53 protein-coding genes and 1 pseudogene (2 of these 54 cut by a window edge) are annotated in these 56732 nt (G+C 68.7%); 15 read left to right on the forward strand and 39 right to left on the reverse strand.

Annotation, left to right across the window (positions count from 1 at the left end):
* Positions 1-354 carry the 3' portion of an acyl-CoA dehydrogenase family protein gene (locus tag C3942_RS08720; protein WP_104230002.1) on the forward strand. Its footprint begins 846 nt before the window's first position, so the window shows 354 of its 1200 coding nt (coding positions 847-1200); its start codon lies off the left edge, out of view; its stop codon occupies positions 352-354.
* A 10-nt stretch (positions 355-364) separates the two neighbouring features.
* Complete coding sequence (locus C3942_RS08725; protein ID WP_104230003.1) at positions 365-1477, forward strand: acyl-CoA dehydrogenase family protein; 1113 nt, start codon at positions 365-367, stop codon at positions 1475-1477.
* Positions 1478-1605: 128 nt separating this feature from the next.
* On the opposite strand, the gene C3942_RS08730 is transcribed toward C3942_RS08725, so the two are convergent.
* The 12 genes from C3942_RS08730 to C3942_RS08785 all read right to left on the reverse strand — a co-directional run bounded on the left by C3942_RS08730 (position 1606) and on the right by C3942_RS08785 (position 12148).
* Positions 1606-2130: a c-type cytochrome gene (locus C3942_RS08730; protein ID WP_207766027.1), complete on the reverse strand. Its 525-nt coding sequence runs from the start codon at positions 2128-2130 to the stop codon at positions 1606-1608.
* On the reverse strand, positions 2114-2587 hold the full coding sequence (locus C3942_RS08735; protein WP_104230004.1) for a hypothetical protein: 474 nt from the start codon (positions 2585-2587) through the stop codon (positions 2114-2116). The genes C3942_RS08730 and C3942_RS08735 overlap by 17 nt, the downstream gene beginning before the upstream one ends.
* Positions 2584-3828 (reverse strand): L-histidine N(alpha)-methyltransferase, encoded by a 1245-nt coding sequence (egtD, locus tag C3942_RS08740; RefSeq protein WP_165797387.1) that lies wholly within the window; start codon positions 3826-3828, stop codon positions 2584-2586. The genes C3942_RS08735 and egtD overlap by 4 nt, the downstream gene beginning before the upstream one ends.
* A complete protein-coding gene (gene egtB / locus C3942_RS08745; protein WP_104230006.1) occupies positions 3825-5111 on the reverse strand; it encodes an ergothioneine biosynthesis protein EgtB in 1287 nt (428 codons plus the stop codon). Before egtB ends, egtD begins: the two co-directional genes overlap by 4 nt.
* Before the next feature lie 92 nt (positions 5112-5203).
* On the reverse strand, positions 5204-5458 hold the full coding sequence (locus C3942_RS08750; protein WP_104230007.1) for a hypothetical protein: 255 nt from the start codon (positions 5456-5458) through the stop codon (positions 5204-5206).
* A gap of 127 nt (positions 5459-5585) precedes the next feature.
* A complete protein-coding gene (locus tag C3942_RS08755) occupies positions 5586-6971 on the reverse strand; it encodes a WS/DGAT/MGAT family O-acyltransferase (protein ID WP_104230008.1) in 1386 nt (461 codons plus the stop codon).
* A gap of 151 nt (positions 6972-7122) precedes the next feature.
* On the reverse strand, positions 7123-7980 hold the full coding sequence (locus tag C3942_RS08760; protein WP_104230009.1) for an NAD(P)-dependent oxidoreductase: 858 nt from the start codon (positions 7978-7980) through the stop codon (positions 7123-7125).
* Positions 7977-8762 (reverse strand): SDR family oxidoreductase, encoded by a 786-nt coding sequence (locus C3942_RS08765; protein ID WP_104230010.1) that lies wholly within the window; start codon positions 8760-8762, stop codon positions 7977-7979. The genes C3942_RS08760 and C3942_RS08765 overlap by 4 nt, the downstream gene beginning before the upstream one ends.
* A gap of 146 nt (positions 8763-8908) precedes the next feature.
* The gene (locus C3942_RS08770; RefSeq protein ID WP_104230011.1) at positions 8909-9655 is read right to left on the reverse strand and encodes an SDR family oxidoreductase; all 747 of its coding nucleotides are present in this window, start codon (positions 9653-9655) and stop codon (positions 8909-8911) included.
* 158 nt (positions 9656-9813) lie between these two features.
* A complete protein-coding gene (locus tag C3942_RS08775; protein WP_104230012.1) occupies positions 9814-10140 on the reverse strand; it encodes a 2Fe-2S iron-sulfur cluster-binding protein in 327 nt (108 codons plus the stop codon).
* An 18-nt stretch (positions 10141-10158) separates the two neighbouring features.
* On the reverse strand, positions 10159-11643 hold the full coding sequence (locus tag C3942_RS08780) for an aldehyde dehydrogenase family protein (protein WP_104230013.1): 1485 nt from the start codon (positions 11641-11643) through the stop codon (positions 10159-10161).
* Complete coding sequence (locus C3942_RS08785; RefSeq protein ID WP_104230014.1) at positions 11636-12148, reverse strand: hypothetical protein; 513 nt, start codon at positions 12146-12148, stop codon at positions 11636-11638. The genes C3942_RS08780 and C3942_RS08785 overlap by 8 nt, the downstream gene beginning before the upstream one ends.
* 180 nt (positions 12149-12328) lie before the next feature.
* Between C3942_RS08785 and C3942_RS08790 the strand changes: the two genes are divergently transcribed.
* The 5 genes from C3942_RS08790 (at position 12329) to C3942_RS08810 (ending at position 16061) form a co-directional block, all read left to right on the forward strand.
* Positions 12329-12490 (forward strand): rubredoxin, encoded by a 162-nt coding sequence (locus tag C3942_RS08790; RefSeq protein WP_104230015.1) that lies wholly within the window; start codon positions 12329-12331, stop codon positions 12488-12490.
* Positions 12491-12691: 201 nt separating this feature from the next.
* Complete coding sequence (locus tag C3942_RS08795; protein WP_104230016.1) at positions 12692-14230, forward strand: FAD-dependent oxidoreductase; 1539 nt, start codon at positions 12692-12694, stop codon at positions 14228-14230.
* Positions 14227-14604: a c-type cytochrome gene (locus C3942_RS08800; protein WP_104230017.1), complete on the forward strand. Its 378-nt coding sequence runs from the start codon at positions 14227-14229 to the stop codon at positions 14602-14604. The genes C3942_RS08795 and C3942_RS08800 overlap by 4 nt, the downstream gene beginning before the upstream one ends.
* A gap of 127 nt (positions 14605-14731) precedes the next feature.
* A complete protein-coding gene (locus tag C3942_RS08805; RefSeq protein WP_104230018.1) occupies positions 14732-15295 on the forward strand; it encodes an NADPH-dependent FMN reductase in 564 nt (187 codons plus the stop codon).
* A gap of 172 nt (positions 15296-15467) precedes the next feature.
* Positions 15468-16061 (forward strand): TIGR00645 family protein, encoded by a 594-nt coding sequence (locus tag C3942_RS08810; RefSeq protein ID WP_104230019.1) that lies wholly within the window; start codon positions 15468-15470, stop codon positions 16059-16061.
* Positions 16062-16408: 347 nt separating this feature from the next.
* Here C3942_RS08810 and C3942_RS08815 read toward each other — a convergent pair whose 3' ends face one another.
* From C3942_RS08815 to C3942_RS08920, 23 genes and pseudogenes are all read right to left on the reverse strand, one after another.
* On the reverse strand, positions 16409-18964 hold the full coding sequence (locus tag C3942_RS08815; protein ID WP_104230020.1) for a CaiB/BaiF CoA transferase family protein: 2556 nt from the start codon (positions 18962-18964) through the stop codon (positions 16409-16411).
* A gap of 98 nt (positions 18965-19062) precedes the next feature.
* Positions 19063-20163, reverse strand: a complete 1101-nt coding sequence (locus C3942_RS08820; protein ID WP_104230021.1) for an amidohydrolase family protein — start codon at positions 20161-20163, stop codon at positions 19063-19065.
* A 274-nt stretch (positions 20164-20437) separates the two neighbouring features.
* Entirely contained in the window at positions 20438-21448 is a 1011-nt protein-coding gene (locus tag C3942_RS08825; protein ID WP_133164276.1) for an AraC family transcriptional regulator, read from the reverse strand.
* Between the two features lie 187 nt (positions 21449-21635).
* Entirely contained in the window at positions 21636-24023 is a 2388-nt protein-coding gene (locus C3942_RS08830; protein ID WP_243393555.1) for an efflux RND transporter permease subunit, read from the reverse strand.
* Positions 24020-25159: a WD40/YVTN/BNR-like repeat-containing protein gene (locus C3942_RS08835; protein WP_133164277.1), complete on the reverse strand. Its 1140-nt coding sequence runs from the start codon at positions 25157-25159 to the stop codon at positions 24020-24022. The genes C3942_RS08830 and C3942_RS08835 overlap by 4 nt, the downstream gene beginning before the upstream one ends.
* Before the next feature lie 120 nt (positions 25160-25279).
* Positions 25280-26485, reverse strand: a complete 1206-nt coding sequence (locus tag C3942_RS08840) for an acetyl-CoA C-acyltransferase (RefSeq protein ID WP_104230024.1) — start codon at positions 26483-26485, stop codon at positions 25280-25282.
* Between the two features lie 94 nt (positions 26486-26579).
* Entirely contained in the window at positions 26580-27035 is a 456-nt protein-coding gene (locus C3942_RS08845) for a MaoC family dehydratase (RefSeq protein WP_104230025.1), read from the reverse strand.
* A 14-nt stretch (positions 27036-27049) separates the two neighbouring features.
* The gene (locus tag C3942_RS08850) at positions 27050-27847 is read right to left on the reverse strand and encodes an SDR family oxidoreductase (protein WP_104230026.1); all 798 of its coding nucleotides are present in this window, start codon (positions 27845-27847) and stop codon (positions 27050-27052) included.
* Between the two features lie 145 nt (positions 27848-27992).
* Positions 27993-29198 carry an acyl-CoA dehydrogenase family protein gene (locus tag C3942_RS22935; protein WP_436286237.1) on the reverse strand — a complete coding sequence of 402 codons (1206 nt, stop codon included), beginning with the start codon at positions 29196-29198 and terminating at the stop codon, positions 27993-27995.
* Positions 29199-29210: 12 nt separating this feature from the next.
* Positions 29211-30320: pseudogene (locus C3942_RS22940) on the reverse strand (acyl-CoA dehydrogenase family protein); the annotation flags it as partial.
* A 275-nt stretch (positions 30321-30595) separates the two neighbouring features.
* Positions 30596-31669 carry an alpha/beta fold hydrolase gene (locus C3942_RS08860; RefSeq protein WP_104230027.1) on the reverse strand — a complete coding sequence of 358 codons (1074 nt, stop codon included), beginning with the start codon at positions 31667-31669 and terminating at the stop codon, positions 30596-30598.
* Positions 31670-31989: 320 nt separating this feature from the next.
* Entirely contained in the window at positions 31990-32871 is an 882-nt protein-coding gene (locus C3942_RS08865) for an SDR family oxidoreductase (RefSeq protein ID WP_104230028.1), read from the reverse strand.
* 190 nt (positions 32872-33061) lie between these two features.
* Positions 33062-34213, reverse strand: coding sequence for an acetyl-CoA C-acetyltransferase (locus tag C3942_RS08870; RefSeq protein WP_104230029.1), 1152 nt, complete (start codon positions 34211-34213; stop codon positions 33062-33064).
* A gap of 115 nt (positions 34214-34328) precedes the next feature.
* Positions 34329-35384, reverse strand: coding sequence for an acyl-CoA dehydrogenase family protein (locus tag C3942_RS08875; RefSeq protein ID WP_104230030.1), 1056 nt, complete (start codon positions 35382-35384; stop codon positions 34329-34331).
* Between the two features lie 10 nt (positions 35385-35394).
* A complete protein-coding gene (locus C3942_RS08880; protein WP_104230031.1) occupies positions 35395-36555 on the reverse strand; it encodes an acyl-CoA dehydrogenase family protein in 1161 nt (386 codons plus the stop codon).
* Between the two features lie 45 nt (positions 36556-36600).
* On the reverse strand, positions 36601-37356 hold the full coding sequence (locus C3942_RS08885) for an enoyl-CoA hydratase family protein (RefSeq protein ID WP_104230032.1): 756 nt from the start codon (positions 37354-37356) through the stop codon (positions 36601-36603).
* On the reverse strand, positions 37353-38438 hold the full coding sequence (locus tag C3942_RS08890) for an NAD(P)H-dependent flavin oxidoreductase (RefSeq protein WP_104230033.1): 1086 nt from the start codon (positions 38436-38438) through the stop codon (positions 37353-37355). Before C3942_RS08890 ends, C3942_RS08885 begins: the two co-directional genes overlap by 4 nt.
* A gap of 4 nt (positions 38439-38442) precedes the next feature.
* Positions 38443-39309, reverse strand: a complete 867-nt coding sequence (locus tag C3942_RS08895; protein ID WP_104230034.1) for an enoyl-CoA hydratase — start codon at positions 39307-39309, stop codon at positions 38443-38445.
* A 4-nt stretch (positions 39310-39313) separates the two neighbouring features.
* On the reverse strand, positions 39314-40501 hold the full coding sequence (locus C3942_RS08900) for a lipid-transfer protein (protein ID WP_104230035.1): 1188 nt from the start codon (positions 40499-40501) through the stop codon (positions 39314-39316).
* A gap of 115 nt (positions 40502-40616) precedes the next feature.
* Positions 40617-41060, reverse strand: a complete 444-nt coding sequence (locus C3942_RS08905) for a Zn-ribbon domain-containing OB-fold protein (RefSeq protein ID WP_207766028.1) — start codon at positions 41058-41060, stop codon at positions 40617-40619.
* Positions 41057-41863, reverse strand: a complete 807-nt coding sequence (locus C3942_RS08910) for a CoA-transferase subunit beta (RefSeq protein ID WP_104230036.1) — start codon at positions 41861-41863, stop codon at positions 41057-41059. Before C3942_RS08910 ends, C3942_RS08905 begins: the two co-directional genes overlap by 4 nt.
* 14 nt (positions 41864-41877) lie before the next feature.
* The gene (locus C3942_RS08915) at positions 41878-42753 is read right to left on the reverse strand and encodes a CoA transferase subunit A (RefSeq protein WP_104230262.1); all 876 of its coding nucleotides are present in this window, start codon (positions 42751-42753) and stop codon (positions 41878-41880) included.
* A 5-nt stretch (positions 42754-42758) separates the two neighbouring features.
* Positions 42759-43652 (reverse strand): VOC family protein, encoded by an 894-nt coding sequence (locus C3942_RS08920; protein ID WP_104230037.1) that lies wholly within the window; start codon positions 43650-43652, stop codon positions 42759-42761.
* A gap of 176 nt (positions 43653-43828) precedes the next feature.
* On the opposite strand from C3942_RS08920, the gene C3942_RS08925 reads away from it, so the two are divergent.
* The 6 genes from C3942_RS08925 to C3942_RS08950 all read left to right on the forward strand — a co-directional run bounded on the left by C3942_RS08925 (position 43829) and on the right by C3942_RS08950 (position 52492).
* The gene (locus tag C3942_RS08925) at positions 43829-46192 is read left to right on the forward strand and encodes a bifunctional diguanylate cyclase/phosphodiesterase (protein WP_133164278.1); all 2364 of its coding nucleotides are present in this window, start codon (positions 43829-43831) and stop codon (positions 46190-46192) included.
* Between the two features lie 113 nt (positions 46193-46305).
* Positions 46306-48003: an FAD-binding protein gene (locus C3942_RS08930; RefSeq protein WP_104230039.1), complete on the forward strand. Its 1698-nt coding sequence runs from the start codon at positions 46306-46308 to the stop codon at positions 48001-48003.
* A 25-nt stretch (positions 48004-48028) separates the two neighbouring features.
* Positions 48029-48805 (forward strand): glucose 1-dehydrogenase, encoded by a 777-nt coding sequence (locus tag C3942_RS08935; RefSeq protein WP_104230040.1) that lies wholly within the window; start codon positions 48029-48031, stop codon positions 48803-48805.
* A gap of 79 nt (positions 48806-48884) precedes the next feature.
* Positions 48885-49916: a ferredoxin--NADP reductase gene (locus C3942_RS08940; RefSeq protein WP_104230041.1), complete on the forward strand. Its 1032-nt coding sequence runs from the start codon at positions 48885-48887 to the stop codon at positions 49914-49916.
* Positions 49913-51478, forward strand: coding sequence for a FadD3 family acyl-CoA ligase (locus tag C3942_RS08945; RefSeq protein WP_104230042.1), 1566 nt, complete (start codon positions 49913-49915; stop codon positions 51476-51478). The genes C3942_RS08940 and C3942_RS08945 overlap by 4 nt, the downstream gene beginning before the upstream one ends.
* 150 nt (positions 51479-51628) lie before the next feature.
* Positions 51629-52492: an SDR family NAD(P)-dependent oxidoreductase gene (locus tag C3942_RS08950; protein WP_104230043.1), complete on the forward strand. Its 864-nt coding sequence runs from the start codon at positions 51629-51631 to the stop codon at positions 52490-52492.
* Between the two features lie 114 nt (positions 52493-52606).
* On the opposite strand, the gene C3942_RS08955 is transcribed toward C3942_RS08950, so the two are convergent.
* Together C3942_RS08955 and C3942_RS08960 are read right to left on the reverse strand one after the other, a co-directional pair.
* Positions 52607-53182 (reverse strand): hypothetical protein, encoded by a 576-nt coding sequence (locus C3942_RS08955; RefSeq protein WP_133164279.1) that lies wholly within the window; start codon positions 53180-53182, stop codon positions 52607-52609.
* Positions 53175-53759 (reverse strand): C40 family peptidase, encoded by a 585-nt coding sequence (locus C3942_RS08960; protein WP_165797388.1) that lies wholly within the window; start codon positions 53757-53759, stop codon positions 53175-53177. Before C3942_RS08960 ends, C3942_RS08955 begins: the two co-directional genes overlap by 8 nt.
* A gap of 112 nt (positions 53760-53871) precedes the next feature.
* Here C3942_RS08960 and C3942_RS08965 point away from each other — a divergent pair, with 112 nt between their 5' ends.
* Both C3942_RS08965 and C3942_RS08970 read left to right on the forward strand, forming a co-directional pair.
* The gene (locus C3942_RS08965; protein ID WP_243393557.1) at positions 53872-54717 is read left to right on the forward strand and encodes an SDR family NAD(P)-dependent oxidoreductase; all 846 of its coding nucleotides are present in this window, start codon (positions 53872-53874) and stop codon (positions 54715-54717) included.
* A gap of 40 nt (positions 54718-54757) precedes the next feature.
* Entirely contained in the window at positions 54758-55537 is a 780-nt protein-coding gene (locus C3942_RS08970) for an SDR family NAD(P)-dependent oxidoreductase (RefSeq protein ID WP_104230046.1), read from the forward strand.
* A 37-nt stretch (positions 55538-55574) separates the two neighbouring features.
* On the opposite strand, the gene C3942_RS08975 is transcribed toward C3942_RS08970, so the two are convergent.
* A complete protein-coding gene (locus C3942_RS08975) occupies positions 55575-56528 on the reverse strand; it encodes a GGDEF domain-containing protein (RefSeq protein WP_104230047.1) in 954 nt (317 codons plus the stop codon).
* A gap of 139 nt (positions 56529-56667) precedes the next feature.
* Positions 56668-56732, reverse strand: partial view of a DNA-3-methyladenine glycosylase family protein gene (locus C3942_RS08980; protein WP_243393558.1) — the final stretch only. It continues 718 nt past the right edge of the window; the window shows 65 of its 783 coding nt (coding positions 719-783); its start codon lies off the right edge, out of view — the gene reads right to left on this strand; the stop codon is at positions 56668-56670.

Below are 56732 nucleotides of genomic sequence, written 5' to 3' on the forward strand. Positions count from 1 at the left end.
CGCGACCGCATCGCGCAGGTGGAGATCGAGCTGATGGCCCTGGAGATCACCAACCTGCGCGTGATCGCCGCCGACATGGAGAAGCGTGCGCCCGGCCCCGAGGCCTCGCTGTTGAAGATCCGCGGCTCGGAGATCCAGCAAACGCTGACCGAGCTGATGATGCAGGCGCTGGGCCACGACGCCCTGCCCTTCCAGCACGCGGCGATGGACCCGGAGTATGCCGGCGAGGTCATCGGCCCCGGTTACGGCGTGCCGCTGTCGGGCCAGTACTTCAACTTCCGCAAGACCACGATCTACGGCGGCTCCAACGAGATCCAGCGCAACATCATCTCCAAGATGATCCTCGGCTTCTGAGGCTCCCGACATGAACTTCAATTTCAGCGAAGAGCAGCAGCAGCTGCGCGACACCCTCGACCGCTACGTGCGCAAGGACTACGGCTTCGAGAAGCGCCGCGGCATCATCCATGGCGACAGCGGCTGGAGCGCCGAGGTCTGGGCGCAGCTGGCCGACCTCGGCGTGCTGGCCGTGGGCCTGCCGGAAGAGCACGGCGGCCTCGGCGGCGGTCCCTTCGACACCCTGCTGGTGATGGAAGCCCTGGGCCGCGGCATGGTGGTGGAGCCCTACCTGGCCACCGTGGTGCTGGGCGCCGGGCTGGTGGCGCGCGCCGGCAGCGAGGAACAGAAGGCGGAAATCCTGCCTGCCGTCGCCTCCGGCGATCGGCGCCTGGCGCTGGCCCACCACGAGCGCGGCGGCCGCTACGACCTGTCACGTATCGAAACCTCCGCGCGCCGCGATGGCGACGGCTGGGTGCTGGACGGCCACAAGAGCGTGGTGCTGCACGGCGCCGCGGCGGATACGCTGCTGGTGTCGGCGAGGACGCCCTCTGGCCTCTCGCTGTTCCTGGTGGACGCCGGGGCTTCCGGCGTGACGCGCCGCGACACGCCGGCGCAGGACGGCCACCGCGTGGCCGAGGTGATGCTCAGGTCTGCGCGCGGGGACCTGGTCGGCGACGAGGGCGCCGCGCTGCCGCAGATCGAACTGGCGCTGGACCATGCCATCGCCGCGCTCTGCGCCGAGGCGGTGGGCGGCATGGCCGCGCTGATCGAGGCGACCGTCGGCTATCTCAAGACCCGCAAGCAGTTCGGCGTGCCCATCGGCAGCTTCCAGGCGCTGCAGCACCGCGCGGTGGAGATGTACCTGCACGCCGAGCAGGCCCGTTCCATGAGCTACCTGGCCGCCGACAAGCTCGGCGCGAGCGACGCCGCCGAACGGCGCCGCGCGATTTCCGGCGCCAAGGTGCTGGTGGGCAATGCGGCGCGCTACGTCGGCCAGCAGGCGGTGCAGCTGCACGGCGGCATCGGCGTGACCGACGAGCTGGCCGTGGGCCACTACTTCAAGCGCCTGACGATGATCACGCTGCTGTTCGGCGACGTGGATCACCACCTCGCGCAGTTCGGCGAAGCCATGTCGGCCTAGCTTCAGAGGTCCCGGCAAAGCCCTCTTCCGCGATCGGAGGAGGGCTTCTTCCTTGGGCACTCCCGCGAATGCCCGGGCTCCGGCGTTGCCCAGGCCGGCCCCGCCCCCCGGCGAGCGCCGGGAGGGACTTAGCGCATCGCTGCAATCGCGTCCCTCAGTTCCTGCTCGCCGAGACTGGGGTCGCCGCCCTTCGGCGGCATCTGCCCCTTGCCCCGGATGGCTGACTTGAGCAGGCCATCCGGCCCGCCGGCGGCCTTTTCGCGGGCAGCCCAGGCCGCCTTGTCGTGCGACTTCGGAGCCCCCAGCATCCCGCTGGCATGACAAGCTCCGCAGACCTGCGCCACGACCTGCGGGCCGCTGCGCGGCGCCGCCGGCGCGGCCACCGGCGTCAGGGCCGCCAGCTCCTGATCCGATGTCGCCACGAGGCCGACGGGGGCGATGCGCCGGGCGATCAGTTCGCGCTGCTGCTCCATGTCGGGCTCCTGCTGGCCGACGATGCGCGAGGCCAGCACCAGCCCGCCCGCCACCGCGTGCAGCAGCACCACGACCAGCGTGAAGCGGATGAAGAAGGCACGGTTCGAATGCTTGTCCAGGATGTCGATCGGCGGCGGCGGACCGGGCCTGACGTCCTTCGGATCAATGTCGATCGTCATCGCGCTTCCTATCCAGCGCCTCTGCCGCGCCGGCAGGCTCCAGGTAGCGGGCATCGTTGGCGTGGCGCTGCGAGCGCCGCTCCAGTTTCGCCGCCTCCTTGCGGCCCACCGGCTTGCGATCGGCCATCTCGGCCTCGTCGGGACCATCGCCCATGCCGGCGGTGGACCCGCTGCGGCGGAGCTGCGCATCCTGCGGCGCGCGGCGCGCGCGGACCGCGGGCGAGCGCGAGGGGTCGTCGTCCAGCAGGGTTTCAGGCGACAGGTCGTCGGCGGTCACGTGGCCGTCCGGTGTCTCGCCGCCGCTGCGGCCCAGTTCGGCGACCCGGGCGGCGGGAAACGGCCCGGCGCCACCCGGCTCTCCGGCATCGCGCTCCAGTTCCAGCGGAGCGGCGCCACGATTGTCGCGGCGGCGCTTTCGCGAGTAGGGCGCCGCGCCGCGCACGCGCTCGCGGCTCACTTGGAACCCCCGCCCGCCTTCTTGGGAGGCACCTTGGCGCCCTTCCTGCGCGCCTCCGACAGGCCGATGGCGATGGCCTGCTTGCGGCTGCGCACGGTGCCGCCCTTGCCGCCGGGCCCGCTCTTGAGCGTGCCGCGCTTGCGCCGGCGCATGGCGCTGGCGACGGTCCGGGCGGCGCCCTTGCCGTAGCGGCGGCCGCCGGATGATTTCTTGGTTGCTGCCATGTTGTCCTCCTTGACCTCGGTGTTGGGCTGCTTCCGGGGAGCCGCCTCGAATCCCATCAGGGCGAAGCGCCGCTGCGGGTCCATCCAGAGTTTCTGCGCCTGCCAGCCGGCCGCCGCCGCGAGCGCGACCATTCCGCCCGGCAGGTACTTGTGCGAGCTTTCGGTGTGAATCGTCTCGCCGGCAGCGAAGTGGAAGCGGCACCCGCCGATCCGGACCCATTGGTCACGGCGGCTGCGCAGGTGCATCTCGATGCGATGCAGGGCCTTGTCGTAGACCGCCAGATGCTCGAAGGCCGCCGTATCGAAGTCCGCGCCGTGCTCGCGATTCAGGCGCGCCAGCAGGTTGAGGTTGAAGCTCGCGGTGATGCCCTCGCCGTCATCGTAGGCGCGGCGCAAGGTAGCGGCGTTCTTGCGCAGGTCCACGCCCAGGATCAGGCGCCCGCCGGGTCCGGCGGCATCGCGGAACCGGCCCAGCAGGCGCTGTGCCTGGACCGGCTCGAAGTTGCCGACGGTGGAGCCGGGGAAGAACAGCAGCCGGCGCTCGGCAACGGGCAGGCCTGCATGGCACCAGGGCTGCGTGAAATCGGCGCAGACCGGCACCAGCGGCAGATGCGGCAGTGCCTGGCGGATGGCCTCGCGGCAGCGCCAGAGCACGCTGGGGTCGATATCCAGCGGCGCGTACCAGCGCGGGTCTTCCAGCGCCGACAGCAGTTCGCGCGTCTTGCAGCCGCAGCCTGCGCCGGGCTCGATCACTCCGGCCCCGGCGCCGGCGAAGCCGGCAATGTCGTCCAGGTCGCGGCTCAGGATTTCCAGTTCGGCGCGCGTGACGTAATAGTCGCGCGTCTCGCAGATGCGCTCGAACAGGTGCGAGCCCCGCTCGTCGTACAGCAGCCGGGTGGGCAGGCGCTTCTGCGGGCGCGACAGGTCGCCGACGATCTCGGCCAGGTCGGGATGCTCCAGGAACTCGACGGCCGGCGCGGATGCCGTTCCCCCCCTTACCAGCTCTTCGTCGCTCACCGGATGTCCCTCGCCAGCCGCAGGCCGCTGAACTGCCAGCGCGCCTCCGGCGGAAAGAAGTTTCGGTAGCTGCGCCGCCAATGGCTGGGCGGCGTGGCGCAGGAGCCGCCGCGCAACACCAGCTGGTTGCACATGAACTTGCCGTTGTACTCGCCCACCGCCCCCGGCGCCGGCCGGTAGCCGGGGTAGGCGGAATAGGCGCTGCAGGTCCAGGCCCATGCGCCGCCGTACCAGGCGCCGTCGGACAGGCCCGGGTGCAGGCGCGGCGGCGCGTCCTGCGGCGCCGGAGCCGGCTCGGCCGCCAGGGCCTCCCACTCCTGCTCGCTGGGCAGCCGGGCACCGGACCAGCGGGCGAAGGCATCGGCCTCGTAGTAGCTGAGGTGGCAGGCGATGCCGTCGGGCTGCAGCGGCTGCGGGCCCGCCAGCGTGAACTCGGAGCGCAGGTCGCGCGACCAGTACAGGGGGCGGCGCCATCTGTGGCGCTGCACGGTCGCCCAGCCATCGGACAGCCACAGTTCCGGCCGCCGGTAGCCTTCATCCTCGATGAAGCCACGGTACTCGCGGTTGGTGACGGCACGGGAGGCGATCTCGTAGGGCGCCAGCAGCACGACATGGCGCGGCTGTTCGTTGTCGAAGGCGAAACCTTCGCCTTCGTGGCCGCAGGCGACTTCACCGCCGCCGCGCAGCCAGCGCAAGGGTGCCGCGGCCAGTGCCGCGCCTGGGGCAGCGATGCGGCCATAGGCCGGCAGCAGGGGATTGCGCGACAGCAGGTGCTTGATGTCGGTGAGGATCAGTTCCTGGTGCTGCTGCTCGTGATGCAGCCCCAGTTCGACCAAGGCCCGCAGCGACGCGGAGAGGGGTCCGGAAAGCACGTCCAGCATCGCCCGGTCGACCTGGGCGCGGTACTGCATGACTTCGCGCAGCGAGGGCCGCGTCAGCAAGCCACGGGCGGCACGCTCGAAGGGCTTGCCAAGACGCTGGTAGTAGGAATTGAAGAGATCCAGGTAGCGCCGGTCGAACGCGCGGTAGCCCGGGCGGCGGGACAGCACCATGGTTTCGAAGAACCAGCTGGTATGCGCCAGATGCCACTTGGCGGGGCTGGCATCCGGCATGCTCTGGGCAGCGGCATCCTCCGGCGACAGCGGCGCGCACAGCGCCTCGGTCACGGCACGTATCCGCTGGTAGCCCAGGCCCAGCGCCACGGCTTCCGTGGCGGTCCTGGCCGGGGCCCGGCCGGCGGGCGGCCTGCGGCCTGCGCTGCTGCGCAATGCGATGGCGGTCATCGGCGCCCTCCTTGGCTCTCGACTCCGGCCTGGGATGCCGCAAGAGGCGTGCCCGGGCGCCCGGCGGGCGCAGGAGACGCCCGGGGCAGGCTTCAGTGCTTGGCCGGACCGGTACGGGTGGGCGTCACGCGCGCCGGCGGGTCGGAGGCCGGGAAGCTGTCGTCCAGCGCGTCGTCGAGTTCATCGACGCGACCACCGGTCTCCAGCGCTTCCTTCTGCGTGCGCTTGGGCTTGGGCTGAGGAGCGTTCGGCTTGGCGTGCTTCTCGCTCAGCTCGCTGTTGGAGTCCAGGCGGCGTTCCAGCTCGATCTTGCGCGCGCCGGGGCCGAGGTTCTGTTGCTGGGCCATGGGTCTCATCCTTGAGTTGCGACAGGGTCGCCGCCCTATTCCGACCCCGTGTCGCCGGTCGAGTTTCATGGCCCCGGGATTGCACAATCCGGCGGGCGGCCAGCGCCGCCATGCAAACTGCGGCGGCCTAGGCCGCCACCGCTTCCTCCAGCTCCGCCAGCCCGTTCTCGATGTGGTCCAGCAGGCGCTGCAGGCTGGGCAGCGTGCGGCGGCAGCCGATCAGTCCGAAGTCCACGAAGTCGTGGCGGCTGATCACGGTGATGTTGAAGGCGAACCCGTCGATGATCAGCGAGGCCGGGTACATGCCGTCGAGCTTGCAGCCCTGCCAGTACATGTCCTGGCGCGGGCCGGGGACATGCGAGATGACGAGATTGGCCGGCACCCGTCCGGGCGCCAGGCCGGGCGCCAGGCCGGCGAGCATGCTCAGTGCGCCGGGCACCAGCTGCGCCACGGCATAGGCCTGCAGTTCGGCGGGGCTGAGCTGCTTGAAGCGGGCCTTGCTGTAGTCCATGCAGGCCTTGATCGACTGCAGGCGCTCGAGCGGGTCGGCCAGATGCGTGGCCAGATTGACCATGGCGAAGGCGATCTCGTTGCCGGAGTCGCCGTCGTCGCGGCGGATCGACACCGGCACCACCGCGACCAGCGGCTGGTCCGGCAAGGCGTTCAGCTCCAGCAGGTAGCTGCGCAGCGCGGCGGCGCAGACCGCCAGCACCACGTCGTTGACGGTGCCGCCGACCGCGGCCGCCACGTTGCGGAAGCGCGGCGTGGCGTAGGACTGCGCGGCAAAGCGCCGCGAGGCGGTGATCGGCTGGTTGAGCAGGCAGCGCGGGGCCTGCGTGCTGGTGACCACGTCGGGGTTGCCATGGCGGCGGTCCTGCCAGGTCTGCTTGAGGTGATTGAAGACGTTGGGCACGGCGGACAGGCCGCTGCGGCTCAGGCCCGACAGCACGCCCAGCGGGCTGGTGGCGGCACCGGAGATCGGCATGGCCGCCTCGCGCCGGCGCGGCGCCATTTCCCAGGTCGGCGGCATGCGCGCCGACTCCTCCGGGCTCTCGGACATGGACTTCATGATCAGGCGCATGGCCGCCACGCCATCCACCACCGAGTGGTGGATCTTGAAGAACACCGCGATGCGGCCGTCCTCCAGCCCCTCGATCAGGTACATGCGCCACAGCGGATAGGCCCGGTCCAGGTGCTGGGAATGCACGCGTGAGCACATCGCCAGCAGCTCGCGGATGCGGCCCGGCTTGGGCAGGGCCAGGTGTACGAGATGCTGGTTGATGTCGAAGGTGCTGTCGGTCTCCCAGAAGCTGAGGCCGAAGCGGCTCTGCGGCCGCAGGTTGAAGGGCCGGGAGGCCTGCACCGACTGCAGCAGCCGCGCCGCCAGCTGCGCCGCGAAGTCCGGCGGGGCGTCCTCCGGCGGCTTCAGCATCATCAGGCCGCCGACATGCAGGGGCATGTGGCGGCGCTCCATCAGCAGGAAGGCGGTATCGGTCGGGGACAGGCGCTGCACGGTTTCTCCTCCCGCGGTTGTTTTGGCGAAGCCCTCGCAAGGGCCGGGCCAAGAATGCACGTCATCTGCGCATCCTGTCGTGACGAATAAATAACCGACCGTTCATCAGGGGGGGATGGCTCTCGCGGAGAGCCGCCGGACGCCCGCCGGCTCAGCGGCGTGCCAGGAACACGTCCTCGATGATCTGGCGCACGCGCTCGGTGGCCGCCAGGTCCACACCCAGCTTCTCGGCGCTCTCCAGGGCCGCCGTCAGGTCCTTGCGGCCCAGGGCGCCGAAGGGCGCGAAGGCCTTGGCCAAGGCTTCCGGCCCCATGGCGGCGACCTTGTCGCGGTTGCCGATGAAGGCTTCCATCTGCGGCGTGACCACGCCATTGGAGCGCCCCACCTCGATCAGCATCTCCAGCGTCAGCCCGCCCGCCCTGGCCAGGCGCGAGGCTTCGTCGATGGCGGTGAAGGCGGCGTAGGTCATGATGTTGTTGCAGAGCTTGAGTGCCGTGCCGGCACCGACATCACCGGCATGCACCTGCTTGGCCGAGGACGTGGCGAACACCGGCTGGCAGCGCGCGAAGGCTTCCGCCGAAGCTCCGACCATGTAGCACAGCGTGGCCGCCTCGGCGCCGCTGGCGCCGCCGGTGATCGGCGCATCCACCAGGTGGATCCCGCGCATCTGCGCATGCCGGGCCCAGCGCAGCATGGCTTCGTGGGTCACGGTGCTGTGTACGGCAACGAGGGTGCCGGCCGGCGCCTCCAGCAGGCCGCGGCCGCTGCCGGCGCTGCCGTAGAGCAGTTGCTCCACGTCCGGAGTATCGCGAACGCAGATGCCGATATGGCTGCACTCGCGCACCAGGTCCGCCGGCGTATGCGCTCGCTGGGCGCCGAGCTTCACCAGCTCGGCCACCGGCCCCACCTCCACATCGTGGACCCAGACCGGCCGGCCCAGCTTCAGCAGGTGCCTGGCAATCGGCTTGCCGATGTTGCCGAGGCCGACGAATCCAACGCCGTCACTCATGGAGAGGAGTTCTCCAGCAGCTTGGGCGTGGGCATCTGCGGCCTCACTTCCATGAACTCCACGGCTACCCCGGCGGGCAACTCGAAACAACCGGCGATGGCCTCGCCGACCACGTCGGCGGTGGTCATGCCGTCGAACTTCGGCCCCTTCTCCAGCCAGGCGCCCATGGCTTCCGGCAGGGCGGCGGGATCGAAGTTGGCGATGCTGCCGGTGGCCACGGCGCCCGGGCTGAAGACCGTCACCAGGATGCCGTCCTTCTTCACTTCCTCGCGCAGTTCCTCGCTGAACTTGTCCATGGCGGCCTTGGAGGCCGAGTACAGCGCCAGATGGGCGAACTCGTTGCCGTGGCGCACGGTGGCGGAGGAGATGTTGACGATGCGCCCACCGCCGGCCGCGCGCAGGCGGGGAATGGCCAGCTGGCAGGAGAACACCGTGGCGAGGAAGTTCACGTCGACCATCTTGCGCACTTCCGCCTCGGGCATCAGCTCGATGCGGCGCGCGAACTGGAAGCCGGCGTTGTTGATGACGCCGTCGATGCGGCCCCACCTGGCGATGACCGCATCGAGTGCCTTCTCCATGCCCGCCTTGTCGCAGACATCGACGGCGGCAGTGAAGACCTGGGCGGCCGGCAGCTGGGCGGCGGCCTCCTTGAGGCCCGCCTCGCCGCGCGCCAGCAGCGCCACCCTGGCACCACGCGACGCCAGCACCTGGGCGGTGGCGAAGCCGATGCCCTTGGAGGCTCCGGTGATGACGATCACCTGACCCTGAACCTTGGATTGCATTGTTGTTTTCTCCCCTGTCACCAAAGTTAACCGTTCGCATCGGCCTTGTCGAAATGCGATTCCCGCCGCCGGCGGGCCTCCTCCCGCGCCTCGACCCTTCGATCCGATCGGGGCCGGGCGCGAATGGACCGCGAGGCCGGCTTGTCTCAGGCCCGCATCAGCGAGCCGCCGTCCACGTTGAGGATCACGCCGGTAACCCAGCTGGCGTCGTCCGACAGCAGGTAGGCCAGGGCCTTGGCCAGGTCCTCCGGCGTGCCGAGCCGGCCCAGGGGCATCTGCGCCACCATGCCCTGCAGGTACTCCTCCGGCACCTTGGCGCGCAGCGCCGCGGTGTCGGTGGGACCGGGGGCGATGCCGTTGACGCGGATGCCTCGCGGGCCCAGCTCGCGGGCCAGCACGCAGGTGATGCCGTTGATGGCCAGCTTGGTGAAGGAGTAGTAGTCGTAGTGCATCCAGGCCGCGGTGGAGGACTGGTTGACGATGACGCCGCCCTTGGGCATGTGCGGAGCCACCGCGCGGGTCATGACCACGGCACCGAGCATGTTCACGGAGATGACCTTGTTGAGGTACGCCAGGTCCACCGTCATCAGCGGGTTGAAGTCCAGGTTGCCGAACATCGCGGCGTTGTTGACCAGGTAGTGGATCTCGCCCCAGCGCTGCGCCACGTCCTTGACCAGCGCAGCGGCGGAAGCCTCGCTGGAGACGTCCACCGAGGCGAAGAGGGCCGTGCCGCCGGCCTTGGCGATCTCGTCCACCACGCGCTGGCCCTGGACGGCGTTGATGTCGGCCACCACGACCCTGCAGCCGAGAGCGGCGAGATGCTTCGCGTAGCCCTCGCCGATGCCCTGGCCGGCGCCGGTGATGATGGCGACCTTGTTCTTGAAAGTGCTCATGCTTGATCCCTCAGTGAAAGCCAATCCTTGCAGCGGCCGTCCGTACTGGGCTTGTCGAAGTGGGAACGGCCGCAGGTAACGGACCGTTCACCCTTCGACAGGCTCGCCTGGAGGCCCCTGCTTCCGGCAGGGCGAACGGTCTTCCGGGTGTGGGCAACTCAACTCCCTCCCTGGTCCGCCGGCAGGTGCACCACCAGCCCCTGCATCTCCTCCGTCACCGTGATCTGGCAACCGAGGCGGCTGTTGGCCTTGCGGTGCGTGACCGACTCCAGCGTGCCCAGTTCGCCGGCCGCGGCCTCGGGAATCCTGCCTTGCCACTCCGGCGGGATGTAGCAGTGGCAGGTGGAGCAGGAGCAGATGCCGCCGCACATGCCGATGACGCCGGGCACCATGTTCAGCGTGGCACCCTCCATCAGGTTCATGTGGGCGTCCACGTCCACCTTGTGCTCGGTGCCGTTGTGCTCGATGTAGGTGACTGCAACCATGTTCGTCTCTCGTGGAAATCAGGCGGGAATCGCGACGGTCTTGGTCTCGAGGTATTCCTCGAAGCCCTGCACGCCCATCTCGCGGCCGATGCCGCTCTGCTTGTAGCCGCCGAAGGGCGAATCCGGGGCGAAGAAGTTGGCGCCGTTGATGTTCAGGGTGCCGGTGCGGATCTGGCGCGCCAGGCGCAGCGCGCGCTGCGGGTCGGCGGAGTAGATCGAGCCCGACAGGCCGTAGATGGAATCGTTGGCGATGCGCGCGGCGTCGGCGTCGTCCTTGTACGGGATCGCGACCAGCACGGGGCCGAAGATCTCCTCCTGGGCGATGCGCATGTCGTTGGTGACATCCGCGAACAGCGTAGGCTCCACGAAGAAGCCCTGATCCAGGCCCGCCGGCTTGCCGCCGCCGCAGACCAGGCGCGCGCCCTCGCGCTTGCCGGTCTCGATGTAGTCCAGCACGCGCTGCTGCTGCCGGGCGCTGATCAGCGGCCCCATGATCTGCTGCTCGCGGAACTGGTCGCCCGGCTGCACGTAGCCGAACATCGCCTTCAGCGTCTGCACGCCTTCCTCGTAGCGCGACTCCGGTAGCAGGATGCGGGTGGTGATCGCACAGCCCTGGCCGGCGTGGTAGCAGACCGCCAGGCCCGACAGCAGCGCGGTGCTGAAATCGGCGTCGTCGAGGATGATGTTGGCGGACTTGCCGCCCAGTTCCAGGAAGACACGCTTGAGGGTGCCGGCGGCGCTGGCCATGATGCGCCGGCCAGTCTGCGTGGAGCCGGTGAAGGAGACGATGTCCACGCGCGGATCGGCCACCAGCTTCTCGCCGATGGCGGCAGGATCGGAGGAGGTCAGCACGTTGAAGACGCCCGGCGGGATGTCGGTCTTCTCCGCCACCACCTTGCCGATGATCGTCGCCGTCCAGGGCGTGTCGGGCGGGGACTTCAGCACCACGGTGCAGCCGGCGGCCAGGGCGGGAGCGACCTTGGCCATGTTGATCTGGAAGGGGAAGTTCCAGGGCGAGATCGCGGCCACGACGCCGCCCGCTTCCTTCCACACCAGGCGCTTGCTCGGCACGCCCATGGTGTTGGTGACCGGCAGTTCCTGCTCCCAGTCGTAGCGGTCGATGAGGTCGATGACGTAGTCGAGGATGCCGATGGGCCCGTCGCCCTGCGGGCCGTTCGCGGTGATGGCCATCGGCGCTCCGACCTCGGCCACCGCCTGGGCGCGCAGCGACTCGGCTTCGGCGCGCAGGCCATCGCGCAGCTGCGCGAGGCATTTGCGGCGCCGCTCGCGGTTGGTGGACCAGTCGGTGGTGTCGAAGGCACGGCGCGCGGCGGCGATGGCCAGCTCCGCGTCGTCCAGTCCGGCGTCGGCGACGTGGCCGATCACCTCGCCGGTGGCGGGATTGAGGTTGGCATAGCGCTTGCCGCTCCTGGCCTCCACCAGCCTGCCGTCGATCAAGAGGCGCGGTTCGCCGATGCCGGCGTCGTTTGCGGAACTACCCATGTGCGGTCTCCAAGGCCGGCCGGGGCCGGAACAAGTAAAGGCGGGCCAGCAGCAGCGTGAACAGCAGCAGCCACAGGCCGTTGTAGGCGTAGACCTGGCCCAGCTTCGCGCCGCTCTCGGGCCAGCTCAGCGTCGCCTGGGTCAGGTAGAAGAACATCGCGTAGGCCATCATCCCGGACATGAAGGTGGCCAGGGATCGATAGCGTGCGCCGTCCTGGCGGCGGCGCAGGAACACCGCCAGCGACAGCAGGTAGAACCAGCCGAAGAACCAGGTATCGAGCTCGTTGAGCAGGCGCAGCCACAGCGGCGCCTCCGCGTAGATCGGCTCCACCTGCGCGTAGCCCAGCCAGGCGCGGCCCACGGCGCTCCTGGAACACTCGCCCTGCGGGCCCTGCGCCAGCCCTTCCCAGCCGCAGCCGAGCAGGAACAGCGGCATGTAGACCAGCGCCGTGAAGGCGGCAAAGGCGAACAGCCCGATCAGCACACGGTCCAGCACACGCGACATGGGCCCTGTCTCCTCCGGTTCGCGGGCCGGTCGTGGCCGGGCCGCATAAACATTGCTGTCGAAATGTTTATGCAGACTATCGGAGGGTTCCCGGGCCGCCAATACGCCGAATGGGCGATACCCGCCGAACGGTGTTTTCCCCAATATCGCGCCATCGCATGAAAAGCCCGGGAGAACGGCATGGCGAAGTGGGAATGCACGATTTGCGGCATGGTGTACGACGAAGAGAAGGGCGACCCGGACCACGGCATCGCGCCCGGCACGCGCTTCGAGGACATCCCGGACGACTGGACCTGCCCGGATTGCGGCGCGACGAAGGACACCTTCGAGAAGATCGGCTAGCGAAAGCTGTCGCTCCCCGCTCCCGTCGGGAGAGGGGCTGGCGAGGGCATGGATGCCCGAGGTAGGGCAACGCAGGAGCAGTTGCCGAATGTGAGGGGCGCTGCCCGGCGGAGCAGATGTGCTCATTGATCGTGAGCCCTTCATCCGGCGCCAACGCGCCACCTTGTCCCGGAGGGAGAAGGGCAAAAGCGGGAGGAGAACATGAGCGAGAAGACGGGCGGCACAGGCCGCCGCGGTTTCCTGAAGCAGCTCGGCATGGCCGCCGCCGGCGCGGCGGCCTTCGGTGCCGAAGCCGCCGCGCCCAAGCCGCGCAGGGATGTGCGCCGCTGGGACGCGACCACGGACCTGCTGGTGATGGGCTCCGGCGCCGGCGGCATCTCCGCGGCCCTGGAGGCGCGCCGCAGCGGCATCCAGGCGATGGTGCTGGAGAAGTTCCATGTCCCGGGCGGCTCTTCCAGCCTCTCGGGCGGGGTCTGCTACCTGGGCGGCGGCACGGCCCTGCAGAAGGCGCTGGGCTTCACCGATACCGTGGAGGACATGTACCGCTACATGATGGCGGCCAGCGGCCTCTACGCCGACGAAAAGAAGATCCAGCTCTACTGCGAGGGCAGCGTCGCGCACTTCGACTGGCTGGTGGCCAACGGCGTCCACTATGCCCGGAAGTTCTCCGAGGAGAAGGAGATCTCGATCCCCGACGGCTCGCTGTACTACTGCGGCAGCGAGCTGGTGCACCCCTACCGCGAGCAGGCCCGCCCCGCGCCGCGCGGCCATGTGCCGCCCTCGCCGCATCTGATCGGCGGCCGCGACCTGATGAAGGCGCTGACCCGGGCGGCGCTGGATGCCGGCGCGCAGCTCAGGCTGCGCTGTTCCGCCGAGCGCCTGATCCTGGAGAGCGACGGCAGCGTCGCCGGCGTCAGCGCCACCGACGAGAACGGCAGGAGCATCCACATCCGCGCGACGCGCGGCGTGGTGCTGGCGGCCGGCGGCTTCATCCACAACCGCCCGATGCTGGAACGGTTCGCGCCCGAACTGGCGCGCTGCTCCGTGCCCTGGGGCCGCGCCGGCGACCTGGGCCAGGGCATCCTGATGGGGATGGCGGTGGGCGGCGCGGTACAGCGCATGCACCATGGCTTCGTGATCCTGCCGATGTATCCGCCGGAGACGATCCTCAACGGCATCCTGGTCAACTCGCGCGGCCAGCGCTTCGTGCCCGAGGACGGCTACTACGGCCTGGTGGGCCATGAGATCGCCTTCAAGCTCGACGACGGGCAGGCGTACATGATCGTCGACAAGCCTCATGCCTTCGCCTGGAAGGACTTCCGCTTCAACGTGGCGGCGGAAGGCGCGACCATCGCCGAACTGGAGGGCAGGCTGAAGCTGCCCGAGGGCTCGCTGCAGCAGACCGTGGAGTACTACAACCGCCATGCGAAGGACCGGCGCGATCCGCTGCTGCACAAGGCGGAAAAGTACCTCGCACCCCTGAAGCAGGCGCCGTTCGTGGCCTATGACGTGGGCCTGAAGAATACCTTCATGCCGGTGCACACCTTCGGCGGCCTGCAGACCAACACCGACGCCCAGGTGATCAATGCCTGGGGCGACCCCATCCCGGGCCTCTACGCCAGCGGCCGGACCTCCGCCGGCCTGCCGGTGGCACCCTACATCGGCAGCGGCGTGTCGATCGGCGACGGCACGTTCTTCGGCCGCCGCGCCGGCCGCCATGCCGCCGGGAGGAAAGCATGAAGCACGCGATCGTTGCCTCCGCCCTGCTGGCGCTGTCGCTGGGCGCCGCCGCCGAGACGCCGAAGGGTGACGCCGAACGCGGTCGCCTGGCCTTCGGCCAGTGCCGCACCTGCCACTACCCCGAGAAGACCTATGGCGACCACAACGGCCCGAACCTCTACGGCATCTTCGGCCGCAAGGCCGGCTCGGTGGCGAGCTATGCCTACTACTCGGAGGAGATGAAGAAGGCCGGCTTCGACTGGACGCCGGAGCTTCTGGACTTCTGGCTGGCGAACATGGGCAAGTTCCTGCCCGGCAGCACGATGGTGGTATTCCAGACCACGCCGCAGCAGCGTGCCGACATCATCGAGTACCTGAAGCAGTTCAAGGATTAGGCCTTCTCCAGGTCGCGCAAGGAATCGTCGCGCCGGCCAAGGCCGGCATGACGCATTTGGATTTGACCTCAACTTGACTTGAGGTCTTAGGATCGCCGTCACGTAACCACTACGGAGGATGGCGGCGATGGACGAGAAATTCCGGCTGGGACTGATCTACGGCAGCACGCGGCCGGGGCGGCTCTGCGACACGGTGGCGAACTGGGCGATGGCCCAGGTCCGCCGGCACCCGGCATTCGAGATCGAGGTGATCGACCCGGCACGGCTGCGGCGCGACGCCGATGGCCGCCTGGACGAGACCGACGTGGGACCGCGCATCGCGCTGGCCGACGCCTTCCTCGTGGTGACGCCCGAGTACAACCACGGCTATCCGGCGCCCCTGAAGGAACTGCTCGACGCCAGCTACGAACCCTGGCAGGCCAAGCCGGTGGCCTTCGTGTCCTACGGCGGCGCTTCCGGCGGACTGCGCGCGGTGGAGCAGTTGCGCCAGGTGTTCGTGGAACTGGATGCCGTGACGCTGCGCGAGACGCTCAGCTTCACGGAAATTTGGGAGCAGTTCAGCGCCGCTGGCGATCTGCGGTCACCGGAACGGGCGGTCCGCCGCATGGACAAGCTGCTGGCGCGGCTGCAGTGGTGGGCGGGAAGCTTGCGGGATGCACGGAACCGCCGACCGCTGCAGCAGGCGGCGTAGGAAAACCCGGCCGCAGATATCCACAGGACCTGTGGACAACGCTGTGGACGGTTGGCGCCAGCCCCGCCAGATGCGGGTTTTTTCCGTGTATGAATAAAAAATGACCGTTGCGCGAACCCCGGGGAGGGCCTGCTAGAATCCGGCGCGCCTCCCTGGCTCCCGACCATTCCCCATGTCCCCGAATCCGAACAAGCCGCTGTCCCCCCTGCCCTCCCTGATCTTCTCCTCGCGCTGGCTGCAGCTGCCGCTGTACCTGGGCCTGATCATCGCGCAGGGCGTCTACGTCATCCTGTTCTGCAAGGAACTCTGGCACCTGACCCACGGTGCGCTGGAACTCAACGAACAGCAGGTCATGCTGATCGTGCTGGCGCTGATCGACGTGGTGATGATCTCCAACCTGCTGGTGATGGTGATCGTCGGGGGCTACGAGACCTTCGTCTCGCGCCTGCACCTGCAGGGCCATCCGGACCAGCCGGAATGGCTGAGCCACGTCAATGCCTCCGTGCTGAAGGTGAAGCTGGCGATGGCCATCATCGGCATCTCCTCGATCCACCTGCTGAAGACCTTCATCGAGGCCGGCTCGCTGGGCGCCTTGCCGCCCTGTGCCACCGCCGCGGCCGGCGTGCGCTGCACGACCGTGACGGAAGCCGGCGTGATGTGGCAGACCATCATCCACATGGCCTTCATCGCCTCGGCCATCGGCATCGCCTGGACGGACCGCCTGATGGCGGGTGCTCATGCCAAGCCGGGCAGTGCGGCGCATTGAAGCAGCGAACCGCGTGGCGGGGTCCCGCGAGGTGGGGTCCTAGCGTCTCGTGAGCCTGCGGATGAAACTCGCCAGGCTTGCGCTCTGAAGACGCCGTCAGAAAGAAAGGCCGGGAGAGATTCCGGCCTTTCTTGTTTCCGTTCCCACGAACCGTTCGGAGATGCAAAACAAAAGGCCGGGATTTCCCCGGCCTTTTGTTTGGGTCACGGTTGGCGACCCTCGGTTGGTTACTCGCAGACCCGCTGCGCCAGGATCCCCAGCGCTCCAGCGCCGGGTGTGATGGCTTATCGCGGACTGACTCAATGTCAGTCCGCGACCGGCCCGTCACATCCACGCTACGCGCTGCTTTACTGCTTGGCCTCTTTTTCCAGCATGCTCGCCATGCCCGGCTTCGGTGCCGACGGCGCGGCGGCCGCAGGACGCGGGGGCATGCGCGGCATGCCGACGAAGCCGATGGCGAACTGCTCCTCCATGGTCTTCACCTGGTCCTCGGTGTAGCCCATGCCGGCGAGGATTTCCTTGGTGTGCTCGCCCACCAGCAGCGGACGGCCCTGGATCACGCCCGGGGTGTCGGACAGGCTCACCAGCAGGCCGATCTGGTCGAGCTTGCCGACCACCGGATGCGGGTAGGACACCACCCACTGGTTCTTCTGGAAGTCGGCGTTGTCGTGGATGCCGCGCGAGAACTCGGCGTCCACCACTTCCACCGGCACGCCGGCCTTGTCGAGCTTGCCGAACCAGCTGGCGGCGGTGTCCGTCGCCAGCACGTCGCCGATGATCTTCGCCAGCGCGGCGTCGTTCTGGACGCGCGCCTCGAAGCTGGCGAAGCGGGGGTCGGTGAGCAGCTCGGGCTTGCCGATGACCGCGAACAGCTCGTCCCAGTGCGACTGCTCCACCAGCACGAAGCACAGCCAGCCGTCCTTCGTGTTGTACAGGCGGTGGCCGGCGGAATAGCCGACCTGGTCGCCGCCGATGCGCGGGCGGTCGAAGCCCTTGCCCTCCGGCGTGGCGACGGCGTAGCTGGTGTTGAGCAGCGCGGCGTTGATGATCGAGGTATCGACGAACTGGCCTTCCCCGGTGCGGTCGCGGTGATAGAGGGCGTTGACGATGGCCACGGCCGACAGGAAGCCGTTGCCCGTGTCGCCGAAGCTGGTGAAGCTCCACAGCGGGCGGCCGACTTCGCCGTTGTAGCCCGGGCGGCCCATGCCGCCGTCCTCGAACTGGATGCCGGACAGGCAGGCGCCGGTCTGGTCGTTGCCGGGCAGGCCGGCGCGGGCGCCGCGCTCGAAACCGCGGGTATGGCAGTAGATCAGGCTCGGGTTGATCTGCTTGAGGGACTCGTAGTCGATCTTCAGGCGCTCGGCGGCGTCGTAGCGCATGTTGTGCTGCACGACGTCGGCCTGCTTGACCAGGTCCAGCAGGATCTTCATCGCACGCGGATCCTTCAGGTTCAGCGTGATCGACTTCTTGCCGCGGTTGGCCATGTAGGCAATGTGCACGCGGTGCCAGAACAGGTCGAACAGGCCGTTGACCTTGATCACGGTGGCGCCGAGGTCGCTGAGCAGCTGCGTGCCGAAGGGACCGGCGATGGCCAGGCCCAGGTCGAGCACGGTGATGCCTTCCAGCGGGGCCTTGAGCTTCCTGCCATTGGCGGCGGCGGTGGCGGCCTTGGCCTCGGCGATGATCTTCGCCGCCTCGGCCTTGACCTCGGCCGTATGGGCGCCCGGCTCGACCGGGGCGGCGCCGGGCTTGCCCTGGGTCTTGCTCATGTTGAAGGCGTTGCCGACGGTGCGGATCGTGCCCAGCTCGGGGTCGCGGGTTTCGGTGACGCAGCCGTCCTCGAGGAAGGCGGGGTCGGCCAGCGATTCCTCGATGCTGCGCACCGGCTGCATCGTCATCTCGGCAGTGGCGGCGGCATCCACCCAGTCCTTGACCGGGAACTTGGCGACGGCCTCGGCCAGCAGCGGCTGGTAGTGCGACATCACCAGGATTTCCTCGGGGCCGGTGCCGAAGCGATCCGGGTCGTTCTGGACGGTGAGGTCAGGGGTGGCGTTGAGCGTGTCGCCCTGCGCGGACTGCAGGATGAAGCGCGGGTTCGGCACCCAGTTGTGCAGCCACTTGCCGTCCTTGGCCTGGAAGTGGCCCTTGGGCGATCGGCTGCCGAGGATCCAGGTATCGAACCCCGGGGCGTCGATCTTCTCGGCGCGCTGCCAGACACCGGCGGCGCCGGCGAAGGCGCCCTGCAGCAGGGAGGTCTCCACCCACTGGCCCTTGCCGGTGACCTCGCGGGCGCGCAGCGCGGCGGCGATGCCCAGGCTTGCATTGAAGAAGGCGCCCAGGCTCGGCCAGTGCGAGGCCACGAACAGCGGGCCCTCGCGGGCGGCGCCCTGCACCCAGTCCTGCGGGATCTCGAGATCCGGATACGGATCGGGCAGGCCGTTCATGTGGTTGAGCGCGCCTTCCGCCCAGCCGCGCTGCTCGTGCATGAGGCCCGTGCGGGCCTGCACCAGCGCGTCGTAGGCGGGGCGGTTGCTCAGCGCGTTGCCGCGGCCGTAGCCGGTGATGGAGCAGTACACCAGGCGCGGGTTCAGCGCGCTGAGGGTCTTGTAGTCGATGCCGAGCTTGTCGGTGGTGCCCGGCGAGAAGGATTCCACCAGCACGTCGGCGGCCTGCGCCAGCGCCAGGAAGGCCTTCTTGTCCTCGGCATTCTTCAGATCGAGGATCGCGCTGCGCTTGCCGCGCTGCCAGACCTTGTAGCCGAGCTGGTTGCGGAAGGGATCGCCGCCGGGAGGTTCGATCTTGGTGACCTCGGCGCCGTTGTCCGCCAGCAGCATCGTCGCCATCGGGCCGGCGATACCCCAGGTCAGGTCCAGCACTTTCAGTTTCTCGAGAACTCCAGCCATGTCCGCTCCTCGTCTATCTCAAATCGGGTTGTTGCCTGTGAAACCTTGAAACGCAAAACGGGCGGGACGCCGTGGCCGGCGCCCCGCCCTCTCATCGCCTAGCCCAGGCCGAAGGTCTTGAGCGCGTTGCCGGAAGTGATCTTGATGCGGTCGGCTTCCGGAATGCCGGCTTCCTTGAACTGGCTGACGACCTGCTTGCGCGAATTCGGCCAGCAGGTGGCCGGATGCGGGAAGTCGGTGGACCAGTACAGGCAGTCCGGGCCGAAGTACTTGTAGCACTCGGTCAGGCCGCGCGGCTCGTACATGAAGGTGGCGCCGCACTGCTGGCGGAAGGTCTCGCTGGGCGGACGCTTCACGCCGGGGAAGGTGTAGTGCTGGTGCATGCGCGGATCGAGCAGCGACTCGAAGAACCACGGCAGCCAGCCCAGGCCCGGCTCCACGAACAGCACCTTCAGCTTGGGGTACTTCTCCAACGTGCCGGTGAGTATCCACATGCAGATGGTTTCCGCCAGCGGCGCCCAGGCCAGGCCGGTGAAGATGCCCTTCTGCGGGGTCGGGTCGCGGCGGAAGGTGTCCCAGAGGTTCTTGTGCAGGTCCAGGTGGTTGAGGATCGTCAGCCCCGATTCCTCGATCAGCGACCACAGCGGCGCATAGCGCTTGTCGTAGAAGTCCGGCAGGCCGAGGTCCGACGGGAACGGCGTCAGCTGCACGCAGCGCGCCTTCTTGTCGCGCGCCAGGCGCTCGACTTCCTTGATCGCGAAGTCGATGTCGTAGAGCGGCAGCTGGTAAGCCGTCATCAGCCGCACGGGGTCGTGCGAGGCGAAGTCGGCCATGGCGTTGTTGTAGCCCTGGAACACTTCCTTCCAGTCGTTGCCCATCAGGAAGGGGTTGGCGATCTTGGCGCCGGCCAGCTCGGGGAAGATGACCTCGGCGTAGACGCCGTCCAGGTCCATGGCCTTGAGCTTGGCGGCCGGCTCGAAGTGGCCCGGATCCTTGGCGGCTTCCGGATCGACGAAATCTTCCAGTTCCAGCTGCGGCTGGCCGCCGCGCAGCACCTTGGCCGCGTACTCCTCGGCCTTCTTGTTGGCGTCGTCCCAGACGGCGTGCAGTTCCTTGCGCAGGCGCGCCTTGACCCAGTCGTCCGTGAAATGGACGTGCGAGTCGACCGATACCAGCTTTTCCGTTGCTAACTCACCCATGTTCCGCTCCTCCAGCTTTCATGGGCCGGCGGGGCGCCAGCCTGTACGGCCCCAGCTTAGGCAGGGGGTCCGGAATCGCCCATAGCAAAATCTGACAACCTTGAAGCGCCGCGCAAAAACCTTGCGAATCAATGGTTACCGGGCCAGCCGGGCTTTTTGTTGAGTCGAACTTACCGTTGCCCGGCGAGGGGCACCTGACACATTTGAGGTAGAGCCCGGGGAGCCCCCGGAGACCACTGCCTCCAGGGAACGGCATGCGGCGGAGGCCGGGCTTCTAGGCCTGCTGCGCTGTCGCCCGGTACTGGCTGGGGCTCATGCCGGCCCAGGTCTTCAGGGCACGGGACAGGCCGTTGGGCTCTGAGAAGCCGGCGCGCAGGGAGACCTCGCCCACCGGCAGGCCCTCGCGCAGCAGGCGCGCCGCCTCCTCGCGGCGCACCTCTTCCTTGAGCATGCGGTAGCTGGTGAACTGGGTGTCGAGGCGGCGGCGCAGGGTCTGGCTGCTGACATGCCAGGACTCCGCGACCTCCTCGATCGAAGGTAGGGCGCCCTCGGCCTGCAGTTGCCGGCGCAGGCGTTCCTTCAGCAGCGATCGCAGGGAGCGCCGCACCTCGGCGTGCTGCGCCAGGTCGATGCTCTGCGGTTCGATGAAGCGGCGCAGGTCGTCGCGGCTGCGCACGATGGGACGGTCCAGGTAGGACACCGGCAGCACCAGCTGGGCGCTGGGCCGCGAGAAGCGGCTGAGGCCGCTGAAGGCCTCGGCGTATTCCTCCAGCGGGCCGGACACCGGATGCGGGAACTCGACGGCCACCAGCGGGATTTCCTCGCCGACCAGCCAGCCGGCGAAGCGCGACCAGATCAGGAACCACCATTCCACCTGCACGCGGTGGCGGTCCAGCTCGGGGTGGGCGATGTTCATCGCCACCGAGGCGACGTCCGGATGCACGTGCAGGTCGAAGCCGATGTCGGCGGTCACACCCTCGTAGTAGCGGAAGGCGCGCGCCAGGGCCTCGCCCAGCGAGCCGGCGGTGACGGCGCGATCGCACATGCGCACGAAGCTGCCGACCTCGCAGGGGTCCGCGGTGAGGCCGCAGAACTCGTCCATCATCATCAGCTTCACGTTGCGCGAGACGCGGCAGAACGTGGTGGAGTCGAAGCCAGCGGTTTCACGCAGGGCATCCGGCGACAGTGCAACGGCCTGGCCGATCATTTCCTGCGGGTAGCCGTGGGCTTCCGCGCTGTCGATCATCGCGCGGGCGTAACGGCTGAGAAGGCCGGATGTCGCCACTGGTCGCTCCTCGGTTGGCGCCCCCCGGCGCCGCCTGGACCCTATGGACCACGGCTTGCCGGACGGGTTCCAGCAGGCTGCGAAAGCATCCTAGCCACCCTCCCCGCTCCGAAACCTGCCTCGTTCGGGTGAGCCACGAAAAAGCCCGGGTGGAGGTCCACCCGGCCTTTGATTTACTTCAGGAAAGTCAGTGCGCGGCGCTCGTCGCGTCACCCACCGCGGCCGGGGCACGGCCTTGCCCCTTGTAGAACCAGGCGCCCAGCGCCGGCAGCAGGCAGATGGCGCCGAGCATGTTCACCAGGAACATGAAGGCCAGCAGGATGCCCATGTCGGCCTGGAACTTGAGCGCGGAGAACGCCCAGGTGCCGACGCCGATGGCCATGGTGATGGCGGTGAACACGGCAGCCGTGCCGCGCTGGCGCATGGCCTCGTAGAAGGCGCTGCGGAAGTCGCTGCCCTCTTCCAGGTCGTGCTGGATGCGCTCGAACAGGTAGATGCCGTAGTCCACGCCCACGCCCACGCCCAGCGCCACCACCGGCAGCGTCGCCACCTTCAGGCCGATGCCAAGCACCGCCATCAGGGCGTTGCAGAAGATCGACACCATGGTCAGCGGCACGATGATGCAGATCACGGCGGCGAAGGAGCGGAAGGTGACCAGGCAGAGCAGCGCCAGGGCGCCGAAGATGGCAGCCAGCATCGTCACCTCGGCCGATCCCACGGCCTCGTTGGTCGCCGCCATGACGCCGACGTTGCCGGAGGCCAGGCGCAGCTTCACGCCCTTGGTCAGGTTGGCGTCGATGAACTTCTTGATCTCCTCCACGGCATGGGCCACCACGGTGCCGTCATGGTTCTTCATGAAGATCAGCACCTGGATCGCGCGGCAGCTCTCGTTGTTCAGGCCCAGGTTGGGGTCGAAGGCCTTGGAGCCGGTGGACAGGCCGGTCTGGGTGCGCGGCAGCGCGCGGTAGCGCGGGTTGCCCTCGTTGAACGCGGAGATCACCAGCTTGCCGATGCCGGCGACGCTGGTCACGGACTGCACGCCGTCGATGCCGCGCACGTACAGCTCGAAGCGGTCGATCAGGTCCACGACCTCGTAGTGCAGGCAGGAGTCGCCCTCGAAGTCCTTGGCCTCGGCGATCACCGTCAGCACGTCGGTGCCGATGTTGTAGCTGCCGTTGATGGCGCGGTCGTCGTAGTTGTAGCGCGAGTCGTAGCGCAGCTCGGGCACGCCCTTGCCGGAGTCGCCGATCACCATCTTGCGCGAGGCGACGGTGGTCACCGCCAGCAGCACGGCGCAGACCACGAACACCAGCACGGCCGTGCGCGGCTCGGCGCAGCGCGCCAGGGCCTTCCAGACGTTGCCCATCAGCGGCGAGGGTCCGCGCAGCGAGTGCTGGCGGCTGGATTCCTCGAGCTTCACGCGGGTCAGGATGATCGGCAGGATCATCTTGTTGGTGACGATCATCAGCAGCACGCCGAGGCAGGCGGTGATGCCCAGCTCGTGCACGATGGGGATGTCGATGAACATGATCACTGCGAAGCCCAGGGCATTGGTCAGCAGGGCCACGGCGCCGGGGATGAACAGCTTGCAGAAGGCGGCGCGCGAGGCCTCCACGGCGGTGGCGCCGGCCACCACCTCCTGGCGCCAGGCATTGGTCATCTGCACGGCATGCGACACGCCGATCGAGAAGATCAGGAAGGGCACCAGGATCGACATCGGGTCGATGCCGAAGCCGATCAGCGGCAGGGTGCCGATCAGCCACAGCACCGGCAGCAGCGCCACGATCAGCGCCACCACGGTGAGGCGCACCGAGCGCGTGTACCAGTACAGCAAGGCCATCGTGATCAGGAAGGCGACGCCGAAGAAGATGAATACGCCGAGCAGGCCGTAGATCACGTCACCCAGCAGCCGGGCGAAGCCGATGATGTTGACCTCGATGTTCTGGTTCTCGAACTTCTCGCGGATTTCGGTGAGCTTCTGCTGGACCTCCCAGTAGTCCACGCGCTGGCCTTCCTGGCCCTTGCTCGGGTCATAGTCCTGCAGGTCGGCGCGGATCATGGCGCCCTTGAGGTCGTTGGCGACGATCAGGCCGATCTGGCCCGACAACGCCACGTTCTTGCGCACCTGTTCCAGCTCCTCGGGCGTGCCCGAGTACTTGGCCGGCACCACCGGCTCGCCGTTGAAGCCCTGCTCGGTGATCTCGATGTAGTAGGTGCTGGGCGTGAACAGCGACGACACCTTGGTGCGGTTGACGCCGGGGATGTAGAACACCTCGTCCGTGGCGCCCTGCAGGGCATCCATGAACTCCTTGTTGTAGATGTCGCCCTCGCCCTTCCAGCGCAGGTTCACCAGCAGCGTGTTGGCGCCGGAGAAGTCGCGCATGTAGTCCATCATCGTGCGCATGTATTCGTGCTTGATCGGGATCAGCTTGAGGAATCCCGGGTCGAGCTTGACGCGCGTGGCGCTGGCGGCGAACAGCACGGTGACGATGCCGAAGACCACCGCGAGGATCTTGCGGCGGCCGATGAGGATGTCGGCGACGCGGCCGACGAAGCTTTCCATCTTGCTGCTCACGGAGTGTCTCCCTTCGGCTGCGCATTGAGTCCACCCAGTCCGACGCCGCCCTCGCCTGCGAGGACGATGTCGCCGCTGGCCAGCGGCAGCACGGCGGTGAGGGTCTTCTGGTTGACCGGCGACATGCGGGTGAAGCCGATGCCTCCGTCGCGCGAGACGAACACGGCGTTGCTGGCGCCGACCAGGACCACCTCGTTCTGCGCGGTGACCGCGCCCGAGAACAGCGACAGCGCCTCGGGAATCTTGCTCCTGGTCCAGGTCTGGCCGCTGTCGGTGCTGTAGTAGGCGTTGCCGCGCATGCCGTAGACCAGCAGGCCGCGCGAGGGCAGCGACAGCACGCCGAAGAAGGAGCCGGCATAGACGCCCGGATGATCCTTCCAGGTGGCGCCCTGGTCCTTCGACTGCAGCAGCAGGCCGCGCTCGCCCACCAGCCAGAGGCTGCCGTCGGCGGCACGCGTCATGCCGTTGAGGTGGCGATCGCCGATGCCCTCGTCGCCCTTGCCGACGTTGGCGAAGGGATCGGCCCAGGGATCTGCCTCGGCGGGAGCCGCGGCTTCGGCGGGCGCGGCGGCGGCCGGATCGGCGGCCGGGGCGGCGCCTTCCTCGGCCAGGGTCGACTTGGTCCAGGTCTTGCCGCCGTCGGCGGAGCTCAGGAACAGGCCGAAGGAGCCGTAGGCATAGAGCTTGCCGTCGTAGGGACCGGCGATGCCCAGGAGCGGATCGCCCTCGGCGGTGAACTGCACTTCCTTCCAGGTCTGGCCCTGGTCCTCGCTGCGCAGGATCCAGCCGTCATGGCCCACCGCGAGCACGGCGCCGTCGGTGGCCAATGCCTGGGTCAGCGTGGAGCCGCGCGGCTTCTCGACCTTGGCTTCGGTCCAGGCCTTGCCGTCTTCCGAAACCAGGATGCGGCCCAGCTCGCCGACCGCGACCAGGCGCGTGCCGGCACGGACGACGCCGTTGATCTGGATGCGGTCCGCCTGCACCTGCGTCGGCGCGAACGGCGGCGGCGGACGGTGCGAGAACGCGTAGGTCGCGGCGGCGGCCACGGCCACGGCGAACAGCACCGACGGCCATCCCGTGCTGTAGGAACTCCTGACCGGGCTGGATGGCTCCAGCGTCGACGTCATCCGATTCATGACGAACCTCTCCTCATTGTTTCAACCCGGTCTATGCCGGGTGACACACATCAGCCCTGCGCAGGCGGGGCACCGGATCCGGAGCCCTGGCCGCCTTCGCGTAAGCCGCTCTTTTTTACTTCAGGCGGCGATTTCGAACAGCGCGGCGGCACCCATGCCGCCGCCAATGCACATCGTGGTGACCACGTACTTGACGCCGCGGCGGCGGCCTTCGAGCAGGGCGTGGCCGACCATGCGGGCGCCGCTCATGCCGAAGGGATGGCCGATGGCGATGGCGCCGCCGTTGACGTTGAGACGGTCGTGCGGGATGCCGAGCTTGTCGCGGCAGTAGATCACCTGGCAGGCGAAGGCCTCGTTGAGCTCCCACAGGCCGATGTCGGAGACCTTGAGGCCATGCCGGGCCAGCAGCTTGGGGATGGCGAACACCGGGCCGATGCCCATCTCGTCCGGCTTGCAGCCGGCCACGGCGAAACCGCGGTAGATGCCCAGCGGCTGCAGGCCGCGCTCCTGCGCGGCCTTGCGGCTCATCAGCAGCGCGGCGGCGGCGCCGTCGGACAGCTGCGAGGCATTGCCGGCGGTGATGTGCTTGCCCAGCTGCACGAACTTGCCGTCCTTCCAGACCGGCTTGAGGGCCGACAGGCTCTCGACGGTGGTATCGGCGCGGTTGCCCTCGTCCCTGGCCAGCGTCACCGTTTCCTTGGTGGTGGGGTTGCCTTCCTTGTCGAACAGCTGCTTCTGCACCGTCAGCGGCACGATCTCGTCGTTGAACAGGCCGGCGGCCTGCGCGGCGGCGGTGCGCTTCTGGCTTTCAGCGGAGTACTCGTCCTGCGCCTGGCGGCTGATGCCATAGCGCTCGGCGACGATCTCGGCGGTCTCGATCATCTGGATGTAGGCGGTGGGCTGCGCCGCCAGCACCGCCTCGGACACGAAGCGGTAGGAATTCTTGTGCTTGTTCTGCACCAGCGAGATCGATTCCAGGCCGCCGGCGACGACGATGTCCTGCTCGCCCACCATGATGTTCTTGGCGGCGATGGCGATGGTCTGCAGGCCGGAGGAGCACTGGCGGTCCAGCGTCATGCCGGAGACGGTGTCGGGCAGGCCGCCGGTATAGGCGACCAGGCGGCCGAGGTTGTAGGCCTGCGTGCCCTGCTGCGCGGCGCAGCCGATCAGCACGTCGTCGACCTGCGCGGGATCGACCTTGGCGCGCTCGACCACGGCCTTGACCACGGCACCGCCCAGCACCGGGGCCTCGGTGTCGTTGAAGGCGCCGCGGAAGGCCTTGCCGATGCCGGTGCGTGCGACCGAGACGATGACAGCTTCGTTCATTACCTGTTTCTCCGGGGTTGCGGCCGGACCTGGACCGGCCGCGCCTAAGGGGTCAGTGAACAACGGTACGCCCTGCCCGGGCGCCCAGCTTCACTCAAAAGTAGTAGCGCGAGATGGTGTCGGCGATGCAGGCCGGCTTGGCCTCGCCCTCGATTTCCACCGTCACGCGGATCGTGGCCTGCACGCCGCCGTCCTTGGTGCGCTCGGCGGCGATCAGGTCGCCCCGGCCGCGGATGCGCGAACCGACCTTCACCGGCGCCGGGAAACGCACCTTGTCGCAGCCGTAGTTGACGCCCATCTTCATCCGCACATCGACGATCTCCGGCAGGAAGCGCGAGGCCAGCGACAGCGTCAGGTAGCCATGGGCGATGCAGGCGCCGAAGGGACCCTCCTTGGCCTTGCCGGCATCCACGTGGATCCACTGGTGATCGTCGGTGGCATCGGCGAAGAGGTTGATGCGCTCCTGGGTGACCTGCACCCAGTTGCTGACGTCCAGCGGCTTGCCGATGGACTCGAGGATGGACTCGGCGGTTTCGAACAGGGTAGCCATGGGGGTCGTTTCTGTCAGGAGCGCTGCGAGGAAGCGGAAATGACCTCGCCGACCAGGTAGGAGGCGTAGTCGGAGGCCAGGAACACCATCACGTTGGCGATCTCGAAGGCCTCGGCACCGCGGCCGAAGGCCTCGCGGCTGGCCAGCTCCTTCAGCAGCGCTTCCGGCGCGCTCTTGCGCAGGTGGTCGTGGAACACGATGGAAGGCGACACGGCGTTGATGCGGATGCCGTGGTCGGCGGCTTCCAGCGCCGAGCAGCGCGTCAGCGCCATCACGCCGGCCTTGGCGGCGGCGTAGTGGGCCTGCTCCTTCTGCGCGCGCCAACCCAGCACCGAGGCGTTGTTGACGATGGCGCCGCGGCCGCGGGGTTGCATCTTCTTCAGCATCGCGCGGGTCATGCGGAAGGTGCCGGTCAGGGTCACGTCCAGCACCTTGTTCCATTCCTCGTCGGTCATGTCGACGACGCGCTTGCTGCCGCCGAGGCCGGCGTTGTTGATCAGCACGTCCACGCCGCCGAGCTTGTCCTCGGCCCCGTCCACCAGGGCCTGCACGTCGGCCTCCACGGCGACATTGCCGACCTGGCCGAAGACCTGGGCCTGCGGGAACTCCTTGGCCAGGGCCTGGGCGGCCTCCTCGGTGCGGCGCGGGTGGATGTCGGACAGCATCAGGGCGCGGGCACCCTCCTCCAGGCAGCGCTTGGCAGCGGCGTAGCCGATGCCGCCGCCGGCGGCGGCGGTGATCAGCACCGACTTGCCCTTGAGCAGGCCATGGGCCGGCACGTACGGCGGCGGGGCGGAAGGGGTCGCGGTCATGGACGATCCTGTAGGAATTTTCAGTACCGGGAGTCTGCCCGGCCCCCGGACCCCCTAGCCTCGTGCGTAAAGACGAGGATTCACCATTCTGGTGCAATGGAATCCGCCGGCCCTGCCGGCGGATTCCCGGGACTTCCGGCCCGGCTCAGGCGGGCCGCGGCTCGCGCGGCATCTGCAGGCCGCGCTCGGCGATCAGGTTGAGCTGGATCTCGTTGGTACCGGCATAGATGGTATCGGCGCGCGAGAAGAAGAACAGCTGCTGCAGGGGGCGGATCGCCGGGTCGTCCGAGACCGTGTCGGCTTCGGGCCCCAGCACGTCCACCGCGAGCTTGCCGAGATCGCGGTGCCAGTTGGACCAGTAGTACTTGTAGATCAGGGCCTCGCGCCCGAGCTGGGTCTGTTCGCCGGAGAGCATGCGCAGGGCGTTGTAGCGCATCACCCGCAGGCCGCTCCAGGCCTGCGCCAGGCGCTGGCGGACCTGGGCGTCGCCGATGCGGCCGGCGGCCTGCGCCGCCTGCACCACCAGCTCCAGTTCGTGGGCAAAGTGCATCTGCTGGCCCAGCGTGGACACGCCGCGCTCGGCCTCCAGCAGCCCCATGGCGACCTTCCAGCCCTCGCCGGGCGCGCCGACGATGTGGTCGGCCTGCGCCACTGCGCCGTCGAAGAACACCTCGTTGAACTCCGAGCCGCCGCCGAGCTGCTTGATCGGGCGGATCTCGATACCCGGCTGCTTCAGCGGCATCAGCAGGAAGGCCAGGCCCTTGTTGCCCTTGCTGCCGGGCTCGCAGCGCGCCAGCACGAAGATCCACTCCGACTCGTGCGCCAGCGAGGTCCAGATCTTCTGGCCCTGCACGCGCCAGGAGCCGTCGGCCTCCTGCCAGCAGCGGGTCTGCACGTTGGCCAGATCGGATCCGGCATTGGGCTCGGAATAGCCCTGGGCCCAGAACTCGGTGCCGTCGACGATGCGCGGCAGGAAGCGCGCCTTCTGCTGGTCGCTGCCGTAGCGGATCAGCGCCGGGCCCATCAGGCCCTCGCCGATATGCCCCATGCGGCCGGGACCGCCGGCACGCGCATATTCCTCGTGGAAGATCACCTGCTGCTGGATGCCCAGGCCGCGGCCGCCTGCTTCCTTGGGCCAGCCCACGCAGGTCCAGCCACCGGCGGCGAGTTCGCGCTCCCATTCCTTGCGCAGCTCCGGGAAGGCCTCTTCGTCGCCGGGGCCGCCACGGTGCTTCAGCGGCGCGAAACGCCCGCTGAGGTGCTCGCGCATCCAGCCGGCCACCTCGGCGCGGAAGGCTTCATCGGCACCGGCGCTGGTGGCCGGGGCTTCCTGCTGCGCCGGGGCCGCGATCACGCCCTCGGCGATCAGCGCGCGCAGTGCATCGCTGTTGCCCAGCCAGTGGCTGCTGGCCTGGGCGCGCTTGAAGTAGAGCTGGGGATCGTACTCCCAGGTGAAGCCGACGCCGCCATGCAGCTGGATGGCTTCCTGGGCGCACCAGAAGAAGCTGTCCGCCGCCAGCGCGCGCGCCATGGCCGTTTCCATCTCCAGCCTCGCGGTGTCGGCGCCCGAGGCGGCTACGGCCGCGGCGCCGGCCACGGCGGAGCGCAGCTCCTCCACCCGCACCATCATCAGCGCGCAGCGGTGCTTCACCGCCTGGAACGAGGCGATGACGCGGCCGAACTGCTTGCGCGTGGCGGTGTAGGCCACGGTGAGATCGAGACAGCTCTGCGCCGCGCCGAGCTGCTCGGCGGCGATGTAGAGCCGGGCCAGCGCGGCCGCGCGGGCGATGCCGTCGTCGAAGCGGGCCGGATCGTCGATGCGGTCGGCGGCGACGCCGTTCAGGTCCAGGCGCGCGAAGCGGCGGGTCTGGTCCCAGCCGTTGAGCTGCTGGATCGCCAGGCCTTCGTCGTCGTGGCGCAGCGCGAACAGGCCATGGCCGCCGCCCGGCAGCTTCGCCGGCAGGAACAGCCAGCCGACGTTGGCGCCATCGGGCACCCGCGCGCAGAAGCCGTTGAGCTTCCAGCCCTCGCCCTCGGGCACCGCTTCCAGCTCGGCGGCGGCGTCACGCCAGTCGAGGCTGCTGGGCAGCGGCGCGGTGGCGCTGAGGCTGCCCTCGGCGATGGCGCCGAGGAAGCGCTGGCGCGCCGCGTCCGTGGCGGTCTCGCCCAGCAGGTTCGCCGCCAGGCAGACAGTGGAGAAGAACGGCGCGCACAGCAGGCGGCGGCCCATCTGCTCCAGGACCAGCGCCAGCTCCACCGGGCCCAGGCCCAGTCCGCCGCAGTCCTCGGGGATCGCCAGCGCGCACCAGCCCAGTTCGGAACCGATGCGCTGCCACACCGACTCGTCGTAGCCGGCCGGGCTTTCCATCGCGGCGCGCACGGCGGCGGAGGTGCTGACGTCGGCGAGGAAATTCTCGGCGGCATCGCGGATCAGGATCTGGTCTTCGGTCAGCGCCAGGTTCACGAGGGGCATCCAGCTTGGGCTATGAGGCCGGGATTATCGTGGGCCTGGGGCCTGGGACTCTTCATCCATTGGGCTGAGTCGGGAGTTTCTTGGATTGCCTAAATCGCAATCCAAGCCGGCGAAGGCCCGGCCATGGAGTGTTTGGCCCCGCTGAGGCCTGACTCAATGCCAGGCCGAAGTAGCAAAACACGGGCGGGGGCCGAATGGGCGAACCGCCGTCCCCCCGCGGATGGCGCCCCGAAGGCAAAACCCCGCTCAGGGCGGGGTTTCTGGTCAACGCGGAACTACGCCGCCTCCGCCAGCCTTTGGGCGGCCTGGGCCGTCCAGAAATGCCGCAGGCGCCGCGCGGTGACGCCCGGCACCTCGATCATCGGCAGGTGACCCACGCCGCTGAGCTTCTTGACCACGGCATGCGGGATGGCGGCCTTGAAGGCGTCGGCGGAGGAGACGTCGAGGATGCGGTCCTGCTCGCCCCAGAGCACCAGGGTCGGTACCTGGATGCCCGACAGTTCCACCTGCGGCGTCTCGATCATCTGCGAGAACAGGTGCAGGTTGAGCGTGCGGCGGCTGGTGAACTGGCCGTACATCAGCGGCGCCAGCGCCAGTGCCAGGCTGCTGCGGTTGCGCTCCATGGTGCTTTCCAGCAGCTGCACCACTTCCGACAGGCGTCCGGCGATCAGGCCGTTGCGCCCCTCGCTGAGCCCGCTCTCGAAGGGGCTGGAGTTCTCGCCGTGCATTCCGGCGGCGTTCATCAGCGTCAGCGAGGCCACCAGCGAGGCGTGGCGAGCCGCCATCAGCCCGGCGATGGCGCCGCCCATGGAACTGCCCACCACGTGGGCCGGAGCACCGATGGTGCGGCGCGCCCATTCGGCGACCCGCTCGGCCTGGCGGTCCAGGGTGTAGGACAGGCCATGGATGTACTGGCTCTCGCCCCAGGCGGGCAGGTCCAGCACGTAGAGGCGGTAGCGCTGCATCAGGAAGGGCAGCATCAGCAGCCAGTTTTCCTTGCTGGAGGTGAAGCCGTGCAGCAGCAGCACCGGCTCGCCGCCGGCCTTGCCGCCTTCCATCCAGACCAGGCGATGGCCCTCGACCACGGCGCTGCGCTTGCGCATGCCGGTGGCCAGGCGCTGCACCTCGCGCAGCAGCGGCCAGGCCAGCCCGGAAGGCTGCCACTGGCGCAGGGCGGCTTCATCGGGACGCTCGGCCTTGGCCAGATAGGCGGCGCGGACCCGGTCCAGTGCGGCCTGCTGCTCATCGAGACCCTGGGGGCCCGCCTTGGAACTCCCGATTACCGACAAGGCCGGGGAGATCGCCGAGCGCAGGCTCGCCAGCACGGCGGCGGAAGGAAAACGGATCATCGGGACTCCAGTTATTAGGCAAAACAGCCGGCGCAGGCCTGGGTCCTTGCGGGCTGCACGGACCTTAAAGAGAGGGTGACGCAGGCGTCATTGACTCCCCTGACATCGCCCAATGTCACAGTAACCCAGGTTTCCACCCATTATGGTGCAGCGCAGCAGCAAGCCCTTGAAAGCACTGCTTTTGCCCAAGGCGGCGGCTGGATGCCCCGGGACATCCACCCGCCGGACGGCCCTCGCCTCGCCCAGCAAAATGCCCCGGGACGTTCATCCCGGGGCATCGTGTCCGAAACCGGTCCAGTGGCTGGCCGAGTGCGGCGACGTCAGCTGCCGTAGACCTTCTGCGCGGCCGGCGATTCGGCGATCAGGCCGTCGATCACCTCCGTCAATTCGGAGGGGCTCCAGCGGGCCTTCTTGTCGCGGACGATGCCGGTCTTCCAGCCGTTGGCGATGGAGACCTTGCCGCCTTCCACCTCGAACACCTTGCCGGTCACGTGGGCCGACAGCGGGCTGCACAGCCAGACCACCAGCGGGGCGACGTTCTCGGGGGCGTAGTGATCGAAGCTGCCGTCTTCGGGCTTCTTCATCATCGCGCCGAAGGGGCCTTCCGTCATGCCGGTGCGCGCGGCCGGGGCCAGGGCGTTGGCAGTGATGCCGTAGCGGCCCAGTTCCGCCGCCTGCACCAGCGTCAGCGAGGCGATGCCGCCCTTGGCGGCGGCGTAGTTGCTCTGGCCGATGGAGCCGTTGAGGCCGGCGCCGGAGCTGGTGTTGATGATGCGGCCGTCGGCCTTGGTGCCGGTGGCCTTCACCTGGTCGCGCCAGCGCTGCACCAGCCTGCTGGCGATGCAGAAGTGGCCCTTGAGGTGCACCTTCACCACCAGGTCCCAATCGTCTTCACTGAGGGAAGCGAACATGCGGTCGCGCACGATGCCGGCGTTGTTCACCACGCCGTGCACGTCGCCGAAGCTGTCGACGGCGGTCTTGACGATGTTCTCGGCGCCGGCCATCGAGGTGATGTCGTCGCTGTTGGCCACGGCCTTGCCGCCGGCCGCCTGGATCTCGGCGACCACGGCCTCGGCGGCCTCGCGCTTGATGTCGTTGACCACGACGTTGGCGCCTTCGGCGGCCAGTGCCAGCGCGTAGCCGCGGCCCAGGCCGGCACCGGAGCCGGTGACGATGATCGTGCGGTTGTTGCAGATGCCCATCTGGATTCTCTCTTTGATCTGGTCTTCCCCCTCCCACCGGGAGAGGGAGTTTCGCTAGGCTGGAGACTGACTCAATGTCGATCCCCAGCAGGTGAAACTCAGGGTGAGGGACGCGCTGCGTCAGGATCGACCGGCGTCCCTCACCCCCCGCCCCTCTCCCGATGGGAGAGGGGCTCGGAACAGCAGCGATTTACCCGAGGCGCTCGATGATCGTGACGTTGGCCACGCCGCCGCCTTCGCACATGGTCTGCAGGCCGTAGCGGCCTTTGGTGCGCTCCAGTTCGTTGAGCAGCGTCGCCATCAGCTTGACGCCGGTGGCGCCCAGCGGATGCGCCAGCGCAATGCCGCCGCCGTTGACGTTGGTCTTGGCGTGCGGATAGCCGGTGTCCTTGAGCCAGGCCAGCACGACCGGGGCGAAGGCCTCGTTGATCTCGACCAGGTCGATGTCCTCGAGCTTCATGCCCGCCTTCTTCATCGCCTGGCGCGTGGCCGGGATCGGCGCGGTGAGCATGTAGATCGGGTCGTCCGAGTACACGCTCATGTGGTGGATGCGGGCACGGGCCTTGAGGCCGTACTTCTTCAGCGCCTTCTCGGAAACGATCAGCATCGCGGCGGCGGCATCGCCGGTCTGGCTCGACACGCCGGCGGTGATGGTGCCGCCCGGGGCCAGCGGCTCCAGCTTGGCCATCTGCTCCAGCGAGGTCTCGCGCGTGGTCTCGTCATGCTCCAGGCCGGCGATGGAGACGATCTCGTTCCTGAAGCGGCCTTCCGCGATCGCGCGGCGGGCGCGCACGTGGCTCTCCAGCGAGAACTTCTCCATGTCCAGGCGCGAGATATCCCACTTGTTGGCGATCAGCTGCGCGCCATGGAACTGCGACACCGGCTGGTCGCCGAAACGCGCGGTCCAGCCCTTGGAGCCGGAGAACGGATCCTTGAAGCCCAGCGGCTGCGCCGCGATCATCGCGGAGGAGATGGGGATCTGCGTCATGGTCTGCACGCCGCCGGCGACGACCACGTCCTGCGTGCCGCTCATCACGGCCTGGGCGGCGAAGTGCACGGCCTGCTGCGAGGAGCCGCACTGGCGGTCGATGGTGACGCCCGGCACGTGCATCGGCAGGCCGGCGGCCAGCCAGGAGGTGCGGGCGATGTTGCCAGCCAGGGGGCCGATGGCATCCAGGCAGCCGAAGATGACGTCGTCATAGTCCTCGGCGGGGACCTTGTTGCGCTCGACCAGGGCCTTGAGCACGTGCGCGCCGAGATCGGCGCCATGGATGGCGGACAGGCTGCCCTTGCGCTTGCCGGTGGGCGTGCGCAGGACATCGACGATATAGGCTTCGGCCATGAGAGCTTCCTTTTCCAGTTGATGAATTTCGTTTCGACCGCGCCAGGGCTGATGGCGGACCGGCGGCGGCAGTGTGCCGGGTTGGCCCCCGGCCCGCGCCACCCGGCCCCCGCCCCTACGCGAAGGTTTCGCCCGGGCCCAGCCGGGCCCCGTCGGCAAGGATGAAATCGGCGATGCGCTTCTTGTGGAAGGCGCGGTCGCCCCAGGCCGCATCCAGCGCCCAGGCCCGCTTCATGAACATCTGCAGGTCGGTTTCCCAGGTGTATCCCATGGCACCGTGCACCTGCATGCTCTTGCGCGCGCCCAGCCAGGCGGCTTCGCCGGCGGCGAGCTTGGCGTGCGACACGTAGACGCCGCGGCGGGCCTGCTCGCGCTCGGTGGCATAGGCCGCGCGGTACAGCACCGGCTTGGCGAACTCCGCCTTCACGGCGACGTCGGCCAGGTGGTGCTTTACCGCCTGGAAGGAGCCGATGGGCTTGCCGAACTGCTTGCGCGTGGCGCTGTAGTCGATGCCCAGGTCCAGCATGCGCTGGGTCAGGCCCACGAGTTGCGCGGCCCCCGCCAGGGCGGCGCGGTCCAGCACGCCGTCCCAGAGCTGCTTGCCCAGGCGCGCCGGGCAGATGCGCGTGGCCTCGGAGGGCGTCCAGGTCACCTTGTACAGGCGGCGCGACATGTCGATGCTGGGATTGAACGACAGCTTGACCTGGTCCTTGGCCAGGGCATGCACCTCGTCATCGTGCCACATCAGGATCAGGTCGGCGTTCTGCGCGTCGGCCACCATCGGGTTGACCGGGTGCCCCACGGCGATGCGCGCACTGCCGTCGGCGATCTTCGGCAGCCAGGTCTTCTTCAGCGCCGCGTCCGCCGGCAGGCGGTTGAGCAGGTAGGTCGCGAGATACGCCGTGTCGATCAGCGAATCCGGGATCGCGTAGTAGCCGAGCTCCTGGTGGATCAGCACCCATTCCAGGTCGCCGGCGCCGATGCCGCCAAATTCCTCGGGCACGGACAGCGCCGTCAGGCCCTGCTCCGCCAGCTTGCCGCGCAGTTCGCGCGAGCGGCCGGTCTCGGTCTCCCAGATTTCGCGCAGCCACTCGGGGGCTGCTTCCACCATCAGGAACTTGCGGATGGAGTCGGAGAAGGCGATGTGTTCGTCTTTGAACGCAAAGTCCACGGCGTCCTCCTTAGCGCGGCAGGCCGAGCATGCGCTCGGCGATGATGTTGCGCTGGATCTCGTTGGATCCGGCGTAGATCGGGCCGGCCTGCGCGAACAGGAAGCCCTCCAGCCAGTGGCCGATGTTGCCGGCGTCCGGCGCACCGCCCATCAGTTCCGCGCGCGGGCCCAGCAGGCGCATGGCGGTCTCGTGCATCGACAGGTCCAGTTCCGACCAGAAGATCTTGTTGGTGCTGGCCTCGGGGCCGATGTGCTCGCCGCGGCGCAGGCGGCCGGCGGTGGCGTAGGTGGCCAGGGTGTAGGCCTCGGCATCCATCCAGCTCTTGACCACGGCGTCGCGCAGCGAGCAGTCGTCCACGTTCTTCTCTTCGGCCTTGTACAGGTCCACCAGCGACTTGGCGGTCTGCTGGAAGCGGCCCGGCGAGCGCAGCATCAGGCCGCGCTCGAAGCCGGCCGTGGCCATGGCCACGTTCCAACCCTGGCCTTCCTCGCCCATGCGGTTCTCCACCGGCACGCGGACATTGTCGAAGAAGATCTCGGCGAAGCCCGGCAGGCCGTTGAGCTGCTTGATCGGGCGGATGGTGATGCCGGGCAGGTTCAGCGGCAGCAGCACGAAGGTGAGGCCATGGTGACGCACGGAGTCCGGGTCGCTGCGGAACAGGCCGAACAGCCAGTCCGCCCAGACCGCGCGCGTGGACCAGGTCTTCTGGCCGTTGATGACGTAGTGGTCGCCGTCGCGGATCGCCTTGCAGCGGATCGCCGCCATGTCGGAGCCGGCGCCCGGCTCCGACCAGCCCTGGGCCCAGATGTCGTCGCCCGCCGCCATGCGCGGCAGGAAGCGCTTCTTCTGCTCCTCGGTGCCGTATTCCATCAGCGTCGGCGCCAGCAGGAAGATGCCGTTCTGGTTGACGCGCAGCGGCGCGCCGGCGCGCCAGTACTCCTCCTCGAAGATCAGCCATTCGATGAGGTCCACGCCGCGGCCGCCCAGGTGCTCTGGCCAGGTCACGGCGCTCCAGCGGCCGGAGTTGAGCTTGTGCTCCCACTCGCGGTGCTGGCGGAAGCCTTCCTCGGTGTCGAAGCTCTGCAGCGTCTGCTTCGGCACGTTGGCGGCCAGCCATTCCCGGATTTCTGTCCGGAACTTGTTCTGTCGCTCGGTATATTCGAGTCGCATGGTTTCAGCCCTATGTCGCTATAGTTCTTATGTACCGCGATCCGGCTAGAACTTCGCGTCACGCTTCTCGACGAAGGCGCGCCTTGTTTCTGCCGAATCCTTCTCGCTGTACGCCTGGAGCGTGAAGCCCTGCTCCCAGCGATACTTGTCTTCCAGGTTGCCGTCCTCGATGCCGTTGAGGGACTCCTTGGCCAGGCGGATCATCGCCGTGCTCTTGGCGGCGATCTTGCGCGCGATGTTCATCGCGGCCTCGCGCAGTTCGGCGCGGGGCACCACGGTCTCGATCGCGCCCAGGCGGTGGGCCTCGGCGGCGGTGATCGGCTCGCCGGTGAAATACATCATGCGCACCTTCTGCACCGGGAACAGGCGCTGCAGGTGGGCGCCGCCGCCCATCGCGCCGCGATCCACCTCGGGCACGCCGAAGGTGGCGTCCTCGCTGGCCACGACGATGTCCGCCGCGCCCGCCAGGCCGATGCCGCCGCCCAGCACGAAGCCGTGCACGGCCACGATCACCGGCAGCGGGTTGCGGTGCACGGCGCGGAACGAACGGTAGTTGCCGGCATTGACCGAGACGATCTTCTCCGGGTGCTTGTCCAGCTCCTTGATGTCCACGCCGGCGCAGAAGCCGCGGCCCTCGGAGCGCAGCACGATCACGCGCGCCTCGGGATGGGCGCCCAGCTTCTCGATCTCGTCGGCCAGCGCGTGCCAGCCGGCGTCGTTGAGGGCGTTGACCGGCGGGCGGTCGATCACCAGTTCGGCGACGCCGTCGGTGATGGTGGTGCTGAAGCCGTGGCTGGTCATGCGGATTTATCCAGGGGAATGCGGGTGGAGAGGCTGGCGAGGCGGGCCTCGGCCTCGGCGGCGATGCCTTCGATGACGTCCTTGACGCCGGGCAGCGAGCCGATGACGGCGGCGACCTGGCCGCTGGGCAGCACGCCCTCGTCCGGGCGGCCCTCGACCATGGCGCGCTGGATCAGCACGGGGGCGTTGGCCGCCATCATGGTCTGGATCGCGGAATCGCCCTCGCGCAGCGCGGCGAAGAAGGTCCTGATCATGTGGCCCACCGACATGCCGGTGTGCACGCGCCATTTCCAGGCACTGCTCAGGGCCACGAACAGCCGGTGCAGCAGGCCGCCGCTCTCCAGCTTCAGCAGGAAGGGGTTGTCGATCATGCGCTGCGGCATGCCGTCGACGGCGGTGGAGGCGCGGATCTGGGCCGGCTCCTTGACCTCGACGTACTTCTGCAGCGTGGCCTTGGGCACCGGCGACTCGGCCGTCATCAGGAAGCGCGTGCCCATGGCGATGCCCGAGGCGCCGAAGGCCAGCGCACCCGCCAGACCGCGGCCGCTGTGGAAGCCGCCGGCCGCGACCACCGGTACCTTCACGGCGTCCAGCACCTGCGGCAGCAGCAGGGTGGTGGGCACCGAACCGGTGTGTCCGCCGCCCTCCGCGCCCTGCACGGTGATGATGTCGGCGCCCAGTTCCACCGCCTTCTGGGCATGCTTGAGCGCGCCGACGGTGGGCATGCAGAGGATGCCGGCTTCCTTGAAGCGCCTGATGGTCTTGGCGTCGGGACCGCGGCCGTAGGACACGGCGCGCACGCGGTCCTTGTGCTTGAGGCAGAGCTCGATCACTTCCAGCGCATTGGGCTGGAACATGTGGAAGTTCACGCCGAACTGCGCGCTGGTGGCGGCACGCACGTCGGCGATGGCCTGTTCCAGCTGCGCGGTGGACATGGTGGCCGCGGCCAGGAAGCCGAAGCCGCCGGCATTGGAGGTGGCGGCCACCAGCTTGGCGTCCGCCACCCAGCCCATCGCGGTCTGAACGATCGGATAGCGGCAGCCCAGCAGGCGCGTCAGCTCGGTTTGCAGGGAGTTGCTCATCGTCTCAATCGTTTTTCTTGTTGGCCGCGGCCATGGCCTTGGCGTCCAGCCCGCCCAGGTTGTTGCCGGTCAGCAGCTGGTTGTGGACATGGGCGAGGTGGTGCCAGCCGAAGGCGGCGTCCATCGCCGTGCGCTTGCCGCGCAGTTCCTCGACATGGTTGATCGCCTGCTTGGCCAGGGCCATGGCCAGGCGCGGCTGGGCGGCGAGCTTCTGCGCAATGGCCTCGACCGAGGCCTGCAGTTCCTCGCGCGGCACCACGCGGTTGACCATGCCCATCAGCTGGGCACGATCGGCCTTCATCTTCTCGCCCAGGAACAGGAATTCCTTGGCGATGCGCGGGTGCAGCTCGAAGGCATGGGCGAAGTACTCCACACCCGGGATGCCCATCTTCAGCACCGGGTCCTGGAAGTAGGCGTCCTCGCTGGCGACGATCAGGTCGCAGGTCCAGGCCAGCATCAGGCCGCCGGCGATGCAGGCCCCCTGCACCATGGCGATGGTCGGCTTGGGCACGTCGCGCCAGCGACGGCACATGCCGAGGTAGACCTCCTGCTCGCGGGCATACTGGAACTCGCCGCCAGGCTTACCGACGTGGTCGTACCAGAGGTGCTGGCGCTCGAAGCTCTCGTGCGCGTCGCGCTCCGGCGTGCCGATGTCATGGCCCGCCGAGAAGTTCTTGCCGGCGCCGGCCAGCACGATCACCTTGACCGCGTCGTCATCGACCGCGCGCCGGAAGGCAGCGTCGAGGGCGTAGGTCATCCGGGAGTTCTGCGCGTTGTGGTAGCGCGGCCGGTTCATCGTCAGCCACGCGATGCCGTCGCGGACCTCGTAGAGCACGACCTCGTCGCGCTCGGTGTTGGCGGGCTGCGTCATGGCTTCAGGCCTTCACGATCACCGAGGAGCCGTGGCCGAACAGGCCCTGGTTCGCCGTAATGCCGACCTTCGCGCCAGCGACCTGCCGCTCGCCGGCCTGGCCGCGCAGCTGCCAGGTCAGTTCGCAGACCTGGGCCAGGGCCTGGGCCGGCACGGCCTCGCCGAAGCAGGCCAGGCCGCCCGAAGGGTTCACCGGCAGGCGGCCGCCCACGCGGGTGACGCCCTCGCGCAGCAGCTTGGCCGCGTCGCCGCGGGCGCAGAGCTGCAGGTCCTCGATCCAGTCCAGTTCCAGTGCGGTGGAGAGGTCATAGACCTCGGCGAGGCTGACGTCCTCGGGGCCGATGCCGGCCTCCTCGTAGGCTTTCCTCGGCAGCGCGGCACGGAAGCTCTGCGCCGGCACGGCGACGGCCGAATCGGTGGCGATGTCCGGCATCTCCACCAGGGCCGAGGCGAACGTCGGCGTGACGGTGGAGATCGCGGCGATGCGCGGCGCCTTGGCCTTGCCGACCTTGCGGGCGTAGTCGACGCTGGAGACGATGATGGCCGCGGCGCCGTCGGAGGTGGCGCAGATGTCCATCAGGCGCAGCGGATCGGCCACCATCGGCGAAGCCGCCACGTCCGCGGCATTGAAGGCCTTGCGGTAGCGGGCGTTCGGATTCGACAGGCCGTGCTGCGCGTTCTTGATCTTGACCTGCGCGAAATCCTCCAGCGTATCGCCGTACATCTCGATACGGCGGCGTGCGTAGAGCGCGAAGTAGGTCGGGTTGGTGATGCCGATGCGGAAGCGAACCCAGTCCGGATCATCCGGCCGGTCTCCCGGCTGCGGCTTGAGGAAGCCCTTGGGCGTGGTATCGGAACCGATCACCAGCGCGACCTCGCACTCGCCCGAGAGAATCTTGGAGCGCGCCGCGGCCAGGGCCTGCGAGCCGGAGGCACAGGCGGCGTAGGAGGTGTTGACCTGCGCGCCCTGCCAGCCCAGCGCCTGCGCGAAGGTCGCACCCGCCACCTGGCCCGGATAGCCGTTGCGGATGGTCGCCGCGCCGGAAACGAACTGGATGTCGCGCCAGTTCACGCCGGAATCGGCCAGCGCGTCGCGAGCGGCCTTCACGCCGTACTCGACGAAATTGCGCCCCCACTTGCCCCAGGGGTGCATGCCGACGCCGAGGATGGCGATGTCCTTGTTCGTGCTCATGGCATGAACCTCGCCTGACCGTTCGTGCTGAGCCTGTCGAAGCATGAACGGTCCGTTACCGGAATTCGCACTTCGACAAGCTCAGTGCGAACGGCAGTCAACACGTCGAAGGTCTTCATGCCGCCACCTTCCACTTCCAGGTCAGCTTGCCGTCGGCCAGGGGCTCGAGGACCAGCTCCATCTCCAGGCCCGCACGCAGGGATTCCACGCCAGTGCCGGCCACCACCTGTCCCAGCACGATCATCTTTTCCTTGGCCAGCTCCACCGCGGCGATCGCGAAGGGGACGAAGGCCTCCTTGTCGACCTGCACGTAGGGCTCGGGCGGCTGGTAGGCGGCGCTGGTGAACGACCAGAGCTTGCCCGTGCGCGACAGCGGCACTTCCTCGAAGCTCTCGCCGTTGCAGTCCGGGTTGCGGCAGAAGCCCTTGAGCTTGGGGAAGTAGTAGGTACCGCAGGCCGTGCAGCGCGTGCCCAGAAGATGGGGACGCTGCTCGTCGAGCGTGAACCAGCCGTCCAGTACCGGCACGCCGACAGCCTGCTCTTTCAGCACTGCGCTCATGCGGCGGCAGCCGTCCGCACGGCGGGCGGATTGCCCTTGAGCTGCAGGGCGCGCAGGTTGTGCGGGTCCATGCGGCGGATCACGGCAAGCTGCCCGGCGGTAGGCATCGGCGTCTCGCCCATGCCCGGTGCCTGCAGCAGCGGGAAGCCGGTGGCGGCCTGCACCTGCTCGAAGCTGACGCCCGGGTGCAGCGACTTCACGCGCGGCGCATGATCCGGGCCGCCGAAGTCCATCACGCAGAGGTCGGTGACGACCAGCCGGATGTCGACGAAGTCCTGCTTCATGCCCGGAGCCCAGCGCTCGGGCTTGTAGCCCACGCCGGACACCATGTCGACCTCGCCGGACACGAACACGCGCGGGCCATGGTTGGGCACGATCATCGAATTGATGTGGTTGATGCTGTTGCCCGGCAGGCCGCGCACGCCAAGGATCGCCGACTTGGGCTTGTCGTAGGGGCCGACGGAGGACAGGTTGGTCTGGCCCCAGCGGTCGATCTGCGTCGGGCCGATCATGGCGTGGCGCTTGCCGCCCCAGACGCATTCGAAGACGCGCTCGAAGGACAGGTAGCCTTCGTACTTGGGCTGGTAGTCGCCGCGGGCCCCCAGGGGCACCGGCTCGGACACCAGGAAGGCCTCGCTGTCGGTCATCAGCAGCTCGGGCGAATGCGTCAGCTTGGCCAGGCTCGCGCCGATGCGCGGGATCACGCCGATGCCGGAGGCCAGGATCTCGCCGTTGTCGCGCCAGGCCTCGGAGGCCGCCACGATCATCAGTTCCGCCAGGCTTACCACTTCGTTTTCGGTCATTTGCGTCATGATCTTCAGAACACCGGCTGCTTGAGCTTGGCGGCGCGCTCGGGGCCGCCGATCTTCGCCAGGTATTCGCTCTCGCCCGGGGCGACGAATTCCGCCACGTACTTCTCCCAGCCGCCTTCCTCGGTGGCCGAGGCGTTGTAGCGCTTGAGATGGTCCATGTCCCAGCCGTAGTCGGGGCCGAGGTAGGTCGGGTGCGCGCCCAGCGGCGCATGCACCACGCCCTTGACCAGGTAGCGCTCGAAGGGATTCTGCTTCGCCGTGTCGGCGTCCAGCTCGAAACGCTCGCGCAGCACTTCGGTGCTGACGTAGGTGGCGTCCGCGGCACGGGCGTAGAGATGATCGAAGAAGGTGTCGGCACCACGCAGCAGCGTGTTGCCGAGACGGTCCGCTTCGTTGACGTGGATCAGCGCGGCGTCCAGCTTCAGCGCCGGCATCGCGAGGTAGACCTCGCCGTCACCGTAGGGCGACTGGATGGTCTTCAGCGAGGGGTTCCTCGCCAGCACGTCGGTGGCCAGGCCGCAGCGCGTCGGCAGGAAGGACATGCGCATGCCGGCAGCGCGCAGGCCCCACTCGAACATGCCTTCGTCCAGCTCCATCACGTCCATGGCGGCGGACTCGCGCGCCTTGCGGAACCAGGGTTCCAGCGGGATCGCATCCATGGTGACGAAAGCGTAGATCAGCTTCTTCACCTTGCCGGCCGCGCAGAGCATGCCGACGTCGGGACCGCCGTAGGACACCACGGTGAGATTCTTCAGCGGCGAGCGCAGGATCTCGCGCACCAGGGCCATGGGCTTGCGCCGCGGGCCCCAGCCGCCGATGCCAAGGGTCATGCCATCGCGCAGCTGCGAGACGGCCTGGGCGGCGGAAAGCTCTTTGTTCAGTGCCATTAGCGGAATCCCACCGAGAAGTCGTGGCCCCAGATCGAGACCTGCTGGGTCTGGGTGGTCTGCCATTTTCCGGGTTCGACGCTGATGCCGCCCCACCCGTACTCCAGCGCGAAGTTGCCCGGGGTCATCACGTAGAACGAGGTCATGCGATCGTTCTCGTGCTCGCCCAGGGTCGCCATCATCTTGACGCCCTGCTTCTGAACGCGGTCGTAGGCCTTACCGACATCGGTGATGGTGTCGACCTCGACCATGGCGTGCACGCAGCCGGAGGGGCTGGGCATCTCGGCCAGCGCGAGGCTGTGGTGGCGGCCGCTGGCGGCGTGCAGGAAGTAGATGCGGATCACCGGCGCGTCCGGGCCCGGCTGGAAGTTGAAGATGTCGGTGATGCCGAAACCGAACACCTCCTGCCAGAACTTGAGGGTGGCATCGAAGCTGCCCGCGGCCGGCAGCACGGTGTGGCCCATGCCCTGACGGCCGGTCTTGAAGCCCTGCACGCCGATCGGGGACTGGAACGGGGCTGTGGGGCCGGTATAGCCGTAGGAGATCTCGTGCCGGTTGCCGGCGGGGTCGGTGAACACCGACAGCGCCTTGACCTGGCGGGCCGCGACCAGCTGGGCGTCGCCCGTCTCCACCGCCGTGCCGGCCTTGGCCAGGGCCGCGAGCGCGTCCCGGTAGGCGGCTTCGTCGCGCACCTCCCAGCCGGAGGCCAGGTAGCGGTCCTCGGCCCCGGGCACGACCGCGACGCGGTAGGACCGTTCGTCCATCTTGAGGAACAATCCGCCCTCCGCCGTGGCCGAAGTGGACATGCCGAGCACCTGCTCGCCGTAGGTCTGCCACTTGGCGATGTCCGTGCTTTGCGCAACGATGTAAGCCAGTGATTCGATTCTGATCATTGGGACCGATTGCCGGAATATGGGGAGTGGCGCCATATTGGTCCCGAGGGCGTTTTTGATCTTCATCCGTTGGGATGAGACTGTACGGAGAGGAATCGGGAGGGGCCGGGAGAGCCGCCGGAAGACCTTTGTGGTATTTGTTATGCCGCATTTCTGGAAGCCCAAGGAGGGGCGCCATGGAGCCATCGGTTACCGCATCACAGGCGGTGCAGGACACCTCGGAGGGGGCCCGCTTCGCCCGCATGGTCCGCCTGGGGCTCAGGCTGGCGGCGGAGCCGGACCCGGACGTCCAGCTGCGCCATCTCTACGGCGAGGCGCGGGAGATCCTGCAGGCCGACCACGTGGAGATGCTGCTGCCCGATGAGGAGGGACGGCTGTCCCATGGGGGTGAACTGCTGCGCGACCGCCCCGCCCTGCCCTTGCGGCTCAGTTCGCCGGCCGCGCCGCTGGACCCGGCACGGCTGCCGCGCGGCCTGCCGCCCCTGGGCAGCCTGCTGTCCATGCCGATGCAGAACGACGGCCACCGCCATGGCTGGCTGGTCGTGGGCAGGGCCCCGGGCAAACCACCCTTCGCCCCCGGCGACGAGCAGATCGCGGCCATGCTGGCGGCCGGGCTGGCGATCTTCCGCGAGAACATCCGCCTGTACCGGCAGGCACAGCACCAGGCCCGCGAACTGCGGCGCGAGATCGCCCAGCGCGAGCGCAGCGAGAACGCCCTGCGGCGCCTGACCCGCATCCACCGCATGCGCAGCCGCATCGCCGCGGAGATCGTGCGCTGCCGCAACCAGCAACAGCTGTTCAAGGAGGTCTGCCGCACCGCCGTGGACCAGGGCGGCTTCCGCATGGCCTGGATCGGCGTGCAGCAGGGAGAGCTGGTGGAGCCGGTGGCCTGCCATGGCGAGGACCATGGCTACATGAACCTGCTGCGCGACTACCAGCGCGCCGGCCACCGCGACGGCCCGGCCATCACGGCCCTGAGGGAGCGCCGGGAGATAGTCTGCAACGACATCGCCCGCGCCCCCCTGATGGCCGCCTGGCGCGCGCCGGCGCTGGAGCGCGGCTACCGCTCGGTGGCGATCCTGCCGGTCTTCGCCCGCTCCCGCCTGGCCGGCTGCCTGGCGCTGTATGCCGGCGAAACCGACTTCTTCAGCGAAGAGGAGCAGCAGTTGCTGATCGAGTTGGCGGGCGACATCTCCCATGCCCTGGAGTTCATCGCCAACGAGGAGCGGCTGGACTTCCTGTCCTACTACGATCCCCTGACCGGCCTGGCCAACCGACGCCTGTTCCACGAACGCCTCAACCAGCACCTGCTGGCTGCCCGCCAGACCACCGCCCGCGTGGCGGTGATCCTGGTCGACCTGGTGCAGTTCAAGGCAGTGAACGACGCCGTGGGCATGGCGGCGGGCGACGAGGTGCTGAAGAGCGTGGCCGAGCGCCTGACCCGCCTGGCCGGCAACCCGGCCTACCTGGCCCGCACCGGCGGCGACCGCTTTGCCGCGCTGATCCCGGACCTGAAGGATTCCGCCAGCCTGTCGCTGATGCTGCGCGACCGCGTGTGGACCCGGCTGAGCCACCCGATCGAGGTCGCCGGACGCTCGCTGAGCCTGTCGGGCAAGGTGGGGCTGGCGCTGTTCCCGGAGGACGGCGACGACGGCGAAACCCTGTTCCGCAACGCCGAGGCCGCGCTCAAGCGTGCCAAGCAGACCGGCGAGCGCTACCTGTTCTATACCGCGCAGATGGGCTCGGCGATGAAGCAGCGCCTGGAACTGGACACGCGGCTGCGCCATGCGATGCAGGATGACCAGTTCGTTCTGTACTACCAGCCCAAGGTGGACCTGCGCGACGGCACGGTCTGCGGCGCCGAGGCGCTGATCCGCTGGGAGAGCCCGGAGCTGGGCCTGGTGCCTCCCGGACAGTTCATCCCGCTGCTGGAGGAGAACGGCATGATCGTGGAGGTCGGCCGCTGGGCCCTGGAGCAGGCGGCGGCCGACCGGTCCAGCTGGATGCGCGCCGGCATCGCCGTCCCCCGCATCGCCGTCAACGTGTCGGCCGTGCAGCTGCGCGACGCCGCCTTCATCGACCATGTCGGCAGCGTCCTGGAACGCTACCCGCAGAGCGCCGGGGGCATCGAGCTGGAGCTGACCGAGTCCAGCATGCTGGCCAACCCGGACGCCACCCTGCCGCTGCTGCAGCGCCTGCGCGACATGGGCGTGAACCTGGCGCTGGACGACTTCGGCACCGGCTATTCCTCGTTGTCCTACCTGTCCCGGCTGCCGCTGGCCACGGTGAAGATCGACCGCTCCTTCGTGCTGCGCATGGGCGACAGCGCCAACACCATCAGCATCGTCTCGTCGGTGATCTCGCTGGCCCACTCGATGGGGCTGAGGGTGGTGGCGGAAGGCGTGGACTCCACCGAGCAGCTCAAGTTCCTGCGCCTGCTGCACTGCGATGAGATCCAGGGCCACCTGTTCAGCCCGGCGCTGCCGCCGGAGGAGTTCGTCGCCCTGCTGCGACGCGGCCGGACACTGCCGCCGGAGTAGGCCGGGACGAGGTCTCCGCAGCGGCCCGCGGCAACTCTCGTCTACATGGACGAAGATTCCCGAGCCCAGCGGGAAATAATGCTGGCCTGACCTTTTCCAGGCCGGTTCTCCCCATGACACAGCCCACCCCTTCCGCTTCCGGAACCGCCGACGGCACCCTGCCGGTCGATGCGCCGCTGGTGGTCGATTCCGCCGAGGCCGTGGCCTGGAACGAGACGGTGGACCTGCTGGTGGTGGGCTTCGGCGCCGCCGGCGCCTCGGCCGCCATCCATGCCCGCCAGGCCGGCGCCAACGTCGGCATCGTCGAGCGCTTCGAGGGCGGCGGCGCCACCATCAAGAGCGGCGGCATCGTCTACCTGGGCGGCGGCACGCGCCAGCAGAAGGCGGCCGGCTACGACGACACGGTGGAGGCCATGTACCGCTACCTGCAGATGGAAACCGGCGACGCCGTCGGCAAGGCCACGCTGCACCAGTTCTGCGAGGATAGCCTCGGCCTGCATGCCTGGCTCGAATCCCTGGGCGCGAAGTTCGACTCCAGCGCCCCGCCGCCCAAGACCTCCTATCCCAGGGACGGCATCTACCTGTACTACTCCGGCAACGAGGGAGTGCCCGCCTTCGCCGCCCAGGCCCTGCCGGCGCCGCGCGGCCACCGCATGCACGGGTCCGGCGTGGCCACCGGCAAGCACCTGTTCACCATGCTGCGCCGCCGCGTCGAGGAACTGAAGATCCCGGTGCTGACGCAGAGCGCGGTGCGCCGCCTGGTCCAGGACCGCAGCGGCAGCGTGATCGGCGCCGAAGTGTTCCGCCTCGACCCCGGGTCTCCCGCCGGCCAGCGCCACCTGAAGCTGATGCGCAAGGCCGAGAAGGTGCACGACTTCGCCCCCGCCTGGGCCGACCGCCTGCGCGCCCAGGCCCTGGCGATCGAACTGGCGGACGCGCGGCCGCTGCGGATCCGCGCTACCGGCGGCGTGCTGCTGTCGGCCGGCGGCTTCATCTTCAACCGCGAGATGGTGCAGAAGCACGCCCCGAAGTACCTGCGGAACATGCGCCTCGGTGCCACCGGCTGCGACGGCAGCGGCATCCGCCTGGGCCTGTCGGCCGGCGGCAGCGCCGCGCGCCTGGAGAAGGGCTCGGCCTGGCGCTTCATCAACCCGCCCACCGCCCTGCCCCGCGGCATCGTCGTGGGCGCCAACGGCGAGCGCTTCTGCAACGAGCAGGTCTACGGCGCGCGGCTGGGCGTGGAGATGTGCGAACAGGGCGACGGCAGCGCCTGGCTGATCCTCGACGCCAAGCTGCGCCGCGCGGCGCTGAAGGAGGCCGCCTTCGGCAAGCTGTGGATGTTCCAGTCCGGCCCGGCGCTGATCCTGATGCTGAGCTCGCCCAAGGCGAAGACCCTGGCAGAGCTGGCCGGCAAGATCGGCGTGCCCGCCGCCGCGCTGGAGCGCAGCGTGCAGGCCAACAATGCCAGCGCCGCCGGCAACCAGCCCGACGCCTTCGGCAAGTCGCCGGACATGCGTGCCGCCCTCGACCAGGGCCCCTACTATGCCCTGGACATCTCGGCCGGCAACAAGATCTTCCCCTGTCCGTCGATCACGCTCGGCGGCCTGCGCGTGGAGGAAGGCAGCAACCGCGTGCTGGACGCCGGCGGCCAGCCGATCAAGGGACTCTATGCCGCCGGCCGCACGGCGGTGGGCGTGGCCTCCAATTTCTACGTCAGCGGCCTGTCGATCGCCGACTGCCTGTGGTCCGGCCGCCGCGCCGCGCTGCACGCCATACAAAAGACCAGCGACGCGGCGGCACGGGCCGCCTGAACCACTTTTACGGAGAGAGAAGAACATGGGACGCGTACAGGACAAGGTGGCGATCATCACCGGCGGCGCCAGCGGCGTGGGTGCGGAAGACGCACGGCTGCTGGCCCGTGAAGGCGCCAAGGTGGTCATCACCGATCTCAACCAGGAGCTGGGCGAGAAGGTGGCCGCCGAGATCAACGCCAAGCACGCGGACAGCGCCCTGTTCATCAAGCATGACATCGCCAGCGAGCCCGACTGGGAGAACGTCATCGCCCGGACCGAGGAGAAGTTCGGCGGCCTCGACGTGCTGGTCAACAACGCCGCCATCCTGGCCTACGGCACCATCGAGGACACCTCCCTGGAGCTGTGGCAGAAGATCCAGCGCATCAATTCCGACGGCTACTTCCTGGGCTGCAAGCATGGCCTGCTGGCGATGAAGAAACGCGGCGGCGGCTCGATCGTCAACATGTCGTCCATGGCCGGCATCGGCGGCATGTCCGCCTTCGCCGCCTACAGCGCCAGCAAGGGCGCGGTCGCCGCGCTGACGCGCTCAGTGGCGGCCCACTGCCGCATGAACCTCTACAAGATCCGCTGCAACTCGATCCACCCCGACGGCATCGTCACGCCGATGGTGGCCAACCTGCCGCGCGATCCCAAGCAGCAGCCCAAGGTCCGCGAGAAGGACCCCAAGCAGCTGCAGGCCCGCTTCTGCATGCCGGCGGACATCGCCAACCTGGTGCTGTTCCTGGCCTCGGACGAGTCTCGTTTCATCCAGGGCGCCGAGATGCGCATCGACAACGGCTACCTCATGTGGGCGGATTGAAGTCCGTCCGCATCCGGGCATGTACATCCCTGCGCAAGACCGTGCCATCCTTGGCACGGAAATTCAAATGTAAGGTTCCATGAGCAAGATCCAGTACCACCCGCTGAAGGTTGCCCAGGTCATCGAAGAGACGGCCGACGCGCGCTCGCTGGTGTTCGACATCCCGGCCGAGCTGAAGGACGCCTTCAAGTACAAGCCGGGCCAGTTCCTGACGCTGCGCGTACCCTGTGGCGCCAAGCCGCTGCCGCGCTGCTACTCGCTGTCGAGCACGCCTACCGAGAACGGGCCGCTGCAGGTCACCATCAAGCGCGTGGCCGGCGGCCGCGCCTCCAACTGGCTCTGCGGCTGCCTGCGTGCCGGCGACACGCTCGACGTGGCGGTGCCGGCCGGCATCTTCACGCCCAAGTCCTACGACGGTGATTTCCTGATGTTCGGCGGCGGCAGCGGCGTGACGCCGGTGCTGTCGATCATCCGCAGCGTGCTCAACCAGGGCAAGGGCCGCATCCGGCTGTTCTACGCCAACCGCGACGAACGCTCGGTGATCTTCGCCGCGGAGTTGGCGAAGCTCTCGCGCGAGCATCCCAAGCGCCTGCAGGTGATCCACTGGCTGGACTCGGTGCAGGGCATCCCCTCGCAGGTGCAGATCGAGGCGATGGCGCAGGGTTGGGAGAACGCGCAGTGCTTCATCTGCGGCCCCGGCATCTTCATGGACACCACCGCCGCGGCCCTGCACCAGCTGGGCTTCCCCTCCGCGCGGGTGCACATCGAGCGCTTCGTCTCGCTGCCCGAGGAATCCGACGAGCTGCCGGTGCCGGTGGCCGTCGAGGGCGGCACGGTCTCGCAGGTGGAAGTGGAACTGGACGGCGAGGTCCACAAGTTCGAGGCCCAGCCGGGCCAGTTGCTGATCGACGCGATGGAGCAGGCCGGCATGCAGCCGCCCTATTCCTGCCGCGCCGGCGCCTGCGCCGCCTGCATGTGCCATCTCGACGACGGCGAGGTGGAGATGATCACCAACCAGGTGCTGGAGCAGAGCGACATCGCCCAGGGCTGGATCCTGTCCTGCCAGGCGGTGGCGAAGTCCCCCGTCGTCAAGCTCCGCTACCCGACATGAGCCATACCCTTCCCCAGGCCTTCGCCGAGAGCGTGCAGAAGCACGCCAGCCGCACCGCGGTGGTCGGCGAGGATGGCACGGAGCTGAGCTACGCCGAACTGGACCAGTTGCGCATCTACGCCGCGCGCGCGCTGGTGGCCATGGGCGTGCAGCACGGCGAGCGCGTGGCCATCTGGGCGCCCAACTCGGTGGAATGGATCGTGGCGGGCCTGGCCATCCAGGCCGTCGGCGGCGTGCTGGTCCCCCTGAACACGCGCATGAAGGGTGCCGAGGCCGCCTACATCCTGCAGAAGAGCGGCGCCACGACGCTGTTCTGCGCCGGCCGCTTCCTCGGCCAGCACTACCCGACGATGCTGGCCGAGCACTGGCCCAGTTCGCTGAAGCACGTGGTGGTGATCGGCGACCCCGAATCCGGCGATACCGGCTGGCGCGAGTTCATGGCCAAGGCCGACCAGGCCCATACCGAGGACGTGCTGAAGCGCGCCGCCGCGGTGCAGCCCTCCGACCGCCTGGACATCATGTTCACCTCCGGCACCACCGGCCGCCCGAAGGGCGTGGTCACGAACCACGCGCAGAACCTCGACGTGATCCGGTCCTGGTCCGCCGTGATGGGCCTGGTGCCCGAGGACAGGTACCTCATCGCCAACCCGTTCTTCCATACCTTCGGCTACAAGGTGGGCTGGCTCGGCGGCCTGCTGCACGGCCTGACGGTGCTGCCGCACGCGGTGTTCGACGCCGGCGCGATCCTGCAGCGCATCGCCCGCGACCGCATCTCGGTGCTGCCCGGCCCGCCGACGCTGTTCATCAGCCTGCTCAATGACCCCACCCGCGCCGGTGCGGACCTGTCCTCGCTGCGGGCCACCATCACCGGTGCCGCCGCGATCGCGCCTTCCCTGATCGAGCGCATCCGCGCCGAACTGGGCTTCCAGGTCGTGCTGACCGCCTACGGACTCACGGAGACCTGCGGCGTGGTGTCGATGTGCGAGGCCGGCGACGATGCCGAGACCATCGCCCTGACCAGCGGCAAGGCGATCCCGCGCGTGGAGCTGCGCTGCGTCGATGCCGACAACCGGCCCGTGGCGGCCGGCGAGTCCGGCGAGATCGTGGTCCGCGGCTACAACGTCATGCAGGGCTACCTGGACGACCCCAAGGCCACCGCCGAGACCATCGACGCGGATGGCTGGCTGCATACCGGCGACGTCGGCGTGCTCGACGGGCGCGGCTATCTCAGGATCACCGATCGGCTGAAGGACATGTACATCGCCGGCGGCTTCAACTGCTACCCGGCGGAGATCGAGCGGATCATCGCCGCGCATCCGGCGGTGGCGCAGGTCGCGGTCGTCGGCGTGCCGGACGAGCGCCTCGGCGAGGTCGGCAAGGCCTGCGTCGTGCTGCGCCCCGGCGCCGCGCTGGGCGAGAAGGAGCTGATCGCCTGGTGCCGCGACAACATGGCCAACTACAAGGTGCCGCGCTACGCCGAGATGATGGCGTCGCTGCCGACCAACCCCTCCGGCAAGGTGCTGAAGTTCCAGCTGCGGGACATGGCGAAGGGCGCGGGTTGAGTCTTTGGTTCCCTCTCCCTCCGGGAGAGGGCAGGGTGAGGGGCGCCGGTCCGTTCGTGAGCCGTTGCCCGGACCGGGCCTCGTCCCTCACCCCCAACCCCTCTCCCGGTGGGAGAGGGGAGCAGGAACAGATTCTTTGAGGAGCTACGAATGAGCAAGAACCTGAACGGCGTCGTCGCCATCGTCACCGGCGCCTCGCGCGGCGCCGGCAAGGGCATCGCCATCGCGCTGGGGGCGCAGGGCGCCACGGTCTACGTCACCGGCCGCTCGCAGAACGAGGGCGACGCCCCCCTGCCCGGCACGATCCACGCCACCGCCGCCGCCGTCACCGCCGCGGGCGGCAAGGGCATCGCCGTGACCGTGGACCACTCCGACGACGAGCAGGTCCGCCAGCTGTTCGGGCGCGTCAAGAACGACCAGGGCAAGCTCGATATCCTGGTGAACAACGCCACCTTCATCCACGACCAGCTGATCGAAGGCGGCGGCTTCTGGGAGAAGTCGCTGGACCTGGTCAACATCCTCGACGTGGGCCTGCGCTCGGGCTACGTGGCCAGCTGGCACGCCGCCAAGCTGATGGCGGCGCAGAAGAACGGCCTGATCGTGTTCACCTCGTCCTTCGGCGGCAACTGCTACATGCACGGCGCCGCCTACGGCGCCCAGAAGGCCGGCGTGGACCGCTTCGCCCACGACATGGCGCTGGACCTGAAGGACTACAACGTCTCGGCCAATTCGATCTGGATGGGCATGCTGCGCACCGACCGCACCAAGCGCGTGATGGACGAGGACGCCGCCAAGTACCAGGGCTTCTGGGATATCGCCGAGACGCCGGAGTTCACCGGCCACATCATCGGCGCGCTGTTCCGCGATCCCCAGCGCATGCAGAAGTCCGGCCAGGTGCTGATCGGCGCCGAACTGGCGCTGGAGTACGGCCTGACCGACGAGGGCCGCCAGCCGCCTTCGCACCGGCCGATGCTGGGCGCGCCGGCGCCGGTCAATCCGGCGGTGGTGCAGTAACCAAGGTTCGAAGCCCGTTCGCGCTGGGCCTGTCGAAGTGCGAACGGGCAATTCACCGGTGGCGGGGGCCGCCCGCGCTTCGACAGGCTCAGCACGAACGGCCGCGGGCTGCGGCTAATCCCCCAGCGGCGACTCCGGCTGCCCCTGGCAGGACAGCCCGCAGTACTCGTCCAGCACCGCGCGCAGGTCCGGCAACTTGCGTGCCGCCTTGTACTCGGCGCGCACCACCGCCACGGTGACGGAGGTCAGCAGCTTCGCCCGCGCCTGCACGCGGTCGGCGCCGGCGGCCTCCAGGTCCTTCTGCGTCACCATGGCGGTACCGATCTCCATGCGCGCCAGCATCTCGTAGCCGATGGGGTCGTACTGCACCTGGTGCGCGATCTCCTGCAGCGCCGGATGTTCCAGGTTGTAGTCCAGGTAGAGCGTGAAGGCCTGGCGCAACTGCTCCAGCCCCGAGGGCATCGCGGTGGTGGCACGGATCACCGTCAGCCGCGCCTCGGCGAACAGCTCGGCCATCAGCTCGCGCTGGAACGCCCGCTCGTCGCCGAAGGCGGCGGCGAATTCCTCCTCGGTGCAGGCTCCCGCCGCCACCAGGTGGGCCGCATCGAGGTGGCTGGCACGCCGGTCCTTGCCGGCCAGGGTCTTGGCCGCTTCGAGGATTCTCTGCTTCACTGTCAGGGTCTCAGCCATTCTTCAGCATCATCTCCGGCCCCAGCCGGCCACGCAGCCAGGGCAATCGTTCCCAGCGCTCGGAGAAATCCGCGGGAACATACTCGTTGGACGCCTTGCCGTCACGGCCGATCAGGCCCAGGGCCTGGTAGGCGGCAGCCACCAGCTCGCTGCAGAACAGTTCTGCCAGGTTTTCCAGCTGCTCGCCGAACGGGCCGTCATAGGCGGCCCCCATCAGCTCCAGGACGTTGCTTTCGTAGGCGCGGCCGCGCATCTGCTGCCGCAGGGCGAGCAGCTGTTCCAGGGCCCCTTCATCCAGCTCGTGTTCCAGGCTGCGGCAGGCGACGTCGCCGTCGTGCTCCTGCAGGCGGGCCTCCAACGGGACCAGCTGCACGCCGGGCCGGCACAGGCCGGTGTCCAGGCAGGTGATGGTGGCGTCGGTCGTGGCCTCCCAGAGGCAGGGATATCCGTACTGCGGCAGGCGCAGCACCAGGCCCACGTGCGACCAGCGGCTCAAGGTAACCCACTTGATGCTCTCCGCCGTGCCGGACTTGCCGGCGAACAGCACGATGTCGCCCGTCTTCAGTCGATGCAGCACGCCGCCTCCTGCTCTGCGCTCCGTCGTTCGTTTGGAGGAGGCCACCGCCGGGCGCGGCGGCCACCATGGGATTCTCCCGGGAGAGTCTATGACAGGACCGCATGACCCCGCTGTGACCGCTGCCTCTGCCTTGCCGGCCGGCGGCGTGGCCCTGGTGACGGGCGCCAGCCGCGGCATTGGCCGCGCCATCGCGCGGCGGCTGGCCGCGCAGGGCGCCGCCGTGGTCGTGCATGCCTCGCCGCGCTCGCGGGCGGGCCTCGATGAGACCGTGGCCCTGGTCCGTGCTGCCGGCGGCCGTGCGGCGGCCGTGGCCGCCGACCTGGCCGATGCCGGAGCCCGCGCCGGCCTGCTGGCCGCCGCCGCGGAGCCCTTCGGGCCGGTCACGGTGCTGGTCAACAATGCCGCCGCCAATCCGGCCTACGCCCCACCCAGCCGCATCGACCTGGCCGCGCGGCAGGCCGGCTTCGAGATCAACTTCCATGCGCCGGTGGACCTCTGCCAGCAGGCCTTGCCGGCGATGAAGGCCGCCGGCTGGGGCCGCATCGTCAACCTCAGCAGCGAGATGGCGCAGCAGCCGCCGATCCCCTACCCCGGCCCGGCCAAGCTGGTGCATGGCCTGGTCCTGTACGGCGCCGCCAAGGCCGCGTTGGAGCGCTACACGCAGGGCCTGGCAGCCGAGCTGCACGGCAGCGGCGTTACCGCCAACGCACTGCTGCCGGTGAAGATCGCCCTGAGCGAGAGCGCCGAGGCGGTGGCACGCCAGGTCGGCGCCAGCAACCCGCACTGGGTGGAGCCGCTGGAGATGATGGCGGAAGCAGCCTGGCTGCTGGTCAGCGGACGCTACAACGGCCTGGTCACCAACAGCCGCGCGATGCTGCAGCTCGCGCAGAGTCCCTTGCATGCGCTGGATGGACGCACGGTGATCGGCGACGCGCTGAGCCTCGCCTCCTTCGCCTGATCACGAACACGAACACTGAAAACATCAAAGGAGAACAACGATGTCCCGACTGCAAGGCAAGGTAGCGATCGTGACGGGCGGCGCCCGCGGCATGGGCGGCGCGACCTCGCGCCTGTTCGTCCAGGAGGGCGCCCGGGTGGTGATCGCCGACCTGCTGGAGGACGAGGGACGCCAGCTCGCGCAGGAACTGGGGCCCCATGCCCTGTTCGTGCGGCATGACGTCAGCGACGAAGGCAGCTGGCAGAACCTGATCGATCAGACCGTGAAGACCTACGGCGAACCCGGCGTGCTGGTCAACAACGCCGGCGTGCTGCTGTTCCGCACGCTCCAGGAAACCAGCAAGGCCGATTTCGAGCGCGTCATCGGCATCAACCTCACCGGCAGTTTCCTCGGCGTGAAGCACGTCGGCGCGCGCATGATCGCGCAGGGCCAGGGCAGCATCGTCAACATCTCCTCCACCGACGGCATGAAGGGCGCCAACGGCCTGGGCGCCTACAGTTCCAGCAAGTGGGGCATCCGCGGCCTGACCCGCGTCGCCGCGATGGAGTACGGACACAAGGGCGTGCGCGTGAACTCCGTGCATCCGGGCGGCATCGATACCGCCATGGGCAACCCCTACGCGGAGGCCAGGGAGGAGGTCAACAAGCGCTACACCTTCGTGCCGCTGCAGCGTGTCGGCGAGCCGGTGGAGGTGGCACGGGCCTCGCTGTTCCTGGCCAGCGACGAAAGCTCCTACCTTTGCGGCGCCGAGATCGCGGTGGACGGCGGCATGCTGACGGGCACGTACTACGTGGGGTTCCCGGGCGCTCCGGGGGTGTAGCGCGGCGCCGGGGCGGCCAGGGAAGGCGCCCCGCTTCTCAGAACAGCTCGATGCTTCCGCTCGGCGGTGCCGGCACGATCCGGTGCTCGGCCAGCAGCCGCTCGTAGCGCACCAGGCGATTGCGTCCGGCGTTCTTCGCCGCATACAGCGCACGGTCGGCCCGGTCGATGATGTCGGCCGGGCCCAGCCGCGGTTCCAGGGTGGCGCAGCCGATGCTGACCGTGACGCGGCCCACCTGCGGGAACTCGTAGCATTCGACGCCGCGGCGCAGGGATTCCAGGACCTGCTCCAGCTCGGCCGCATCGCGGCGCGACAGCAGCACGGCGAATTCCTCCCCGCCGTAGCGGTAGCAGCGGTCCTCTCCCTGGAACAGCTCGGAGACGATGCGCGACAGCAGCAGCAGCACCTCGTCGCCATAGAGATGGCCGAAGCCGTCGTTGATGCGCTTGAAATGGTCCACGTCGAACAGCGCCAGGTGCCATGGCTCATCGGCGGCCGGATCGAGCATCCGCGTGGTCAGCTGGCCGAGCTGGTGGTCGAAGCTGCGGCGGTTGCGCAGCCCGGTGAGGCGGTCGCGCTCGGATTCGGTCAGCAGGCGGCTGAAATTGGCGTACAGCCGGCCCAGCGCCAGCAGGATGCTCTCGGCATCGGGCTCGGCGCGGCACAGGTGCACGACCAGGGCCTGCTCCTCGGTCACGGCCCGCGCCAGCAGGCGCGGCATGCCCTCCTCGCTGTCCAGGACCACGGACTCGCCCGCCGACAGCCGCGTCAGGATGCCGTCGCGCTGGCCCTGCACCCGCAGCGGCCAGGCGAAAGTCTCCGCGCCGGCGTGCTCGGTGAACTGCGGCTTGAGGGCCACGAACCCCGCCGCGCCCACCGGCAGAATCTCGTTCAGCGTCAGCAGCAAGCTGCGCCGCAGGTGCTCGAGATCGCGCTCGCCGCTGACTTCGGCGACGGACTCGATCAGCTTGCGCACGCTGGCGACGGACATGACGGCCCCGGGTGGATGGATGTCCCTGCGATACAAGTTCCGGACCCCGGGGCCCGCGGGAGACGGGATAAAAACCCCCCAGGTCCTGTTAACGCTGCCGCGGTCGCTGCGATGCCGTTCAGGCGTCGCCCGGCACGCGTCAGCCCGCCCAGAGGAGGGTGGCCGCCAGGCTCCGGTACGGCCGCCAGGCTTCCGCCTGCGCCA

It is taken from the genome of Solimonas fluminis, assembly GCF_002930645.1.
GTDB lineage: Bacteria > Pseudomonadota > Gammaproteobacteria > Nevskiales > Nevskiaceae > Solimonas_A > Solimonas_A fluminis.

Bases quoted from the DNA above. Each gene is read 5' to 3' on its own strand.
- C3942_RS08935 (WP_104230040.1), top strand. From the start codon at position 48,029: ATGGGACGCGTACAGGACAAGGTGGCGATCATCACCGGCGGCGCCAGC.
- C3942_RS08725 (WP_104230003.1), top strand. From the start codon at position 365: ATGAACTTCAATTTCAGCGAAGAGCAGCAGCAGCTGCGCGACACCCTC.
- C3942_RS08895 (WP_104230034.1), bottom strand. From the start codon at position 39,309: ATGACGCAGCCCGCCAACACCGAGCGCGACGAGGTCGTGCTCTACGAG.
- C3942_RS08970 (WP_104230046.1), top strand. From the start codon at position 54,758: ATGTCCCGACTGCAAGGCAAGGTAGCGATCGTGACGGGCGGCGCCCGC.
- C3942_RS08900 (WP_104230035.1), bottom strand. From the start codon at position 40,501: ATGAGCACGAACAAGGACATCGCCATCCTCGGCGTCGGCATGCACCCC.
- C3942_RS08820 (WP_104230021.1), bottom strand. From the start codon at position 20,163: ATGGGTGAGTTAGCAACGGAAAAGCTGGTATCGGTCGACTCGCACGTC.
- C3942_RS08945 (WP_104230042.1), top strand. From the start codon at position 49,913: ATGAGCCATACCCTTCCCCAGGCCTTCGCCGAGAGCGTGCAGAAGCAC.
- C3942_RS08845 (WP_104230025.1), bottom strand. From the start codon at position 27,035: ATGGCTACCCTGTTCGAAACCGCCGAGTCCATCCTCGAGTCCATCGGC.
- C3942_RS08765 (WP_104230010.1), bottom strand. From the start codon at position 8,762: ATGCAATCCAAGGTTCAGGGTCAGGTGATCGTCATCACCGGAGCCTCC.
- C3942_RS08865 (WP_104230028.1), bottom strand. From the start codon at position 32,871: ATGGGCATCTGCAACAACCGCACGATCATCGTCACCGGCTCCGGTGCC.
- C3942_RS08905 (WP_207766028.1), bottom strand. From the start codon at position 41,060: ATGAGCGCAGTGCTGAAAGAGCAGGCTGTCGGCGTGCCGGTACTGGAC.
- C3942_RS08810 (WP_104230019.1), top strand. From the start codon at position 15,468: ATGTCCCCGAATCCGAACAAGCCGCTGTCCCCCCTGCCCTCCCTGATC.
- C3942_RS08885 (WP_104230032.1), bottom strand. From the start codon at position 37,356: ATGACCAGCCACGGCTTCAGCACCACCATCACCGACGGCGTCGCCGAA.
- C3942_RS08800 (WP_104230017.1), top strand. From the start codon at position 14,227: ATGAAGCACGCGATCGTTGCCTCCGCCCTGCTGGCGCTGTCGCTGGGC.
- C3942_RS08860 (WP_104230027.1), bottom strand. From the start codon at position 31,669: ATGATCCGTTTTCCTTCCGCCGCCGTGCTGGCGAGCCTGCGCTCGGCG.
- C3942_RS08920 (WP_104230037.1), bottom strand. From the start codon at position 43,652: ATGATCAGAATCGAATCACTGGCTTACATCGTTGCGCAAAGCACGGAC.
- C3942_RS08940 (WP_104230041.1), top strand. From the start codon at position 48,885: ATGAGCAAGATCCAGTACCACCCGCTGAAGGTTGCCCAGGTCATCGAA.
- C3942_RS08805 (WP_104230018.1), top strand. From the start codon at position 14,732: ATGGACGAGAAATTCCGGCTGGGACTGATCTACGGCAGCACGCGGCCG.
- C3942_RS08815 (WP_104230020.1), bottom strand. From the start codon at position 18,964: ATGGCTGGAGTTCTCGAGAAACTGAAAGTGCTGGACCTGACCTGGGGT.
- C3942_RS08850 (WP_104230026.1), bottom strand. From the start codon at position 27,847: ATGACCGCGACCCCTTCCGCCCCGCCGCCGTACGTGCCGGCCCATGGC.
- C3942_RS08795 (WP_104230016.1), top strand. From the start codon at position 12,692: ATGAGCGAGAAGACGGGCGGCACAGGCCGCCGCGGTTTCCTGAAGCAG.
- egtB (WP_104230006.1), bottom strand. From the start codon at position 5,111: ATGACCGCCATCGCATTGCGCAGCAGCGCAGGCCGCAGGCCGCCCGCC.
- C3942_RS08780 (WP_104230013.1), bottom strand. From the start codon at position 11,643: ATGGGTAGTTCCGCAAACGACGCCGGCATCGGCGAACCGCGCCTCTTG.
- C3942_RS08975 (WP_104230047.1), bottom strand. From the start codon at position 56,528: ATGTCCGTCGCCAGCGTGCGCAAGCTGATCGAGTCCGTCGCCGAAGTC.
- C3942_RS08930 (WP_104230039.1), top strand. From the start codon at position 46,306: ATGACACAGCCCACCCCTTCCGCTTCCGGAACCGCCGACGGCACCCTG.
- C3942_RS08925 (WP_133164278.1), top strand. From the start codon at position 43,829: ATGGAGCCATCGGTTACCGCATCACAGGCGGTGCAGGACACCTCGGAG.
- C3942_RS08770 (WP_104230011.1), bottom strand. From the start codon at position 9,655: ATGAGCACTTTCAAGAACAAGGTCGCCATCATCACCGGCGCCGGCCAG.
- C3942_RS08835 (WP_133164277.1), bottom strand. From the start codon at position 25,159: ATGAATCGGATGACGTCGACGCTGGAGCCATCCAGCCCGGTCAGGAGT.
- C3942_RS08910 (WP_104230036.1), bottom strand. From the start codon at position 41,863: ATGACCGAAAACGAAGTGGTAAGCCTGGCGGAACTGATGATCGTGGCG.
- C3942_RS08775 (WP_104230012.1), bottom strand. From the start codon at position 10,140: ATGGTTGCAGTCACCTACATCGAGCACAACGGCACCGAGCACAAGGTG.
- C3942_RS08870 (WP_104230029.1), bottom strand. From the start codon at position 34,213: ATGGCCGAAGCCTATATCGTCGATGTCCTGCGCACGCCCACCGGCAAG.
- C3942_RS08890 (WP_104230033.1), bottom strand. From the start codon at position 38,438: ATGAGCAACTCCCTGCAAACCGAGCTGACGCGCCTGCTGGGCTGCCGC.
- C3942_RS08790 (WP_104230015.1), top strand. From the start codon at position 12,329: ATGGCGAAGTGGGAATGCACGATTTGCGGCATGGTGTACGACGAAGAG.
- C3942_RS08955 (WP_133164279.1), bottom strand. From the start codon at position 53,182: ATGGCTGAGACCCTGACAGTGAAGCAGAGAATCCTCGAAGCGGCCAAG.
- C3942_RS08760 (WP_104230009.1), bottom strand. From the start codon at position 7,980: ATGAGTGACGGCGTTGGATTCGTCGGCCTCGGCAACATCGGCAAGCCG.
- C3942_RS08750 (WP_104230007.1), bottom strand. From the start codon at position 5,458: ATGGCCCAGCAACAGAACCTCGGCCCCGGCGCGCGCAAGATCGAGCTG.
- C3942_RS08785 (WP_104230014.1), bottom strand. From the start codon at position 12,148: ATGTCGCGTGTGCTGGACCGTGTGCTGATCGGGCTGTTCGCCTTTGCC.
- C3942_RS08880 (WP_104230031.1), bottom strand. From the start codon at position 36,555: ATGCGACTCGAATATACCGAGCGACAGAACAAGTTCCGGACAGAAATC.
- C3942_RS08840 (WP_104230024.1), bottom strand. From the start codon at position 26,485: ATGAACGAAGCTGTCATCGTCTCGGTCGCACGCACCGGCATCGGCAAG.
- C3942_RS08950 (WP_104230043.1), top strand. From the start codon at position 51,629: ATGAGCAAGAACCTGAACGGCGTCGTCGCCATCGTCACCGGCGCCTCG.
- C3942_RS08730 (WP_207766027.1), bottom strand. From the start codon at position 2,130: ATGACGATCGACATTGATCCGAAGGACGTCAGGCCCGGTCCGCCGCCG.